The organism is Vibrio sp. HI00D65 (genome assembly GCF_001635455.1).
Classification (GTDB): domain Bacteria; phylum Pseudomonadota; class Gammaproteobacteria; order Enterobacterales; family Vibrionaceae; genus Vibrio.
Window position 1 is genome coordinate 1 of the sequence record NZ_LWEH01000298.1, and the last position, 40489, is coordinate 40489.

Annotated in this window: 34 protein-coding genes, 2 tRNA genes and 1 rRNA gene; 30 read left to right on the forward strand and 7 right to left on the reverse strand. The window is 44.4% G+C overall.

Features of this window, described 5'->3' with window-relative positions; translation table 11 throughout:
* Window positions 1-63: 63 nt before the first annotated feature.
* Window positions 64-140 (forward strand) — tRNA-Met (locus tag A3712_RS28935).
* Window positions 141-196: 56 nt separating this feature from the next.
* Window positions 197-272, forward strand: a tRNA-Gly gene (locus tag A3712_RS28940).
* A 693-nt stretch (window positions 273-965) separates the two neighbouring features.
* Here the strand turns inward: A3712_RS28940 and queG are convergent.
* Window positions 966-2108 carry a tRNA epoxyqueuosine(34) reductase QueG gene (gene queG, locus A3712_RS19060; RefSeq protein ID WP_063524673.1) on the reverse strand — a complete coding sequence of 381 codons (1143 nt, stop codon included), beginning with the start codon at window positions 2106-2108 and terminating at the stop codon, window positions 966-968.
* Window positions 2109-2329: 221 nt separating this feature from the next.
* On the opposite strand from queG, the gene tsaE reads away from it, so the two are divergent.
* The 8 genes from tsaE (at window position 2330) to hflC (ending at window position 11873) form a co-directional block, all read left to right on the forward strand.
* Window positions 2330-2794: a tRNA (adenosine(37)-N6)-threonylcarbamoyltransferase complex ATPase subunit type 1 TsaE gene (tsaE, locus tag A3712_RS19065; RefSeq protein ID WP_004741294.1), complete on the forward strand. Its 465-nt coding sequence runs from the start codon at window positions 2330-2332 to the stop codon at window positions 2792-2794.
* Window positions 2788-4509 carry an N-acetylmuramoyl-L-alanine amidase gene (locus tag A3712_RS19070; RefSeq protein WP_063524674.1) on the forward strand — a complete coding sequence of 574 codons (1722 nt, stop codon included), beginning with the start codon at window positions 2788-2790 and terminating at the stop codon, window positions 4507-4509. The genes tsaE and A3712_RS19070 overlap by 7 nt, the downstream gene beginning before the upstream one ends.
* A 75-nt stretch (window positions 4510-4584) precedes the next feature.
* The gene (gene mutL / locus A3712_RS19075) at window positions 4585-6777 is read left to right on the forward strand and encodes a DNA mismatch repair endonuclease MutL (RefSeq protein ID WP_063524697.1); all 2193 of its coding nucleotides are present in this window, start codon (window positions 4585-4587) and stop codon (window positions 6775-6777) included.
* Between the two features lie 141 nt (window positions 6778-6918).
* The gene (gene miaA, locus A3712_RS19080; RefSeq protein WP_063524675.1) at window positions 6919-7851 is read left to right on the forward strand and encodes a tRNA (adenosine(37)-N6)-dimethylallyltransferase MiaA; all 933 of its coding nucleotides are present in this window, start codon (window positions 6919-6921) and stop codon (window positions 7849-7851) included.
* A gap of 193 nt (window positions 7852-8044) precedes the next feature.
* Window positions 8045-8308, forward strand: coding sequence for an RNA chaperone Hfq (hfq, locus tag A3712_RS19085; protein WP_004741290.1), 264 nt, complete (start codon window positions 8045-8047; stop codon window positions 8306-8308).
* 44 nt (window positions 8309-8352) lie between these two features.
* Complete coding sequence (hflX, locus tag A3712_RS19090) at window positions 8353-9660, forward strand: ribosome rescue GTPase HflX (protein WP_063524676.1); 1308 nt, start codon at window positions 8353-8355, stop codon at window positions 9658-9660.
* Between the two features lie 27 nt (window positions 9661-9687).
* Window positions 9688-10890 carry an FtsH protease activity modulator HflK gene (hflK, locus tag A3712_RS19095; protein WP_063524677.1) on the forward strand — a complete coding sequence of 401 codons (1203 nt, stop codon included), beginning with the start codon at window positions 9688-9690 and terminating at the stop codon, window positions 10888-10890.
* A gap of 2 nt (window positions 10891-10892) precedes the next feature.
* A complete protein-coding gene (gene hflC / locus A3712_RS19100) occupies window positions 10893-11873 on the forward strand; it encodes a protease modulator HflC (protein ID WP_063524678.1) in 981 nt (326 codons plus the stop codon).
* Window positions 11874-12087: 214 nt separating this feature from the next.
* Here hflC and A3712_RS19105 read toward each other — a convergent pair whose 3' ends face one another.
* Complete coding sequence (locus A3712_RS19105) at window positions 12088-12276, reverse strand: DUF2065 domain-containing protein (protein ID WP_063524679.1); 189 nt, start codon at window positions 12274-12276, stop codon at window positions 12088-12090.
* A 172-nt stretch (window positions 12277-12448) separates the two neighbouring features.
* Here A3712_RS19105 and A3712_RS19110 point away from each other — a divergent pair, with 172 nt between their 5' ends.
* A complete protein-coding gene (locus A3712_RS19110; RefSeq protein ID WP_063524680.1) occupies window positions 12449-13765 on the forward strand; it encodes an adenylosuccinate synthase in 1317 nt (438 codons plus the stop codon).
* 287 nt (window positions 13766-14052) lie between these two features.
* Entirely contained in the window at window positions 14053-14688 is a 636-nt protein-coding gene (motX, locus tag A3712_RS19115) for a flagellar protein MotX (protein ID WP_063524681.1), read from the forward strand.
* Between the two features lie 127 nt (window positions 14689-14815).
* Here the strand turns inward: motX and A3712_RS19120 are convergent, their stop codons facing one another.
* Window positions 14816-16225, reverse strand: coding sequence for an amidohydrolase (locus A3712_RS19120; protein ID WP_063524682.1), 1410 nt, complete (start codon window positions 16223-16225; stop codon window positions 14816-14818).
* Window positions 16226-16474: 249 nt separating this feature from the next.
* On the opposite strand from A3712_RS19120, the gene rnr reads away from it, so the two are divergent.
* The 5 genes from rnr to rplI all read left to right on the forward strand — a co-directional run bounded on the left by rnr (window position 16475) and on the right by rplI (window position 21619).
* Window positions 16475-18976, forward strand: coding sequence for a ribonuclease R (rnr, locus tag A3712_RS19125; protein WP_157618817.1), 2502 nt, complete (start codon window positions 16475-16477; stop codon window positions 18974-18976).
* A gap of 138 nt (window positions 18977-19114) precedes the next feature.
* Complete coding sequence (gene rlmB, locus A3712_RS19130; RefSeq protein WP_004741280.1) at window positions 19115-19855, forward strand: 23S rRNA (guanosine(2251)-2'-O)-methyltransferase RlmB; 741 nt, start codon at window positions 19115-19117, stop codon at window positions 19853-19855.
* A 546-nt stretch (window positions 19856-20401) separates the two neighbouring features.
* Window positions 20402-20791 carry a 30S ribosomal protein S6 gene (rpsF, locus tag A3712_RS19135; protein ID WP_004741278.1) on the forward strand — a complete coding sequence of 130 codons (390 nt, stop codon included), beginning with the start codon at window positions 20402-20404 and terminating at the stop codon, window positions 20789-20791.
* Window positions 20792-20900: 109 nt separating this feature from the next.
* Entirely contained in the window at window positions 20901-21128 is a 228-nt protein-coding gene (gene rpsR / locus A3712_RS19140) for a 30S ribosomal protein S18 (RefSeq protein WP_000090472.1), read from the forward strand.
* 38 nt (window positions 21129-21166) lie between these two features.
* Window positions 21167-21619, forward strand: coding sequence for a 50S ribosomal protein L9 (gene rplI / locus A3712_RS19145; RefSeq protein ID WP_063524683.1), 453 nt, complete (start codon window positions 21167-21169; stop codon window positions 21617-21619).
* Between the two features lie 193 nt (window positions 21620-21812).
* On the opposite strand, the gene A3712_RS19150 is transcribed toward rplI, so the two are convergent.
* A complete protein-coding gene (locus A3712_RS19150; RefSeq protein WP_082856266.1) occupies window positions 21813-22697 on the reverse strand; it encodes a DUF481 domain-containing protein in 885 nt (294 codons plus the stop codon).
* Window positions 22698-22872: 175 nt separating this feature from the next.
* Between A3712_RS19150 and A3712_RS19155 the strand changes: the two genes are divergently transcribed.
* Together A3712_RS19155 and alr are read left to right on the forward strand one after the other, a co-directional pair.
* On the forward strand, window positions 22873-24264 hold the full coding sequence (locus A3712_RS19155; RefSeq protein ID WP_004741275.1) for a replicative DNA helicase: 1392 nt from the start codon (window positions 22873-22875) through the stop codon (window positions 24262-24264).
* A 6-nt stretch (window positions 24265-24270) separates the two neighbouring features.
* A complete protein-coding gene (alr, locus tag A3712_RS19160; protein WP_082856267.1) occupies window positions 24271-25356 on the forward strand; it encodes an alanine racemase in 1086 nt (361 codons plus the stop codon).
* A gap of 158 nt (window positions 25357-25514) precedes the next feature.
* Here alr and A3712_RS19165 read toward each other — a convergent pair whose 3' ends face one another.
* Window positions 25515-25934, reverse strand: a complete 420-nt coding sequence (locus A3712_RS19165) for a secondary thiamine-phosphate synthase enzyme YjbQ (protein WP_063524686.1) — start codon at window positions 25932-25934, stop codon at window positions 25515-25517.
* 326 nt (window positions 25935-26260) lie between these two features.
* Between A3712_RS19165 and pgi the strand changes: the two genes are divergently transcribed.
* A complete protein-coding gene (pgi, locus tag A3712_RS19170) occupies window positions 26261-27913 on the forward strand; it encodes a glucose-6-phosphate isomerase (protein ID WP_063524687.1) in 1653 nt (550 codons plus the stop codon).
* A gap of 141 nt (window positions 27914-28054) precedes the next feature.
* Here the strand turns inward: pgi and A3712_RS19175 are convergent, their stop codons facing one another.
* Window positions 28055-28516 carry a chemotaxis protein CheX gene (locus tag A3712_RS19175; protein WP_063524688.1) on the reverse strand — a complete coding sequence of 154 codons (462 nt, stop codon included), beginning with the start codon at window positions 28514-28516 and terminating at the stop codon, window positions 28055-28057.
* Window positions 28517-28533: 17 nt separating this feature from the next.
* A complete protein-coding gene (gene zur / locus A3712_RS19180) occupies window positions 28534-28992 on the reverse strand; it encodes a zinc uptake transcriptional repressor Zur (RefSeq protein WP_063524689.1) in 459 nt (152 codons plus the stop codon).
* 690 nt (window positions 28993-29682) lie between these two features.
* Here zur and A3712_RS19185 point away from each other — a divergent pair.
* From A3712_RS19185 to A3712_RS19230, 10 genes are all read left to right on the forward strand, one after another.
* Window positions 29683-30933 carry a magnesium transporter gene (locus tag A3712_RS19185; protein WP_063524690.1) on the forward strand — a complete coding sequence of 417 codons (1251 nt, stop codon included), beginning with the start codon at window positions 29683-29685 and terminating at the stop codon, window positions 30931-30933.
* Between the two features lie 22 nt (window positions 30934-30955).
* Window positions 30956-32242, forward strand: a complete 1287-nt coding sequence (locus A3712_RS19190) for a hypothetical protein (RefSeq protein WP_063524691.1) — start codon at window positions 30956-30958, stop codon at window positions 32240-32242.
* A 222-nt stretch (window positions 32243-32464) separates the two neighbouring features.
* On the forward strand, window positions 32465-33469 hold the full coding sequence (gene dusA / locus A3712_RS19195) for a tRNA dihydrouridine(20/20a) synthase DusA (RefSeq protein WP_063524692.1): 1005 nt from the start codon (window positions 32465-32467) through the stop codon (window positions 33467-33469).
* A gap of 182 nt (window positions 33470-33651) precedes the next feature.
* Window positions 33652-33873 carry an envelope stress response protein PspG gene (gene pspG / locus A3712_RS19200; RefSeq protein WP_008224319.1) on the forward strand — a complete coding sequence of 74 codons (222 nt, stop codon included), beginning with the start codon at window positions 33652-33654 and terminating at the stop codon, window positions 33871-33873.
* 135 nt (window positions 33874-34008) lie between these two features.
* The gene (locus A3712_RS19205) at window positions 34009-34734 is read left to right on the forward strand and encodes a TIGR04219 family outer membrane beta-barrel protein (protein ID WP_082856268.1); all 726 of its coding nucleotides are present in this window, start codon (window positions 34009-34011) and stop codon (window positions 34732-34734) included.
* Window positions 34735-34956: 222 nt separating this feature from the next.
* Window positions 34957-35187 carry a hypothetical protein gene (locus A3712_RS19210; protein ID WP_004735813.1) on the forward strand — a complete coding sequence of 77 codons (231 nt, stop codon included), beginning with the start codon at window positions 34957-34959 and terminating at the stop codon, window positions 35185-35187.
* A 123-nt stretch (window positions 35188-35310) separates the two neighbouring features.
* Window positions 35311-37176, forward strand: coding sequence for an assimilatory sulfite reductase (NADPH) flavoprotein subunit (locus A3712_RS19215; protein WP_063524694.1), 1866 nt, complete (start codon window positions 35311-35313; stop codon window positions 37174-37176).
* The gene (gene cysI, locus A3712_RS19220; protein ID WP_063524695.1) at window positions 37176-38903 is read left to right on the forward strand and encodes an assimilatory sulfite reductase (NADPH) hemoprotein subunit; all 1728 of its coding nucleotides are present in this window, start codon (window positions 37176-37178) and stop codon (window positions 38901-38903) included. Before A3712_RS19215 ends, cysI begins: the two co-directional genes overlap by 1 nt.
* Window positions 38896-39672, forward strand: coding sequence for a phosphoadenylyl-sulfate reductase (locus A3712_RS19225; RefSeq protein WP_063524696.1), 777 nt, complete (start codon window positions 38896-38898; stop codon window positions 39670-39672). Before cysI ends, A3712_RS19225 begins: the two co-directional genes overlap by 8 nt.
* Window positions 39673-40291: 619 nt before the next feature.
* Window positions 40292-40489, forward strand: a 16S ribosomal RNA gene (locus A3712_RS19230); the annotation flags it as partial.

Consider the following 40489-nt stretch of genomic DNA (forward strand, 5'->3'; position numbering starts at 1 on the left):
GAATGGGAACCTCGTGTGTCGCTCAAATTTGATAGACTCATTGACTTAAACAATGCATCCGGACGCGGGATGGAGCAGCTTGGTAGCTCGTCGGGCTCATAACCCGAAGGTCGTCGGTTCAAATCCGGCTCCCGCAACCACATTACAGTTAAGCGCCATTTATTGCCAAAGGCATTAAGAGCTGCGATTAACTTATGCGACACTAGCTCAGCTGGTAGAGCGCAACCTTGCCAAGGTTGAGGTCACGAGTTCGAACCTCGTGTGTCGCTCCAATTTGAAAGTGAAACATGAAGAGCATTCTGGCAGAGTGCAATCCGTGCCAAGGCTGAGGTCACGCCTAAGCCTTGAAGATCGGTAACCTCGTGTGTCGCTCCAATTTCTTTCTAAGCTATCTGGCTTAGATATAGGCTTTAAGCCTAAGCTCTTTCTTTAATGCTGCGAAGCATAATCCCTCAAAAAGCAAATAATCCTCCATCATGGTGGATATTTTTTTGTCTTAAATTTTTCTTAGCAACCGGAATGCTAGTAATCATCAGGTCTCTGAAGTAGATACTTGAGGTATTTCACATCTATAAACAGACTTATCCACAAGTGGTTAGATGTGGATAACTTGGTTGATAAAGTTATTTTAGGCTTAATTCTTCACATCTCTCAAAAAGATCTTTCTTGTTCTCAATATGTTAGCTAAACCTTAACTTCTGTAACCTATTGTTTTGTATAAGTTTATATGCGTATGCGGGATTTGATGAAAGATCGTTAACTTGTTGTTTTTTGATCTTAATCATTTATCGGTACTGTGTTTAACTTTGTGTAGGTGTCGGAAGTTTACGAGAGTTCTGAATTTTTTCCACATTGCCAAAATTGAGAACAAGGTCAAACATTGTTCTAAAATTATGTGCAACGAGTTATCTTAAATATTGGACTGTTAGTAAGAGCTAGCCTTCCAGACATTGGCATATATAGGGCTAAGCATCTCTTGGTAGTCCTTTCTCAACAATGCGTATCAGTCGATGCTTTTTAGTTGCGACTTTGCTGTTACCTTTTTGAACCTCAATAATGCTCGGCAATTGCTGTAATTGTTTTTCTAAAGCCCACTCGATATGAACATCTAACATGTCGCTATTACCTCGGTGAGACTCTAAGGTTTCAACAATACGTTGTTGGAATGGTGCATTCCCCATAGCAACATAGATATTGCGTAACCATTGGGTATGACCAATACGTCTGATCGCTGAGCCTTCCATTTTCTTTAAGAAGGTCGCTTCATCCCAACTTGCGAGTAAAACGAGGTCGGCTTCTTTAAAATCTTCTCTGCGGTGGAAGTCTTTTTGCTCAGTGATATCAGCGTGACGATTCCATGGGCAAACCAATTGGCAGTCATCGCAACCATAGATTCGGTTCCCAATTGCTTCTCTGAATTCTTCTGGGATTACGCCATCGTATTCAATCGTTAAATATGAAATACATTTTCGAGCATCAACCACACCATCAGCAATAATGGCGCCGGTTGGGCAGGAGGTGATACATGCGGTGCATTTTCCACATTCGTCAACACTCGGCTCATCGACAGGAAGAGGGATGTTCACTAGTAGCTCTCCAAGGAAGAACCAAGAGCCCGCGTCTTTATCGAGTATGAGTGAGTGTTTACCTGTCCAGCCAAGCCCTGCTTTTTGAGCAAGTGGTCTTTCTAAAATAGGTGCAGAATCGACGAAAGGACGTGAGTCTAAACCTTCGACCTCTTTTTCAATTCGTTGCCCCAGTTTTTTCAGTTGGTTACGGAACAATTTGTGATAATCACGACCTAAAGAATAACGGCTGATGTACCCTTGAGTGGTATCGCTGAGGTTTGAGGCAAATTGAGCTTCAGGTGGTAGGTAGTTCATTCGGGCGCTGATCACTCGAATGGTTCCTGGGTGAAGTTCATTAGGACGTGCGCGCATCATGCCATGACGGGCCATCCAATCCATTTCGCCGTGATGACCCGCATCTAGCCATGCTTGAAGAGGGGCTTCGTGTTCACTTAAATCAATATCGCAGATGCCAACTTTTTGAAAGCCTAGCTCATTTCCCCAAATTTTAATTTTTTCAGCAAGATGGTCTAGATTCATGGCTTTATTCTTGTAGATATAAGGGTAACTAAAATTCGGTTCGGCAAAAATGGGGGCGGATCTTAACGGATCTTATTGGCGTTGACCAGAACAGACGTGTTTTGAACAGTATTTTTCATAGAACTTACACTTGAATGCTTGTCTCCTAAAAGCATCACGGTTTACTATTCTTGTTCTTTTGATTTTTTATAGTCAACGATCGATTTTTAGAGAACGTATTCATGAGCACTAAACAATTTACTTTGAAAGATGAACAAGCAACGATTCAACTAGGAACGGAGCTTTCTAATCTTTGCTCACAGCAGACAACGATTTATCTGCATGGTGATCTTGGCGCAGGTAAAACGACGTTTAGTCGCGGCTTTGTAAAAGCACTTGGTCATCAAGGAAATGTAAAGAGCCCAACGTATACTCTAGTTGAACCTTATCAACTTGCAGATTGGCAGGTGTATCACTTTGATCTTTACCGCTTAGCCGATCCTGAAGAACTCGAATTTATGGGGATTCGTGATTACTTTACGCCTGACGCGATCTGTTTGGTTGAATGGCCAGAGAAGGGGCAAGGCTTGCTACCAGAAGCGGACATGGATATTGATATTCGTTACCAAGACGATCACCGTATTGTTTCCCTAACCGCTAATAGTGAATACGGACAGCGCTTACTTAGTCAGTTGGAGTTATGTTGATTTCTAGACGCCTTTTTCCAACAGTAGCCATGATGGCTGCTGTTTTCTCCTTACTATTTTCATCACTGGTTTCTGCGAATTCACTAAAAGGTTTGAGGGTTTGGCCTTCACCTGAAGAAACGCGTGTGGTTATCGATCTTAAATCTGAGGTCGACTTTAGCTATTTCACACTGAGTAGCCCAAGCCGCTTGGTTGTCGATTTAAAAAATACCGAATTAGCGACAAAGCTGCCGGTGGTGGTGAAAGATAGCCCAGTACTTTCTAAAGTTCGTAAAAGCTCTCCCCCACAGAAGGGAACCTATCGCTTAGTTTTCGAGTTGAAGAAATCCTCTAAAGCTAATCTTTTTAAGTTAAGCCCAACACCGGGCGGTCAATATGGGCACCGCTTGGTGATCGATCTGCCTCATGATACGGTAAGCAAGAGCAAACCAACCACAAAACCAAGTAAGCCAACGGTAAGTAAAGATATCAATCAGGTTAAGCGTCAGAAAGATATCTTGATCGTGATTGATCCTGGGCATGGTGGTGAAGACCCAGGCTCGATCGGCCCAAGTCGTAAATATGAAAAAGATGCGACGCTGAGTATTTCTAAAAAGTTAGCTGCTCAATTGAATGCGATTCCGGGTATCAAAACTCGTATGACTCGTAATGCTGACTATTTCGTAAACCTTAATAGACGAGTTGCTATCGCTCGTGAGAATGAAGCACACCTATTGATTTCAATTCACGCGGATGCTTTTACTACACCTCAACCTCGAGGCGGTTCGGTGTTTGTGCTGAACACTCGACGTGCGAATACAGAAATCTCCCGTTGGATTGAGAATAAAGAGAAACAATCAGAATTGTTGGGGGGCACGGGTACTGCTTTCACCAGTCATATTGATGATAAGAACGTAAACCAAACTCTGTTGGACCTGCAATTTAGTCACTCTCAGAAAGAGGGCTATAAACTGGCAACAGCAATTCTGTCTGAAATGGGTAAAGTCGCTAAACTACACAACAGTAAGCCGATTAATACGAGTTTGGCAGTATTGCGCTCACCGCAGATCCCATCGGTATTGGTAGAAACGGGCTTTATTTCAAATCCAACGGAAGAGAAGTTACTTTTCCAACGCTCGCACCAAGATAAACTTGCGCGTGCTGTGACTAAAGCCGTGGTGAAGTACCTGAAAGAGAACCCGCCGGAAGGGATTATCTTGTCTAATGCGACATCATCAACAGGCAGTGTTAGTCAGCACAAGGTGTCTCGTGGTGAGTCGTTATCGGTGATTGCGAGTAAGTACGGCACATCGACACAAGCCTTGATGAAGTACAATAACCTGAAGTCAAGCAGCCTTGCGATTGGCCAAGTGCTGAAGATTCCAGGTAGCGCTTCAAGCTCATCATCAAGCAGTGCGGTTAAGACTAAGACTATCACTCACACGGTTAAGTCTGGAGAATACCTAGGTAAGATCGCTAGCCGTTATAAAGTGTCTGTGGCTGATATTAAACGTGAGAACCGTCTAAAATCAGAAACAGTGAGAGTGGGTCAAAAGTTACGTATTACGGTTGAGGTTAAAGATGTACCCCTTCGCAAACATAAAGTCGCAAGAGGCGATTACTTAGGCAAGATCGCCGCGAAATACGGTGTGAGTGTGAACAGCATTCGCCAAGCGAATAAGCTCCGCTCTGATAAACTGGCGATTGGACAAGTGCTGATTATTCCTCATAAATAATCGAGTTTAACTAACATAGAGGTGCCTTCTAAGCTTGGAAGGGCTTCTATGGATGGCAGTAAGGTAGCTATAAATATGACGATCAAAATACTGCCAGCTCGCTTAGCGAACCAAATTGCAGCGGGTGAAGTGGTAGAAAGGCCAGCCTCTGTTGTAAAAGAGCTGGTTGAGAACAGTTTGGATTCCGGCGCGACACGTATCGATATTGATATCGAGAAAGGTGGCGCCAAGATGATCCGTGTTCGAGATAACGGTAAGGGCATAGTAAAAGATGAACTGGCTCTCGCACTAAGCCGCCACGCTACCTCTAAAATCCATACTCTTGATGACCTTGAGGCGATCGTTAGCCTAGGTTTCCGTGGTGAAGCACTAGCGAGTATCAGTTCAGTAGCGCGTTTAACCATGACTTCACGTCCTGCCACTCAAGATCAAGCTTGGGCAGCGCACAGTGAAGGCCGAGACATGCAGGTAAAATTGCAGCCTGCCGCACACCCAATTGGCACCTCGGTTGAAGTGCTGGATCTGTTTTTCAATACCCCGGCACGCCGCAAATTCTTACGTACTGAAAAAACCGAATTCACTCATATTGATGAGCTACTTAAGCGCATCGCATTAAGTCGCTTCGATGTGACGATCAACCTGCGTCACAACGGCAAGATGATTCGTCAGTACCGCGCTGCTAAGACGGAGGTTCAAGCCGAGAAACGCATTGCAGCGGTATGCGGTAATCCATTTGTTCGTCATATGCTTAAGATAGAACTTGAGCACCAAGGGTTAAAACTTCATGGCTGGATCACCACGCCAGAGGGGGCAAGACAGCAAAGCGACTTACAATACTGCTATGTGAATGGTCGTATGATGCGTGACAAACTAATCAATCATGCGATTCGTCAAAGCTACGAAACTAGCTTGCGTCCAGACCAATTTGCAACTTACGTACTCTTCATTGAACTAGACCCGCATCAAGTCGATGTGAACGTTCACCCCGCTAAACATGAAGTGCGCTTTCATCAGGCTCGTCTGGTGCATGACTTTATTTATCAAGCACTGAGCGATGGCTTAGCACAAAGTAAGCAAATCGATGCAGCGCCTATTAGTCAATCTGCTTTCCACCAATCAGAAGCCCCTAATTATCAGCAAGATAGTTCGATACCTGAAGCGGAAGACACGACGAGTTTTAGTGCGACAGAAAGCAATGTCCCAGCTCATTTAGAACAATCTCAGGTTTCTGAAAGAGTGCGACATGCGATTGAGCAGACTCCAGCCTATCCGAGAAAAGCAGAATCCGAGCAAGTTTATAACCAGCCTCAACACAGCGTTAATGATAGTGGTCAGCACTATGGCTCAGCGTCTAACAGAGGTTCTTCAAGCAGTGGCTTTTCAAGTAATTTAGGTTCACCTGCTAACCGAAACTCGTCTGTTCGTGAAACCAGTTTTACCGGTTCACCTCGTCAAGAGTGGATAGAATCACGGCCGGCTCCGAAGAAAGAGAAAGAGTCACATCAACACCACGCCGAACCTGCACCTTCGAAGCGCGAAGTGAGTGCTTACAAAGAGCTATTGAAAACGCCAGATTTTGAGCGTCAAACGGATGCGCCATCAGATGCTCAACAGCCAATGGCGCAAACAGCGCCAAGCGATGCAGAATTGCCTCAACAGAAGCTACCTCAGTCGAAGCCAAGAACACCAGTCACTGAATTAGGTAAGGCCGTCTCGGTTGTCGAGAGTCAGTACCTGATGATGGGCAACAAGAATGGTTGCGTGTTGGTCTCTTTGGCTAAAGCGGAGTTACTGCGCGTTATTGGCCAGCTAGACACGAGAAGCGGCGCATTAAAAAGCCAGCCATTACTGGTGCCTTTATCGCTTAAAATTGGTAGTGAATTGGTTGAGGTAGCGAAGACATTAAACCAACTACTGACTCGTCTTGGTATTGAGCTTAAAGTTCGAAATAGTGAAGCGGTTATGGTGATGGGGGTTCCTTCTCCATTAAGGCAGCAAAACTTACAAATTCTGATTCCAGATCTGTTATCGTACGCGGCTTCAATAAATGCCCAGAGTACAGTGAAGCAACCTAATGACATGTTGCCAGTTTTGGTCAACTGGATCGGGATTCAAACTGCACAAGTAAAAAGCGACTACACTTTATCTGAAGCGGTTCAATTAGTTGGGGAACTTGAACAACTTTGGCATGGTCTACTTCCATTAGATGATCCTGAATTTGTTAATCCTATCGACTTTTCGGCGACTATTGCGGCATTTATGGTTTAGTTTACTGGTAAATTAAGCTTATTTACGGCTTAGGCTGTGTATGATTTTATTTTTTACGAAGGGACCTTTTTGAAAGCGCCCTCTCGTGACAAAAGCCCTTTGCTATAAAGCGCTATAACTGAGAAACAAATACTAACTATCATGACTGAAAAATTACCTTTAGCGTTGTTTTTAATGGGCCCAACGGCATCAGGAAAAACAGATTTAGCTATCCGCTTGCGTCAGAAATACCCAGTAGAGATCATCAGCGTCGATTCGGCACTTATCTACAAAGACATGGATATCGGCACCGCTAAACCGGATGCAGAAGAGCTTGAGCTCGCGCCTCACCGCTTGATTGATATTCTTGACCCAAGCGAAGCGTACTCTGCGGCAGATTTTCGTCGTGATGCCCTGAAAGAGATGAACGAGATCGTTGCCCAAGGCAAGATCCCTCTTTTAGTAGGCGGCACTATGCTTTACTACAAAGCGTTGTTGGAAGGTTTATCGCCACTACCGGCTGCGGATCCGGAGATTCGCAAGCAGATTGAAGCGGAATCTATTGAGCAAGGTTGGCAAGCATTACATGATCAATTAAGAGAGATAGATCCCGTATCCGCTGAAAGAATACACCCAAATGATCCACAAAGGCTTTCAAGGGCATTGGAAGTTTATCGAATTTCGGGTAAAACATTAACAGAGCTAACTCAAACGAAAGGCGATAGCCTGCCATTTCGTGTGAAACAATTTGCAATAGCTCCCAAGGAAAGGAAAGAACTCCATCGCCGCATTGAGCTGCGTTTTGAGAAGATGATCGAAGCAGGATTTGAAGAAGAAATGAAGGCGCTGTACGCCAGAGAAGATCTTCATCCTGAATTGCCATCGATCCGATGCGTTGGTTATAGGCAGATGTGGGATTATTTAGACGGTAATTGTGATTTAGACGAAGCGGTTTTCCGTGGTGTCTGTGCAACCCGTCAGTTGGCCAAGCGACAGATCACCTGGTTGCGCAGTTGGGATGATTTAACTTGGTTGGATAGCGAAAACATTGATCAAGCGTTAGAAACTCTTTCAGATGCAATAGCATCTGACTAGTATTGCTGTGTATAATGTGATCGCTTTTGCGTGAATATACTCTGAAAAGGATCCGTTATTGAGGCTTTTTAAAATCACAGCCTTTCAATAACAACGGAGTTTTTTTATTCATTTAGCTCAGATGCAAAGGCCGCACCTTTTTGTGCACCACTAGCTAAGTAATTACAACAAAATACAAAATAAGGAAAATAAAATGGCTAAGGGGCAATCGCTACAAGACCCATTCCTAAATGCACTCCGCCGTGAGCGCATTCCAGTCTCAATCTACCTTGTAAACGGCATTAAGCTGCAAGGTCAGATCGAGTCTTTCGATCAATTCGTGATCTTGCTGAAGAACACTGTCAACCAAATGGTTTACAAGCATGCGATTTCTACTGTGGTTCCTGCTCGTGCAGTAAGTCACCACAGCGGCGAGCAACGTGCTCCATCTGATCGTGCTGAGAAGACAGAAGATTAATCGTTCAATTAACACAGCAAAGGCTGTGATAAGGAGTTGGTAGCTTGTTTGACCGTTATGAATCCGGTGAGCGAGCCGTACTTGTTCATATCAACTTCACGCATGAGGGAGAATGGGAAGACCTAAGCGAATGCGAAATGCTGGTCTCTTCTGCGGGGGTAGAAACGCTACAAGTGATTACTGGTAGCCGCCAATCCCCACTCCCTAAATACTATGTCGGAGAAGGTAAAGCCCTAGAAATCGCACAAGCTGTTCAGCTGACCGGTGCTGAAATTGTGATTTTTAACCACTCCCTTTCTCCTGCCCAAGAGCGAAACCTCGAGCAATTGTGTAAATGTCGTGTGATTGATCGCACGGGTTTGATCTTAGATATCTTTGCACAACGTGCGCGAACTCATGAAGGTAAGCTACAAGTTGAGCTCGCTCAGCTTCGACATATCTCTACCCGATTGATTCGTGGTTGGACTCACCTTGAAAGGCAGAAAGGTGGTATTGGTCTTCGTGGTCCAGGTGAAACTCAACTGGAAACCGATCGACGTTTGTTGCGTGACCGTATAAAGGCAATATTGCGTCGTTTAGCTAAAGTAGCTAAGCAACGTGAGCAAGGACGACGCGCTCGTAATCGAGCTGAAATCCCAACCGTTTCTTTAGTTGGTTATACCAACGCTGGGAAATCAACGCTTTTCAATCGAATCACTAGTGCTGGTGTTTATGCGGCAGATCAACTGTTTGCAACACTAGACCCAACACTACGTAAGATTGAATTGCCAGATGTCGGGCCTGCGATTCTCGCAGATACTGTAGGTTTTATCCGTCATCTACCACACGACTTGGTCGCTGCGTTCAAGGCTACATTACAAGAGACGCAGGAAGCTGACATTTTGTTACATGTTGTCGATGCCAGTGATGACCGCTTTCGTGAGAACATTCAGGCTGTTCATGATGTATTGGAAGAAATCGATGCTCATGAAGTGCCAACCCTTGTAGTCATGAATAAGATTGACTGCATGGAAGACCAAAAACCTCGCATTGATAGAGACGAAGAGGGCGCACCACGCGCTGTTTGGGTTTCTGCAATGGAAGGCGAAGGTATTGAACTGCTGTTTGAAGCGTTAACTGAGCGTTTAGCGAGTCAAATGGTTCAATACCGACTGTGTATTCCACATCAACATCAAGGCCGTATTCGTAGTTTATTTTTCCAGCTGAAATGTATTCAACATGAAGAGTATGATGAAAATGGTAACTTGTTGATAGATATCCGAATGCAACAGATAGATTGGTCTAAACTTGAAAAAAGAGAAGGGGCGCTCTTGGGTGACTTTATCGTTACCTCAGAGACTGCTACAGTATAACGTCATATCAAATGATGGAGCTTTCTAATGGCGTGGAATGAGCCTGGAAATAACAACGGCGATAACGGCCGCGATAATGACCCTTGGGGCAATAAAAACAATCGCGGCGGCCGAGATCAAGGACCGCCAGACCTAGACGAAGTGTTTAACAAGCTGAGTCAAAAGTTGGGTGGCAAGTTTGGTAAAAAAGGTGGCAACGGAAACGGACCATCTATTGGTGGTGGCGGTGCAATTGGCTTTGGTGTTATTGCCGTTATTGCTATTGCTATCTGGTTCTTCGCAGGTTTCTACACCGTTGGCGAAGCAGAAAGAGCAGTTGTACTTCGATTAGGTCAGTTTGATCGTATTGAAGAACCTGGTCTTAACTGGCATCCACGTTTCATCGATCAAATTAGCGATAGACAGCTGGTCAATGTTCAAGCGATTCGCTCACTGCGTGCATCAGGCACAATGCTAACGAAAGATGAAAATGTAGTGAATGTATCAATGGATGTTCAGTATCGCGTAACTGATCCATACAAGTATCTGTACCGAGTGACGGATGCGGACGATAGCTTACACCAAGCAACAGACTCTGCTTTGCGAGCTGTGATTGGTGATTCTCTGATGGATGCGATCCTAACCAGCGGTCGTCAGCAGATTCGCCAAAGCACGCAAGAAACGTTGAACCAAATTATTGATAGCTATGATATGGGTATCACGTTGGTTGACGTAAACTTCCAGTCTGCACGTCCGCCTGAGCAAGTTAAAGATGCGTTTGACGATGCCATTGCTGCTCGTGAGGATGAAGAGCGTTTCATTCGTGAAGCTGAGGCTTACAAAAATGAAATCTTACCAAAAGCGACAGGTCGTGCTGAGCGTTTGAAGAAAGAAGCGCAAGGTTACAGAGAGCGTATTACTAATGAAGCAGAGGGTCAGGTCGCTCAGTTTGAAAAACTACTTCCTGAATACGCTGCGGCTCCTGAAGTGACACGTAATCGTCTGTATCTAGATACAATGGAAGAAGTATATAGCAATACGTCCAAGGTTCTTATTGATTCAGAATCAAGCGGCAACTTGCTGTACCTTCCGATTGACAAGTTAGCCGGTCAAGATAGCGACAGTTCTAAAGCTCGTAAATCGAGAACGGGTTCTGCTTATGATGAGATTCAACTAGAGTCTGACCGTAAAGACGTTGCACCAAAATCTAACTCTGAAACTCGTTCAACATCACGTCAAGGGAGATACTAAGAATGCGTAAGTTAATGATCCCTGTATTAGTGATTGCATTGGCTCTTATGTTGATGTCACTGTTTGTGATTCCAGAAGGTGAGCGTGGCATTGTTGTTCGTTTTGGTCGTGTTCTGAAAGATAATAACGAAATCACTCGCATCTATGAGCCGGGTTTGCATTTCAAAATGCCGATGTTCGATCGCGTACAGCGACTAGACGCGCTAATTCAAACCATGGATGGCCGCTCTGATCGTTTCGTAACCTCTGAGAAAAAAGACGTAATCATTGATTCATACGTAAAATGGCGTATTGAAGACTTTGGTCGTTACTACCTGGCGACAGGTGGTGGTAATGCAATGCAAGCAGAGGCACTACTAGAGCGCAAGGTAACTGATGTTTTACGTTCTGAAATCGGTTCTCGTGAAATCAAGCAAATCATTTCTGGTCCTAGCGACAAGAGTAAAGAGCTTGCTGACGGCGTTGAAGATGAATTAGCGAATGAAGCTGCATTGAAAGCGTTAGAGATTGATGGCGAACGTGATCAAATCATGCAAGAGGTTTTAGATGATACTCGTAAGAGCGCACTAAAAGATTTGGGTGTACGAGTTGTTGACTTCCGTATTAAGAAGATCAACTTACCTGATGAAATCAGTGAGTCTATTTACCGCCGTATGCGTGCAGAGCGTGAGTCCGTAGCTCGTAAGTTCCGCTCTCAAGGTCGTGAAAAAGCTGAAGTTATCCGAGCTCAAGCAGAGCTCGAGGTAGCAACCATTCTCGCTGAGGCAGATAAAACGGCTCGTGTGACTCGTGGTGAAGCGGATGCAACTGCAGCAAAGATATATGCGGATGCGTACAATCAAGACCCAGAGTTTTTCAGCTTGCTACGTTCTCTTAAAGCCTACAAGAAATCGTTCAGTTCCAAGAATGATATCTTAGTATTGGATCCTAAGAGTGAATTCTTCCAGTACATGAATCAAGCCAGCGGCGCTCCAGCGAAATAAGCTGAGCAGTTATCGAAGCAGCAAACGCTGACCTTCAATAATAAGACACGCTAATACTTAAAAGGCTCCCATTGTGGGAGCCTTTTTGCTTTTTGGGATTCTGCATTTCATCTTGTCTTGAGATGCTATGAGAGAGTGGTTGCTCGAACTATCTTTCAGCTAGCAATGCTGAGGAATTATACAGAGAAGCTATTCTGAGATGTGATGACGTGAATTAGTGGTGTGTCATAAAGGCGATCACGGCGCCAGCGACAACAAGGCACCCACCAATGCGGCGTAATTGAGTATCGGGCTGCTCGCTTAGTTGAGCGACCATATTTCTCCAGCCATTTGGTGCGACTAATGGGCCAAGCCCTTCAACGATGAGAACAAGCCCAATTGCGAGCCAAATTGAATCAGACATGATGCTGCCTTATATCTATAAAAATATAATGATATCAGCATCTTTAGCAATCTGCCCTTCGTAATCGCTGTTTTATTTTTGTACAGCGTTAACGTTTATGAACAAAAAGTGACTGCAAGAAGTGTGATTCAGTGCTAGAATCCATTTTTAATTAGCAACAGAAATTGGAAAGATGGGAAATAACGTAGTCGTTCTAGGCACCCAATGGGGTGATGAAGGTAAAGGTAAAATCGTTGACCTTTTAACTGAAGATGCAAAATACGTGGTTCGCTACCAAGGCGGTCACAATGCAGGTCATACACTTGTAATTGACGGTGAAAAAACCGTTCTTCACTTAATTCCATCAGGCATCCTGCGCAATAATGTTAAATGTGTTATCGGTAACGGTGTTGTACTTTCGCCTGAAGCACTTCTTAAAGAAATGAAGCCTCTTGAAGAGCGCGGTATCCCAGTTCGCGAGCGTCTTTTCGTTTCTGAAGCTTGTCCGCTAATTCTTCCTTACCACATCGCTATCGACAACGCGCGTGAAATCGCTCGTGGCGCGAAAGCTATTGGTACAACTGGTCGTGGTATCGGTCCAGCTTACGAAGATAAAGTTGCTCGTCGCGGCCTACGCGTTGGTGATCTTTTTGATAAAGAAATGTTCGCTGAAAAACTAAAAGAAGTAATGGAATTCCATAACTTCCAACTAGAGCACTTCTACAAAGCTGAAACAGTAAGCTACGAAGATGTACTTGAGCAGTGCATGGGTTACGCAGATCTACTAACTTCAATGGTTATGGACGTAACTGACGAATTAGACGCAGCACGTAAGCGCGGCGACAAGATCATGTTCGAAGGCGCTCAAGGTACTCTACTAGATATCGACCACGGTACTTACCCATACGTAACTTCTTCTAACACGACTGCTGGTGGTGTTGCTGCAGGTTCTGGTTTTGGTCCTCGTCACATCGGTTACATCCTTGGTATTACTAAGGCTTACTGTACTCGTGTTGGTTCAGGCCCATTCCCAACTGAGTTATACGATGGCCTTGAGAAGCAAGACCCAATTGGCAAGCACCTAGGTGATGTTGGCCACGAGTTTGGCGCAACGACTGGTCGTCTACGTCGTACTGGTTGGTTCGATGCTGTTGCTATGCGTCGTGCAATCCAAATCAACTCTCTAACTGGTATGTGTCTGACTAAACTAGACGTTCTTGACGGCCTAGAAGAGATCAAGATCTGTACTGGCTACAAGATGGAAGATGGTTCTATCCTAGAAGTTTCTCCAATGGCTGCTGAATCTTTTGAAGAAGCAACGCCAATCTACGAAACAATGCCAGGTTGGTCTGAAACAACATTTGGTGCTAAGTCAATCGACGCGCTTCCACAAGCTGCTCTTGATTACATCAAACGTATCGAAGACCTAACAGGTGTGCCAATAGATATCGTATCAACTGGTCCAGACCGTAACGAAACTATCATCAAGGTTCACCCATACAGCGCATAATGCCTTATGGAGCGATTACCACTGCACCTTTAGTGCTATGATAATTAAATCGTTTTCTAAAAGCCGACTTTCTTAAGTCGGCTTTTTTATATTTGTAATCTGAGGGCAAAGCTTTCTGTGAGGATTTTTTTGAACGCCATCTGGCAAAATATTGCCCATTAGCGGCAAGTTTTGTCTAAAGCGATACGCCGAGTTGCCGATACAGATATCATAGTGAGTGAAATGTAATTGAGTTTGGGTTGCCCAAAGGCTTGATGCGTTTTTAAAACCGATAATAGAGTGCAGGTATGAAGCTACGAATTGTGGCAGCGTCATTGATAATGGCGCTGAGCTCACCCTTGAGTCATGCAAATTTGGCTGATGTCGGGGAGCCGGTTCCAATATATACAGAAGCTGAACTGATTAATTTAATCGAGAATAATCAACATCTAGAGCGAGTGAAAGCTGATAAGTGCCAGTTAGTTGAAGATATCGTTGCTCGTGCAACGCGTATTAGTTTGCCCTCTTATGAGTTTTTATACGGCGATATGCTAGCGTGGGGTGTATGCGTTCCTCAAGATGTAGAGCTGGGTCTCTACTATATGGAAAACGCGGCACACCAAGGTTTACCTGCAGCACTAGAGCAATTAGGTCGTTATTATTCTCGTGGAACCTTGGTTCAACAAGACCAAGAGCGTGCGATTCCATACCTGCGTGAAGCGGCCTCTTTGGGGAACCTGAGTGCCAGTATTCATTTAGCCGAGCTGTTGTTGCGTGACTATGGTAGCCCATTAGATTACGAAGATGCCTACCGTTGGTTATACAACTCGGTCACGGCAGATCAAAGGCAACATAAGCGCATTACTGTATTGCGAAGTGGTCTGGAAAAGAGAATGCCAGACAATATTATTGCTCGAGCAAAACGCCAAAACGCGTTCTGGTAATACTGAGTAAGAAACTTGTAATGATCCCTGCACTCATTGTTACAGGTTACTGAAAGCTGAAAAGCCCCGCCTAATTGATAATGCGGGGCTTTTTACGTTTAGATAGTCATGTTATTCGATAGCGAACTTATTGAACTACTTCACCTGATTCGATAACGGCTTCACGAACTACCTTGGTGAAATCGAGCGCCTCTTGACGAATCTTATCTTCATCTACCGTTAGCATGTCGCGATCTTGCATGATGATTTTACCATCGACGATCGTGTGACGAACATTGCCAGAGTTAGCTGAATACACCAGTGCTGAATACGGGTTGTAAACAGGAACCATGTTTGGTGCTTTAGTGTCGATCACTATGATGTCTGCTAGCTTACCGGCTTCAAGGGAGCCGATCTCACCTTCCATGTGTAGCGCTTTTGCAGCACCCATTGTTGCCATGTCGATCACTTTGATCGGCGGCATTGCTGCACGATCTTTATTGACTAGCTTATGAACTTTAGCAACTTGGTTGAATTCATCAATGGTGCTCAGAGTGTTGCCAGACATTGGGCCATCTGTGCCTAAACCGATACGTACATTCTCGTCATACATCTGTAGTGCAGGTGATACGCCTTTTGCCGACTTGATGTTTGCACTCATGTTATGAGCGACACCCATATCTGACTTTTTAACAAGCTCAATGTCATGGTCATCCACTAAGATCATGTGTGCACCAACCAGGTTTTTGTTGAGCGCGCCAATGCTATCCATGTATTGAACCGGCGACAAGCCTTCTGAACGCTCTGCGATCTTCTCTACTTCACGGTGCGATTCTGCAAGGTGGATCATCACTGGCACGTCTAGCTCTAGTGATAACTTAGAAATCTTCTGCAGGATCTCTGTGGTGTTGGTGTAAGGCGCATGTGGTGCAAATGCAGGAGTAATACGTGGGTGATCTTTATATTCTTCAATGAAATTCAACGCGTACTTGATACCTTCTTCAGCGTTTGCAGCATCGGCAACTGGGAACTTAATCACGGTTTCACCAAGGATGGCACGCATACCAATCTTATCGACGGTTTTTGCAACTTCATCCTCGAAGTAGTACATGTCGGCGTAAGTTGTCACACCGCCTTTGACCATTTCAACGTTACCTAGGTTAGCACCAATGCGCACCATATCGCGTGATACTAACTTCTTCTCTAGTGGGAAGATGTAGCGGTGTAGTCGGTCTGGCACATCATCAGCCAGTGAACGGAAAACCGTCATTGATACATGAGTGTGAGTATTGATTAGGCCTGGCATTGCAATATCGCCATCGACGTCTAGCACTTGCTCAGCCTTGTATTGCTTCTCGAGTGAAGCATCACCAACCGCAATGATTTTATTGTCTTTGACGACAACCGTTCCGCTCTCATAAACCGTTTTGTCTTGGTTCATGGTTAGAACCATTGCATCGGTAATCATTAGGTCAGCTTTTTCCATCGCAGAACTTGCGAATGGGAATAGCGCAAGGCTCGCCATTGCTGAAGCCAATAAGGTGCGTTTTAATTTCATATCAATACTTAGAACAGGAGTTGGTAAAAGTGTCTGGATAATAGTGCATTTCATTCATGAGGCAAACGTTCGTTTTATCGTTTGCGTAAACTTCTGATAGTAATCCGTAACTGTGACGTGATGTTTCACAAAATGAAGATATATATCAATCTGAGGTTATTTTCGGGTTTTCTAAAGCATATCTGTAGCTTACCTCTAGCATCGGATATACTAGGGGTATATACCTTCCTTGCTTAAGCAGGCCCGCCTATGTCAAAAAACACACCGATGTCAGAAAACACGACAGCTACCAATAACGTTGATCCTTTTGCCGATCGAGAGTCGAAGAATTACGACAATCCAGTACCAAGCCGAGAGTTCATTTTATCGTTTCTAACAGAAGCGAATATTCCAATGAACCGCAATGACCTATTCGAAGCGCTTGGCCTTGCTGGAGAAGAACAATATGAAGGGCTACGTCGTCGTTTACGTGCTATGGAGCGTGATGGACAGCTTGTCTTCACTCGTCGCCAATGCTATGCGCTGCCTGAAAAATTGGAGCTAGTAAAAGGTTATGTGATTGGTCACAAAGACGGTCATGGCTGGGTTCGCCCTGATGGCAGCAAAGGCAAGGATGACGATATTCTACTGCCGCACCATCAGATGAAAACCATCATGCACGGTGACTACGTTCTGGCTCAGCCAACGGACAACAGCAAGCGTGGCCGTCGTGAAGGTCGTTTAGTTCGCGTGCTTGAAGAACGTACTACACCAATCGTCGGTCGTTTCTTCTTAGAGTATGGTCACTCTTATGTGGTTGCTGACGACTCACGTATCAGTCATGACATTCTCATCCCAACCGAGCATAAAGGCGGAGCTCGAATGGGTAATGTAGTTGTGATTGAAATTACGGACCGTGGCGGTCGCTCTCGTAACATGATGGGTAAGGTTACTGAAGTACTTGGTGAAAACATGGCTCCGGGCATGGAAACCAAGATCGCGATTCATACCCACCAGATCCCAAATGAGTGGCCAGAAGCTGTTGATAAACAAATTGCTAATTTGGGTGAGCATGTACCTGAAGAAGCGAAAGAGGGGCGTGTTGACCTGCGTAAATTGCCATTGGTAACAATCGATGGTGAAGATGCACGTGACTTCGATGATGCGGTTTATTGTGAAGCGAAGAAAGGTGGTGGCTGGCGCCTATGGGTAGCGATTGCAGATGTTAGCTACTACGTTCGTCCTGATACTGCGTTAGACAAAGAAGCGATCAATCGTGGTAACTCGGTTTACTTCCCATCGCAAGTTGTACCAATGTTGCCAGAAGTGCTTTCTAATGGCCTATGTTCATTGAACCCTCAAGTAGACCGTTTGTGTATGGTGTGTGAGATGACTATCTCAGACAAAGGTAAACTGTCTGGTTACAAGCACTATGAAGCGGTAATGAACTCTCATGCTCGTCTTACTTATAACAAAGTAGGCGCAATCCTAGATGGCAACGAAGAACTTCGTGAGCGTTACGTTCAAGAAGTGCCGCATCTAGAAGAGCTACACAGAATGTACAAAGTACTGAAGCAGACTCGTGACGAGCGTGGCGCGATTGAGTTTGAAACGGTAGAGACTAAGTTTATTTTCAATGCGGATCGTAAGATTGACCGTATTGAACCCGTTGTGCGTAACGATGCACACAAGATCATCGAAGAGTGTATGATTCTGGCGAACATCGCGTCTGCATCTTTGGTGGAGAAAGCGAAAGAACCATCGTTGTACCGTATTCACGAAACTCCAGGTGAAGAGCGCTTAGCAGGCTTTAAAGACTTCCTAAGTGAGCTTGGCTTATCGCTAGATGGCGGTTTGTCTCCGTCACCAACGGATTACGCAAAACTAATGCAGCAAATTAACGAGCGTGAAGATCGCGAGTTAATTCAAACCATGCTGCTACGCTCAATGAAGCAAGCGGTATACAACGCCGATAACGTAGGTCACTTTGGTCTGGCGCTAAAACGCTATGCTCACTTTACCTCGCCGATTCGTCGTTATCCTGACTTGCTTCTGCACCGTGCGATTAAGTACCTTATTGCGAAAGAAGAGGGTCGTAACAGCGAACGTTGGACACCAACCGGCGGTTACCACTACACTTTCGATGAAATGGACTTCTACGGCGAGCAGTGTTCAATGACTGAGCGTCGTGCCGATGACGCCACTCGTGAAGTGAACGACTGGCTGAAATGTGAATACATGCAAGACCACGTCGGTGAAGTGATGGACGGTGTGATTGCCAACGTAACGGGCTTTGGCTTCTTTGTGCGTCTAACTGAGCTGCACATTGATGGTCTGGTACACATCTCAGCGTTAGCGAACGATTACTACCAATTTGATGCTGTTGGTCAGCGCTTGGTGGGTGAAAGCTCTGGCAACATCTACCGCTTGGGTGATTCGGTTAAAGTGAAGGTTTCTGCGGTTAACCTAGAAACTCGCCAAATTGATTTTGATTTGGAAGACACTGCTCGTCAGCCTCGTGGCAAAGGTAAAACAGCCAAGAAGCGTGCTGCTGAAGCAATGAAAAAGGCGAAAAGTAAGAAACGCGCCGCAGTGAAGAGCAACAAACCGGGTGTCGCAGCTAAGCCATTAGTTGAGCCAACTAAGCGACCAGATGGTAGTTCAGAAGCTTCTGCGAAAAAGAAAAAATCGCGTAATAAGACCGGTGCAGCAAAAGCTCGAGCGAAGAAAAAGCGCTCAGCAACGCGCAAGGCAAGGGCGGACAAGTCTTAGGACATTGCCAAGCGTTAACAACGAATGTAATGCGAGAGTATCGGGCGTGAAACGCATACTCTCGAAATAAACAACGCAGAGCTGAATGCATTGGAGTTAGTGACATTCATCTCTGAGCAATAAGAGTAATTTGAGACAATGAGTAACGAATTTATTTACGGTATTCACGCGGTGAAAGCCGTATTAGAAAAAGATCCAGCACGCTTCATTGAAGCGTATGTGCTGAAAGGTCGTCAAGACGAGCGCCTTTTGCCACTACTGAATCAGCTACAGCAGTTTGGTGTATCTATTCAACAGATGGGCCGTAAGCCGCTGGATGACAAAGCACAAGGTGCAAACCACCAAGGCATAATCGCTAAGGTGAAGCCTGCTAAGCAGCTTAACGAAACTCACCTAGACGATATCTTAGCTCAACACGAACAGCCATTGCTGTTGGTTCTCGATGGCGTAACAGACCCTCATAACCTAGGTGCTTGTCTGCGTAATGCGGATGCAGCTGGTGTTGCTGCGGTTATTGTGCCTAAAGACCGCTCTTCGCCGTTAACAGCAACGGTTAGTAAGGTTGCATGTGGTGCTGCTGAAACAGTTCCTCTAGTACGTGTAACCAACCTAGCTCGTACAATGCGTGCTTTGCAAGAACAAGGTGTATGGTTTGTCGGTACTGCGGGCGAAGCGACGCACGACATCTACCAAGCGAAGCTGACCGGCCCTCTAGCAGTAGTAATGGGTGCAGAAGGTGACGGTATGCGTCGTCTAACGCGTGAAACCTGCGATGACCTCATTAAGATTCCGATGGCTGGTAGCGTATCAAGCCTGAACGTGTCTGTGGCTTCTGGTATTTGTCTGTTTGAAGCGGTACGTCAGCGTCTAGCTCAGTAACCTTTAAAGAGACACTGGCTTAAGTCTATGAACTTATTAACGCTCACCACTTGCTGGTGGGCGTTTGTTTTTAGGCTGCTATGCAAGAACGAGTTGGTTTGTCAGATGGCAAGGGGCTGTTGCTCTTTAGTGGTTGAAGTTTGTTCGAGATAAAATCGTTTTAGGCGCGGCGAAGAGTATGTAGCTCATCATTCTAAGCAAATATTCTTCAACAAAGCATAAAACGATTTTAGCCGAACCCTTCGGGCAGCCTTTGTGGTTCATTTCTACTGCGTTATCGGCTTTTTATGTAGGCTAGCTACACGTCAAAGCCTTTGTCTTGTATAAATTTCCCACAAAGAGCAGCAAAAGCCAGCTCGAAAGATTAACAGCCCCTAAATGGCGAAAGAAAAACTGTTTCATTATTCGCCAAATACCACTTGCCAATACAGGGTTCTTTCTATAATATTTGCCGTCCTTAAAACTCGGTCATTTATCTTTAGTTCCTTGCTTCCTCTGGACGACCGAGCCATTCGTGGAAGCTAATAATCCGTAAGGAGCAACCAAATGCGTCATTACGAAATCGTATTCATGGTTCACCCTGATCAAAGCGAGCAAGTTGCTGGCATGATCGAGCGTTACACTGGTTCTATCACTGAAGCTGGCGGTACTATCCACCGTCTAGAAGACTGGGGTCGTCGTCAAATGGCTTACCCAATCAACAAGCTTCACAAAGCTCACTACGTTCTTATGAACGTTGAAGCTGGTCAAGAAGTGATTGACGAGCTAGAAACTGCTTTCCGTTTCAACGATGCAGTTCTACGTAACATGATCATGCGCACTAAAGGCGCTGTGACTGAGCAATCTATTATGCTTAAGCAAAAAGAAGAGCGTGCAGAGCGTGCTCCTCGTCGCGAAGAGCGTACAGAAGCTAAACCAGAAGCAGCTGCTGAGTAATTCTTTTTTGGCTTAATGCCTTAAAAAATTCTCAACTTGTTTTAAGTCTTTCACCACTTCCTAAGTTTTGAAAGACTGCATTATTAAATTTAAGATCAGGAGATAGCCCATGGCTCGTTTCTTCCGTCGTCGTAAATTCTGCCGTTTCACTGCAGAAGGCGTACAAGAGATTGACTACAAAGACGTAGCAACTCTTAAAAACTACATCACTGAAGCTGGTAAAATCGTTCCTAGCCGTATCACTGGTACAAGCGCTAAGTACCAGCGTCAACTAGCTCGCGCTATCAAGCGTTCTCGTTACCTAGCTCTACTACCGTACACTGACAAGCATCAGTAATCGGTAATAGTTAATAATAGTTTAAGAGGACTAAGATAATGCAAGTTATTCTACTTGATAAGATCGGTAACCTAGGTGGCCTTGGCGACCAAGTAAACGTTAAATCTGGTTACGCTCGTAACTTCCTTATCCCACAGGGTAAAGCAGTTATGGCAACTAAAGGTAACGTTGAGATGTTCGAAACTCGTCGTGCTGAACTAGAAGCTAAAGTTGCTGAGCAACTAGCTGCTGCTGAAGCTCGTGCAGAGAAAGTTAACGCTCTAGAAGGCGTTTCTATCGCTTCTAAAGCTGGTGACGAAGGTAAACTATTCGGTTCTATCGGTACTCGTGACATCGCTGACGCTATCACAGCGGCAGGTGTTGAAGTAGCTAAGAGCGAAGTACGCCTACCTGAAGGCGCTCTACGTAACATCGGCGAATTCGAAGTAAGCATCCAACTTCACTCTGAAGTTTTTGCTACTGCGAACATCGCTATCGTTGCAGCTGAGTAATTTCAGTACCAAGACGAATTCTTTCTTTATGAAAGTTTTAAACACCAGCTTCGGCTGGTGTTTTTTTATGTCTGACTTTCCTGACTGAAGATAATTAGCCAAGATATTGAATGTTGCGAATCATAGTTGTTAAAGAGCCATTATTGGCAAAAGTTTTTGACAACCCCTGCCTCAAGCTATTTTGTTGAGAGTGCTAGAATGTGAATAATAGGCTGATGGACATGACAGAGTCCTCTTGGCTTAATCCTTCCGGAACCTTGTCGTGGTATTGACGAGAATGAGCAATTTTCAGTGCTATGTTGTCAGTAATATTATTGATTACTTCTAAATCGGTATCAAAATTCAAGTTACTGTGGCCAGACACCAATGTTATATCGGCTTTGAGTTGTAAGTTTGGTAAAACTTGCCATGACGTCTTCACGTTGCTCCGGAAAATTGCTTCTTCAACGACCTCTGGGAAGATGAGGTCATCATCGTCGATCTCATCTAGGTTTGGTTCTTGGTAACGAAAACCCGGTCCCACTTCGACTTCCAATACAAACTCTTCGGTATTTGAAAACTGGTAACCCAGACCGCTCGAAACGGTGTAGTCCTTAAAATAAGCACTGTAGCGTGAATCGACACCTTTGAAACTGCCGTAAAGATAGGTTTTAGGGCTTAACTTGTAGTCACTCTGAGCCGTGTAAGTCGATTGCCTTTTATCTTCTTCGCCATCTTTATAGAGGTTGTAGTATTTCCATTCGCCACTGGTTCTGTGGCGGCCAGCCGTGTATTCACCGTTTAGGCGTGCGTTTAGAGAGCGTGAATCGGAATTACCAGTATGCGACTGATATCCAAACTCAACTTCAGTTTTTAGTGGGCTTGGCAGCTCGGTGTCACTCGTACCACTTGGGGCGATATCCATATCTTTGTCTTCTGGTGCTGGTGCAACGACGATCGGCTCAGCAGTAGGTTCTGGTACTACTATCGAGTCGAGGATTACATCAACATCGGTTTTAGCATCAGCAGCTAAAGCCATCGGAGCGCTCAGGAGACCAGTACATAGAATACCAGTGCTCAGAGCCAATAGTTTGGACACGCATACCTCAGTTATACAGTGAACGAATGGCGAGATCGTAATGCTAGCCTTGGTTAATTTCGTCAGCAATAAGTAAATTCTTCCTACATAATAAAACAAACTCATAGGAACGCATTACAAATGAGTGTTCTTGGGTATAATGAACGATCATTATTAGTTATTGAGTGTAGTCATAGTGGATACCAAAAGTCAGAAATCAGCCAAAGATCAGGTGGACGCCATTAAGGTCCCGCCACATTCATTAGAAGCTGAGCAATCTGTTATTGGCGGTTTGTTATTAGATAACGAACGCTGGGATACGGTTGCTGAAAAGGTTGTGGCCAAAGACTTTTATAGCCGTCCTCACCGTCTGATCTTTGAAGCGGTAAAAGATATCCTTGAAGAAAGCTCTCCTCTGGATCTTATTACACTCTCAGAACACTTAGAGCTGCGTGAGCAACTTGAAGAAGTGGGTGGCTTTGCCTACCTTGCTGACCTAGCTAAGAACACGCCAAGTGCGGCTAACATTAACGCTTATGCGGATATCGTAGCTCAGCGTGCATTGGTGCGTAGCCTGATTGGTGTGGCGAATGAGATTGCTGATTCTGGTTACGATCCACAAGGTCGTACATCAGAAGACCTGCTCGACCTTGCTGAAAGTAAAGTATTCGCGATTGCCGAAGGTCGCGCGAGTGAAAACGAAGGCCCGCAAAACGTAGATAGTATTCTTGAGAAGACGCTAGAGCGTATCGAAATCCTATACAAAACTCCGCAAGACGGTGTGACAGGTGTCGATACCGGCTTTAATGACCTCAACAAGAAAACGGCAGGTCTACAAGGCTCTGATTTAATCATTGTGGCGGCACGTCCATCGATGGGTAAAACCACATTTGCGATGAACTTGTGTGAAAACGCGGCGATGAAACAAGACAAGCCAGTGCTTATCTTCTCGCTAGAGATGCCGGGCGAACAGCTGATGATGCGTATGCTTGCATCTCTGTCTCGCGTGGACCAAACCAAAATTCGTACCGGTCAACTTGATGACGAAGACTGGGCTCGTATCTCTTCGACCATGGGTATCCTCATGGATAAGAAGAACATGTACATTGATGACAGCTCAGGCCTAACGCCAACCGAAGTACGTTCTCGTGCGCGTCGTATTGCTCGTGAGCATGATGGCCTTTCAATGATCATGATCGACTACCTTCAACTGATGCGTGTACCTTCACTATCTGATAATCGTACTCTTGAGATCGCCGAGATTTCACGTTCCCTTAAAGCGCTAGCGAAAGAGTTGAACGTTCCAGTTGTGGCACTTTCTCAGCTTAACCGTTCCCTAGAGCAACGTGCCGATAAACGCCCTGTTAACTCGGACTTGCGTGAATCGGGCTCGATTGAGCAAGATGCCGACTTAATCATGTTTATCTACCGTGATGAAGTGTATAACCCAGACAGCTCACTGAAGGGGATCGCTGAGATCATTATCGGTAAGCAACGTAACGGCCCGATCGGTTCGGTCCGTCTGACATTCCAAGGGCAACACTCCCGTTTCGATAACTATGCAGGTCCTGCATTTGATGACGAGTAATTGCTAATGACGTATATGAAAGCGGCGACAGCGAGCATTGATTTAAATGCGCTTGAGCACAATCTAAGCCAAATAAAATCGAAAGCCCCACAGTGTAAAGTGATGTCTGTTGTCAAAGCCAATGGCTATGGTCACGGCTTACTGCACATTGCTAAGCACTCTAAAAGCTCAGATGCGTTTGGTGTGGCGCGTATTGAGGAAGCATTGCAGCTGCGAGCTGGTGGCATTGTTCAGCCTATTCTATTGCTTGAGGGTTTTTATTCTTCCGGCGATTTACCGATTCTGGTCACCAATAACATTCAAACGGTGGTGCATTGTGAAGAACAGATTAGTGCTCTGGAAAATTCAGTTCTAGAATCACCGGTTGTGGTATGGCTAAAAGTCGATAGTGGTATGCACCGTTTAGGTGTTCGTTCTGAGCAATATCACGATTTCGTTGAGCGCCTGCATCAATGCCCAAATGTGGCTAAACCTTTACGCTATATGAGCCACTTTGGCTGTGCTGATGAGTTAGATAAAACAACGACCGAGCAGCAAACAGAATTATTTTTATCTCTAACAGAAGGCTGTGAGGGTGAGCGTTCGCTTGCGAACTCAGCGGGTTTACTTGCTTGGCCTAATAGCCACCTGGATTGGGTGCGTCCGGGAATCATCTCTTACGGTGTATCACCGTTTATTGATAAAACAGCACAAGAGCTTGGCTTTATGCCTGTGATGACCCTTACCTCGCACCTGATTGCTGTGCGTGATTTGAAGGCTGGTGAAAGTGTGGGTTATGGCGCGAACTGGACCAGTGAACGTGACACCAAAGTGGGGGTTATCGCGATTGGTTACGGTGACGGCTACCCTCGAACTGCGCCTAACGGCACACCTGTGTTTGTAAATGGCAGAAAAGTGCCTATTGCAGGCCGAGTATCTATGGACATGTTAACGGTCGATCTTGGGCCGGATGCTCAAGATAAAGTCGGTGATGAAGCGATACTTTGGGGCAAAGAGTTACCTTCAGAGGAAGTGGCAGAACATATCGGTACTATCGCTTACGAGTTGGTTACGAAACTTACCTCGCGTGTAGCGATGGAATACGTGAAGTAACTTGGTTAGTCAGCCCCCCCCAACTTATGATGCTTTAGTCTCCTGATAAACCAGCCTTTCTAAGTTAAGGTTTATCTACTCAATTTTCTATTACTCAAGAGGGATGCATTTCTGTGTCCCCCTTTTTATTCCGCCACTCTAGGCTTGGTTACGATGAGCTACTCTCCTTGGATAGTAACCACCACTGTGCGGCTACCACCGTAGTCTCGGTGCTCTCCTAAGTAAATGCCCTGCCATGTTCCTAAAGCTAAACGACCATTGGTGATAGGGATTGTCACACTGTTTCCAAGTGTTGATGCTTTAATGTGAGCAGGCATATCATCATCACCTTCATAAGTGTGCTTGTAGTAGGGCGCTCGTTCGGGCACAAACTTGTTGAAGTGTGACTCCATATCACTACGGACGGTCGGATCGGCGTTTTCATTGAGCGTTAAGCTGGCAGAAGTATGCTGAATAAATAGATGTAATAAACCAACAGATAGAGAGTTTATCTCGTGTATCTGTTGTTCAATTTCATCAGTAATGAGATGAAATCCACGCTTTTGTGCGTTTAGGTGTATAGTCTTCTGAATCCACATACGCCATCCTTTATAATGTATTTGGAAAAAAAGTAGTTTGAGGCTATCTTTTGAACTTGAATTTGTCTGGTCTCGCTCACATTTAATTATTTTAGAGCCAGAGTCTGTACCGATTCCTGTCTCAGGAAATCTAATCCTGATTTATCTCAAGGTACAGCTTTTCATATACGGCATAATACGTCGTGAAAAAAAATTACAAAGAATCTTTCAGTAGTGACGCGGTTTGGTCATCACAGAAAAATATAAACTTTCGCCTAATCGGGGGTTCTATTCATCACCCTGGTGACGTTTAGAATAAAACCTACAGTAACATCGGGATAGATACCATGTTGAAAAATATCAACCCAACGCAAACACAAGCGTGGAAAGCTCTAACAGCTCATTTCGAGTCTGCTCAAGATATGGATATGAAAGAGCTTTTTGCTCAAGATGCAAAACGTTTCGAGAGCTTTTCTACTCGTTTCGGTTCAGACATCTTAGTCGATTACTCTAAGAACCTAATCGATGCAGAAACGATGCAGCACCTATTCGCTCTTGCAAACGAGACTGAAGTTAAGTCTGCAATTGAAGCGATGTTCAGCGGTGATGCAATCAACAAGACTGAAGGCCGTTCAGTACTTCACACTGCACTGCGTAACCGTAGCGACAAGCCAGTAATGGTTGATGGCAAAGACGTAATGCCAGCAGTTAACGCTGTACTAGCAAAAATGGAACTGTTCACACACCGCATCGTTTCTGGTGAGTGGAAAGGTTACACAGGTAAAGAGATCACTGATGTTGTGAACATTGGTATCGGCGGTTCGGATCTTGGCCCATACATGGTGACTGAAGCACTAACGCCATACAAAACTCGCCTAAACATGCACTTCGTTTCGAACGTAGATGGTACGCACATCGTTGAGACGCTTAAGTCTCTGAACCCAGAAACAACGCTGTTCCTAGTAGCATCAAAAACATTCACGACTCAAGAAACAATGACGAACGCACACTCTGCTCGTGATTGGTTCCTAGCAGAAGCAGGTGATGAAGCGCATGTAGCCAAGCACTTCGCAGCTCTATCAACAAACGTAACTGCAGTCGCAGAATTTGGTATCGATACTGACAACATGTTCGAATTCTGGGACTGGGTTGGTGGTCGTTACTCACTATGGTCTGCGATCGGTCTTTCTATTTCTCTTTCTGTAGGCTTCGATAACTTCGTTGAGCTACTAGAAGGTGCTCACGAGATGGATAATCACTTTGCTTCAACTGAGTTTGAAAGCAACATTCCAGTAATCCTTGCGCTTATCGGTATTTGGTACAACAACTTCCACGGTGCTGAGTCAGAAGCAATTCTACCTTACGACCAGTACATGCACCGTTTTGCGGCTTACTTCCAGCAAGGTAATATGGAATCAAACGGTAAGTTTGTAGACCGTGAAGGTAACCCAGTAGAGTACCAAACAGGTCCTATCATCTGGGGTGAACCAGGTACAAACGGCCAACATGCTTTCTACCAACTGATTCACCAAGGTACTAAGCTGATCCCATCAGACTTCATCGCGCCTGCAATCAGCCACAACCCAGCATCTGATCACCACCAGAAGCTAATGTCCAACTTCTTTGCTCAAACTGAAGCTCTAGCATTTGGTAAGGCAAAAGAAACTGTGGAAGCTGAATTCCTAGCGGCTGGCAAAACTGCAGAAGAAGTAGCTGAACTAGTACCTTTCAAAGTGTTTGAAGGTAACCGCCCAACGAACTCTATTCTTGTTAAGCAAATTACACCTCGCTCTCTGGGTAACCTAATCGCGATGTACGAACACAAGATCTTCGTTCAAGGTGTTATCTGGAACATCTTCAGCTTCGACCAGTGGGGTGTAGAACTTGGTAAGCAACTAGCAAACCAAATTCTTCCAGAGCTTGCTGATGACGCAGAAGTGACATCTCACGACAGCTCAACGAACGGTCTAATCAACGCATTCAAAGCGCTTAAAGCTTAATTGAGTTGATAACATAAAAGTAAACGCCAACCTCAGGGTTGGCGTTTTTGTATCTGTAGAGTAAGCAATGATTGAATTGCAGGTAATAAAAAAGGCTGACGTATCGAAGCCAGCCTTCTAAATATTTTTCAGTAGTTACCTTTATTCGAAACAGATCTCGATGAAGGCATTACCCCACTGAGATGAGAAAGGCATGATTATGATTGCGCCTTCGCATTTGTGACGAATAGTATGGCCTTTACCAGAAACCACAATCGGTGTTGCCATGTCGAAGTCGAAGCCGCTTTCCGCAAGAATACGTTTTGCACCACCCGTTACCATGTTCGTGATCTCACCAACCATGTCGGTTACTTCTTCGTTCAAACCGTTTGGTCGCTCACCAAGCATGTTTTCCATGATTTGCAGAGCCAGACCTTCATCAAAGGTAATCGACATTGAACCACGAGACTGTGGACCAACCATACCGATTAAACCAGAGACATCACCACGAGCGATTTCATCTTTCTTAACTCTTGGTTTTTGTGGCTTCAATTCTAGAGAAGCCATCGTTTTTAGAACGTTCATCAAAGAAGCTAAAAACGGGTTTACAAATTCAGCGCGCATAATGTTCTTCTATAATCTTATTCTTTCATATCGGAGGAGCAAGATTGGCAAATGCCATGCGATTCAATGACGTGGTTGGTCAATTGAAAGCCATGCTTCTCAGCGTTACTCGCGAGCAGAGTCACAAGGGAATCGTCTTGTAGTTCTATCACTGTGCCACATTTATCGCAGATCAGTAGTTGGGAGAAATGTTTATTGGCATTACAAGAACAGCAGCATATAAAGCTGTTGGTTGACTCAACTCTGTGAATGAAACCTTGCTCCAACAAGAAATCCAAAGCGCGATACACTGTAGGTGGCTTTGCTTGCGGCTCACTGACTTTCAATTGCTCTAATAATTCATAAGCACTAGAGGCTTTCTTATTAGAGAAGATGAGCTCAAACACTCGCTTTCTTTGAGGCGTTAATCTAACACCACGCGATGCGCATATCCCTTCAACTTGCTCTATTAATGTGTGGTCCAAATTCTTCACCATTCAATCGGACATCCTTAAACAAACCCTATTTTCAGGTTATTTAGGCTAAGGAGCCATTGATTTCTATTAAAGTCAGGTACAGAGCGTATTGTGACCCACGACTTTGAATAAGACAAGGTAACTCAAAATGACATTGTGACTCAAGGCATAACTGATTAGTAAAGCTGAATTAGAGATCTGGTGAATAATTTATAAATAATGTTTGCATATTGGGAGTGCTCAAATAGCTCGAGACACCATGTTTTGGGGGGCTCTTCATTTGAATACGCATTTATAGGTCATATAAGACTATTTTATATGAACGCATTAAACGTAGCTTACAACTAAGCAAATTTAAATCTCAAGTTATTGAGAGAAATATTTTGCAACATCATAGTTGCTAAGTTGTATATTGATATTGTTGACTATGAGGCGTCAGATACCTACTATGCGCCCATATTTTTACAGGAGAAATATTATGGAAAACGACAGTCGAAGGTGGATTACTAGCTCAAGAGCGAGAATCCTATTGGAGTAATATGGACTAAACACTGTTTCCCCCTTTAATTCTTCTCTCCCTCTTATTAATGACGTTGGTTTCTTTCTCTGAAACTCAAACGTTATCTTGTTAGTAACCACCTGAAAATGAAGTTTTTTCTATTGCTCGAATAGGGCAAGGGATCGTCATATCTAATAAAAAGGTGCGTTATCATGACCGTTATTAACACAATAAACGAATACAACCATCATCAAACCGTTAGCTTCGAGTCTGGTGCGACTCAGGTAGATTTCACTCTTTTTAATCATTGGATTGAAATGCGTGAGATACAAAAGCTTAACCAACATTTTAACGCTGAATACATTCAGCAAGCGCTTTGTTTTACTCCTCAGTTATCGGCAGAGTCGCTTCAACGTCTTTGTTCACTTGAGGGGTTCGACTATCAGCAAGATGTAGAGCTGTTTCTTCAAGCAAGGCATCCAGTTATCCATGCTGTTAATTCCGCAGCAATGACAGTGCTCTATCATGATATGTCCGTAGAGCAGGCGAAAAAAGCATTGAACAGTCTGTATGTTGAGTTTGCCTGTCTTACTATCGTCGATGATATGGGACGGTTTGTTGGCCTAATCAAACTGGATATGTTGTTTAAGTCTCAACCTGATTTAAAACTGTCTGAGATTGTACATCATGCCATTAGCTGTCATTTTAGCGCATCACAAGAACATGCGGTGGCGCTACTCAAACAAAGTCGTTTTGACGTTGTTCCAATCTTAAATAGTCAGGGACTTCCTGTCGGTTTGCTATCGGCTAAATCGGCGATAGATATCGTTACCGAAGAGCAAACTGAAGACATGGAACGATTGATGGGCATTCAGCAAGATGGTCATGTCGGCGACTATATGAACTTGTCTGTTATGGATCATGTGAGTAAGCGTATTGTCTGGGTAATAGGCCTAGCCATATTGGGTTTGCTATCCGGTATGGTGATCCATAGTTATGAAGATGCAATTGAAGCGTTTACGGTTTTGGCCTTGTACATGCCAATGATAGCGGACTCTGGCGGTAATGCTGGTACGCAGTCTGCGACTGTGATGGTGCGCTCTCTGGCGTTAGGAAGCATCAAGCTGCGTGACTGGCTGTGCGTGTTGTGGAAGGAAACACGCATTGCCATTGTCATTGGTGGTGCACTGGCTGTTATTTCCTTAGGGAAAGTGAGCTTACTGTCTTATGGCGTTGAGTTGCCGGCGAATCTGACATTAACCATGTTGGGCTGTGCAATTGGCCTAGCACTCTTCTTCCAAATAGTCTCTTCTACCGTTATTGGCGCTATGCTACCTATGATGACTAAACGACTCAACCTTGACCCTGCCGTTGTCGCTAGTCCAGCGATAACCACCATCGTTGATATTGGTGGGCTGCTAATCTATTTCTTCTGTACTACTCGATTACTCGGTTTGTCTTAACCTCAGAGTAGGAGTTGTCATCATGAATATAGAATGGAGAGCGAGCAACGCTATAATGGTGTCCCAGATGCTACGAGGTGGTGAGGTTGGAACCATAGATATCAAGATCTATATGGATAGCCAACGTTATTCAGTTGCAGATTTCAGTGAGGAGGCAACTGATGATCTGTACCGTTCAATATTCCTCTATCACAACACTGATAGTCTATTAACTGAAGAAGCTCGACTGGAGTTCATCTCTCTGGAAATGGGTCACTGGTGTCCTACAACTGAAAGTAGACTAGTGGAATGGTTAACGTCGTTCCATACTGCGATACGTGCACGTTGTCTTTCGGTTTGTTGTGAATCTGGATACCCTGGCGTGCCATCTTTGTGTTGGCAGGTGGAGAGGGTAAATTACAAGTTTGCTCTTTTGTTTGAGCGTTGCCCATCGGCGCGCTCATTACATCAACGCTTATTGGTCATCGCATGCCAAGAACTGTTAAAACTCTATGAAAGGTTGAGAGACAATCATGCAGAGTCGTCATCGCAATCTGTGTTGAGCTGTTTGTCTCGGCTTTTGTTTGAACGCAACCATATTGCAGGCTGGCGTCCATACGAACAGAGAAAGAAAGCATATAGTGGAACGGGGTATCGTGATGAAATCGAGGAGTTTGCCTCTAGTTGGCCGGCTTATCGGCATGAACACTTATGTGCTCAGCGCCGTGCATCCGTAAACCACCTGATAACCATTGCTTTAAGCAGCATGCTCGCTATGTCAGTCGTGTTAATGTTCAATATTCATTTGATGAAACAGGATGGACATTTGACTTTGAGTCTACTTATATTGATCTGCTTACTTTATGGTGGGCGTGATGTAGTCAAAGAAGTTCTCAAATTAAAGATCACCAAGCAGCTTAACAAATTTAATTTCTACCGAAGATATAAATTGATTCGACCTGGAAGTTTTCGAAGTATTGGTAAACGAAAAACTCGGATGCAGTCTCAATTTAGTCCGCAAAAAGCATCATCTAAGATGTGTTTGCAAAAAGCGGAGAGTATCTCTGTTGCCAAAAGACTTAGTAAACATGCAGTATCAGTGTACTGCGAGACTCAAATATCACTAAACAGCTTAGACAAATATCGTAAGACGCAGCATTTTAGAGTGCTGAATCAGCATGGAGAAAGTGAACGTACACCAATACGAGATAATCGTGACTTGCATATTTGCATCCAAATCACCCAATCAAATAGAAACACCATAACAAAATCATTTCGTTGTAATAATGAGGACAATAGTCGTTGGTTTGAAATAAAACCGGTAAGCTAGATTGAGGTGGCTGGTGGCCTTTGAATTGCAATTGTTGATCCGGATGCGTGCTGGTAACCGCGTTGGTTCGATTATTAGCCACTTCGCTTTCTTTTTGAAACTCTTCCGTTCCCTGTGTATTATTGACTGTTTTTTTGATCACGATAACCGCTTTATTACGGAGTGTGTGAAACTCCACAATATTCAAAGCGGATTTGATGGGTAAAATTATTAGGTAAAACAATGACCAAGCCAGGTAACATGAGTAAATTCCAATCAAACCGCTTATCCGTTGCACCCATGCTCGATTGGACTGACCGCCACTGTCGTTACTTTCACCGTTTGCTCTCTCAGCAGACCCTTCTGTACACGGAAATGGTAACAACAGGCGCGATCTTACACGGTAAGGGTGATTTCCTAGAATACAGCGAGCAAGAGCATCCACTGGCTCTTCAACTTGGTGGTTCAAATCCAGTTGATCTTGCGGCTTGTGCCAAGCTTGCAGCTGAGCGTGGCTATGATGAAGTAAACCTTAACGTAGGTTGTCCTTCAGACCGAGTTCAAAACGGTCGCTTTGGTGCGTGCTTAATGGCGGAACCAGAACTAGTAGCCGATTGTGTATCAGCGATGCAAGAAGTCACTGATATTCCAATCACGGTGAAAACTCGCATTGGTATCGATGAGCAAGACTCTTATGAGTTTCTGACTAAGTTTATCTCAACGGTTTCTGAAAAGGGTGGTTGTGAGCAATTCACCATTCACGCACGTAAAGCGTGGCTGAGTGGTCTGAGCCCGAAAGAGAACCGTGAAATACCACCTCTGGATTATGATCGAGCTTATCAAATCAAGAAAGACTTCTCAGATCTAGTGATCGCTGTAAACGGTGGCATCACCACATTAGAGCAGACAAAAGAACACCTTCATCACCTTGATGGCGTGATGATCGGTCGTGAGGCTTACCATAGCCCATTTATTCTGGCGGAAGTGGACCAACAAATCTTCGGCTTAGATACGCCAATCAAGAAACGCTCACAAGTTGTCGAAGAGATGTACCCGTATATAGAACGTGAGCTTTCAAAGGGGGCAAGCTTGGGACACATTTCTCGTCATATGCTCGGCCTGTTCCAAAGCATGCCGGGAGCAAGACAATGGCGTCGCTACATCAGCGAAAATGCGCATAAGAAAGGTGCGGGTATCGAAGTCATGCAGACGGCATTGGCTAAGATTCCTAAAGAGCTGAACGTATAGGTTAAATTCGCCATTTAAGGCTAAATTTACCACTCTGATTTATTTGAAAAGCCATGCATGAGAATGTGTGGCTTTTTATTTGCATGATAAATAAGGCTTTTATTGGTTTTGGTGACTTGGTACAGAAGCTGCAACGTTAGGGATTAGGAAAGATAGGTCATTAACTCATTAGGGAGACCATTATGTTTGAATTAATCTTTGTTCTTATTTTCGTTGCTACGCTACTTGTAACAGGCATTACCTTTATGACGGTATTAGCGGCAACTGGAGTCGCATTAGCTGTAATGTTGCTGCTTGGTATGATGAGTGTGGTGTTTAAATTACTGCCTTGGTTGATTGTGATTGCAATCGGTGTGTGGTTTTTCAAAAACTTTGTACATAGCTCGAATCAGAGACGCTACTAAAGCCATGACACCGTCAAATATCGGCTTGCTGTCGGTTTATCGTTTTAGTCTTTAAGATGTGTGGTAGAATTTTTCTCAAAAATCTATGAATGTGCATACACTTAGCACAACGATATGGAATTGGAGCTATCTCAAATGAATGAAATGCCATTAATTGCTTTAGTGGGAATGCTATCTTTAAGTTCAGCGGTATCTGCTGAGGAAGAGTTTTCTTACACGGCTAAAGTCGGTGCCGATATGTGGTGGGGAAGTACCAAGCTAAACGAAGCGAGACAAGACGAAGACTCTAACTCTCCTTCTGTGTATTTCGCATTTGAGCATAATGCCCCAATCCTACCAAATGCAAGATTCCGATATTCTACGGCCGATACAACATTGTTAGCATTTGATAAGTACGACTACACATTCTACTACACGTTGCTAGAGCACAAGTTGATGAACTTCGATGCGGGTGTGACTTTTACGCAGTATGCAAACTCGCACTATAAAGATCCTTATAGTTCGAAAACGACAAGTTTTGATGAGTTGACATGGAGCTTCTATGGTAACGCAGAATTGAATGTCCCAAATACTCAGCTTGATATCATCGGTACCATGGAATTTGGTGATAGCAATGGCATTAAGAGTACTGATTTGATGGCAGGTGTTCAGTACCGTATTTCACTGGCAGATACTAAAATAGCATTGCGTGGTGGCTATCGTGTGATTGACCTTGATTCGGACAAGTTCTTCTCTTCAGAGCTGAATAGACATTCCAATACGGACAAAGAACCTGATCCTTCGAATGAGCCAAAGCCGGGACCACCTAAATCGTTTGTAATGTTAGATGGCTGGTTTGCTGGCGCAGAAGTGCGATTCTAAGTCGACCCTAAAGAACATCTAAAACCAATTTTAAGAACGCCGCTTTGTTAAGTGGCGTTTTTTATATCTGTTGGTTATACCCAGCATCTTGAGGTTACTTGGGTATATATCTTTCTGGAATTAGTTAGCATATTCATCACCTTCGACCATCCTTATACAGATAGCTGATTAACGTCTATTCTTATAAGGTCTAAGGTGTTGGGTCAGAACAAGGGATGGAATATGACACTCAATGAATTACGAAATTTATATCGAGAAAATTTGTTAGTTGAAGCCATCATAGAGCCCTCAATACAAGAAGGGTCTTGGGTTGTGGAGTTTCGCCATATGGGAGGCGGCTTTGTTCTGCTTACTGATGTCCATGGTGAGGAGTGTCATTACGCAGATTTAGACCTAGCATCTAAGTCGGCAATGGCGGTGGGCTTTCAACAAGTTCGTATTGAAAACCAGTAGCCCATTTACCCATTCAATCGCTTTTTACTTCCAAAAAGTTATAAAACATACTTTTCTATTCTTTCTTGTTATTAAAAGGAGTGGTTAATCTATCGTCACGCAATGATTAGGGATGTCGTGACCATGTCTTTAAATAAGAAAGAGTCTTCACAAAATAATAATGCACAGTCTGGGGCGAACGAGCTGCCTGGATTAGCCGCACCGCTTAATGACCAACAACTGGGTCATCTTCAACAAACTGTTTCCGAATTATCTTCTCAGCAACTGGCATGGGTCAGTGGTTACCTATGGGGGGTGAGCCAAGCTCAACCTGTGGGCGCAGCCGCACCGATCACTCAGGCAGCTGCGGCGGTTGCTGCAAAACCTGCTGGCAAGCTCAGCATTATCTTTGCTTCTCAAACCGGTAATGCGAAAGGTGTCGCTGAATCACTAGAGGCAGAAGCAAAAGCCCTAGGCATCGCTGTCGAGCTTTTCGATGCCAGTGATTACAAAGGCAAGAACTTAGCTAAAGAGACGCACGTCATTTTCGTGGCTTCAACTAATGGCGAGGGTGAAGCGCCAGATAACGCGATTGAGCTGCACGAATTCCTACAATCAAAGAAAGCGCCGAAGCTATCAAACTTACAATATGGCGTGATTGGTCTGGGCGACTCAAGCTACGAGTTTTTCTGCCAAACGGCGAAAGACTTCGATAACTTCCTATCTAAGCTTGGTGCTAAATCATTTGTTGACCGTCTTGACTGTGACGTGGATTACGAAGCGGCAGCAACAGAGTGGCGTACTAAAGCTCTATCACAAGTACAAGAAACACTGTCGACGGGCGCTGAAGCCGAGGTAGTTCAATTACCAGTAGGTCAAGCCGCTGCTGGCCATTCACAGTACACCAAACAAAACCCATACACCGCAACATTGCTAACAAGCCAAAAGATCACGGGTCGTGATTCGGGTAAAGATGTTCGTCATATCGAGATTGATCTGGATGAGTCCGGTATTACTTATCAACCGGGTGACGCATTGGGTGTGTGGTATGAAAACAGTTCAGAATTGGCGAATCAGATTCTTGCTAAGCTTGGGCTCTCTGGTATCGAGAGCGTAGATGTGGATGGTGAAAACCTTTCTATCCATAGTGCTTTAGTGAGTAAGTTCGAGATCACGGCTTCAAACCCTCAACTTGTTACTAAGTTTGCTGAGCTATCTGGCAGTAAGAAACTGTTAAAGCTGGTGGAAGATAAAGACAAGCTTCGTGAATACGCGGGCAACACGCAAATTGTTGATGTATTAGCTGAGAAGAAAACCAAATTATCGGCTGATGAGCTTTTAGGTCTGTTGCGTAAGCTTACACCACGTCTTTACTCAATCGCATCTAGCCAAGCTGAAGTGGATGAAGAAGTTCACCTAACGGTTGGCTTGGTTGAATACCAAAAAGGTGAAGAGTCTCGTTTAGGTGGAGCATCAAGTTTCCTAGCTCAGCGTATAGAGGAAGGTGGTGAAGTGAAGGTGTTCGTAGAGAACAATAATAACTTTAAGCTACCACAAGACGACAATACTCCAATCATTATGGTCGGTCCGGGTACTGGCATCGCACCATTCCGCAGCTTTGTTCAAGAGCGCGAAAACACAGATGCTCAAGGTAAGAGCTGGCTGTTCTTTGGTGATCGTACCTTTACTCAAGACTTCCTATACCAAGTTGAATGGCAGAAGTACCTCAAATCTGGTGCGCTAACTAAGCTAGATGTTGCTTTTAGCCGAGACCAAAAAGAGAAAGTGTATGTGCAAGACCGCTTAATCGAGCAGGCAGAGCAAGTATGGCAATGGCTACAAGAAGGTGCGTACTTCTATGTGTGTGGCGACGCGACTCGAATGGCGAAAGACGTACATGAAGCGCTAGTGACGATTGCTGAAAAGCAGGGCAATCAAAGCCGAGAACAGGCTGAACAATATATTAATGATTTACGTAAAGCGAAACGTTACCAAAGGGATGTGTACTAATGAGCAAGCAAGTAATAGAGCAAGAAGTGCTAGGCCAAGTACTTGGTCCATTGGCTGACAATGAACGTCTAAAGCGTGAGAGTAATAACCTGCGCGGTACGATAGAACAGGACTTACAAGATCGTATCACCGGCGGCTTTACAGCAGATAACTTTCAACTGATTCGTTTCCACGGCATGTACCAACAAGATGACCGTGATATTCGTAACGAACGTGTTAAGCAAAAGCTAGAGCCTCTACATAATGTTATGCTTCGTGCGCGTATGCCTGGTGGCATCATTACTCCTAAGCAGTGGCTAGCAATAGATAAGTTTGCTGATGAAAGTACGTCTTATGGTTCAATCCGTTTAACGACCCGTCAAACGTTTCAGTTTCACGGTGTGTTAAAACCAAATATCAAGCTGATGCACCAAACGCTAAATAGCATTGGTATTGATTCAATTGCGACAGCGGGTGATGTAAACCGAAACGTTTTGTGTACGACAAACCCTATTGAATCTGAACTTCACCAAGAAGCCTATGAGTGGGCGAAGAAGATCAGTGAACACCTACTTCCTAAAACTCGTGCTTATGCTGAGATCTGGCTTGATGGCGAGAAATTAGAAACAACCGATGATGAGCCAATCTTAGGTAATAATTATCTACCGCGTAAATTTAAGACAACAGTTGTGGTTCCACCACAAAATGACGTTGACGTTCACGCTAATGACCTTAACTTTGTCGCCATCGCTGAAGGTGGAAAGCTGGTGGGCTTCAACGTGTTAGTCGGTGGCGGCTTAGCAATGACACACGGTGATACCTCTACTTATGCTCGTAAAGCTGACGACTTTGGTTTTGTGCCACTAGAAAATACGTTAGATGTTGCGGCAGCGGTTGTTACCACACAGCGTGACTGGGGTAACCGCTCAAACCGTAAAAATGCAAAAACTAAGTACACACTAGACCGTGTAGGTATTGATGTGTTCAAAGCGGAAGTTGAAAAGCGCGCGGGTGTAAAGTTCTCGGAAAGTCGCTCTTATGAATTCACAGAGCGTGGTGATCGTATCGGCTGGGTTGAAGGCATTGATGGTAAGCACCACTTAGCGCTGTTTATTGAAAATGGTCGCTTGCTTGATTTTCCAGGTAAAGCATTGAAAACCGGTGTCGCAGAAATTGCTAAGATCCACAAAGGCGATTTCCGTATGACTGCAAACCAAAACTTAATTGTTGCTGGTGTCCCAAAGAGCCAGAAAGCAAAAATTGAGAAGCTAGCTCGTCAATATGGTTTGATGGATGACGCGGTAAGTGAACAGCGTAAAAACTCGATGGCGTGTGTGGCTTTTCCTACTTGTCCGCTAGCGATGGCAGAGGCCGAACGTTTTCTTCCTGAGTTTGTTACTGATGTTGAGGGGATTCTTAAGAAGCATGGATTACCGGAAGACGATAACATTATCCTTCGTGTAACCGGTTGTCCAAATGGCTGTGGCCGTGCAATGTTGGCTGAGCTTGGTTTAGTAGGAAAAGCGCCAGGTCGTTATAATATGCATTTAGGTGGCAATAAAGCCGGTACTCGCATTCCTAAGATGTATAAAGAAAACATCACATCAGCTCAAATCTTAGAAGAGATTGATTTGCTGGTGGGGCGTTGGGCTGCAGAACGAGAAGACAACGAAGGGTTCGGTGATTTCACAATCCGAGCTGGCATCATCCAAGAGGTGATCATTTCAAAGAGGGATCTGCATGCATAATTCTGTCGCTTCAAAATTGAAGTTAGCAGAACTGCTCGCACTGACCAAGACGGAGCAGGTACTTCTTCTTGGGAAGATTAATGCAGAGTTAGAACAGCTAACCGCTCTAGAAAGAGTGAAATGGGCACTAGAAAACTTAGAAGGGACACATGTTGTGTCTTCAAGCTTCGGAATCCAAGCGGCACTCATGCTGCACTTAGTCACTCAGGCAAAGCCGGATATTCCAGTTATCCTTACCGATACCGGGTATCTATTTCCAGAAACCTATCGTTTTATAGATGAGTTGAGCCAGAAGCTCACCTTAAACCTACAAGTATTTCGTGCTCAGCAAAGTCCTAATTGGCAAGAAGCGCAATATGGGAAACTGTGGGAGCAAGGATTAGAGGGTATCGAGAAGTTCAACAAGCTAAATAAAGTCGAACCGATGAGAAGGGCGTTAGATGAACTTGAAGCTGGTACTTGGTTCTCAGGGTTGAGAAGAGAGCAATCCCAATCACGTGCAAACTTAGCAATATTGTCTATCCAAAATGGTGTATTTAAGTTCTTACCTATAATTGATTGGACCAATAAAGATGTTCACTACTACTTGGAAGAGTACGGTTTGAGTTACCACCCGCTTCGAGAACAGGGCTACCTTTCAGTTGGAGATACACATACAACGACCAAGTGGGAGCCAGGTATGACAGAAGAAGAAACCCGCTTTAACGGGTTAAAGCGAGAATGTGGGCTTCATGAAGACGATGGCGAACAAGATGGCTCTGGTATTTAGGAGTATTGCTGATTAAAAAGCTGCTTTAGGGCAGCTTTTTTGCTTTTCTGGGGGCAAAAAAGCAACGTCTGTGGATAACTCTGTGATTAGTTTGTAGGTACTTTGTAGTTAAACTTGCATAAATAGGTTCTTGGTGGTTTATCCATCATGTAACCCTTATTTTTGCATTTTTCTTAAATAAACACTTGCCAATATGAGCGACATCTCTATAATGCCGCCTCACTGACACGGCAGGCGCCATAAGGCTTCAGCAAAGAATGTTGGTTAGGCAACTAGCTTCAAGCGATTATTCGCTTCTACTTTTAGAAAGTAGAAATTAATTTTCAAAAGTGTTTGACACTGAAGATTAAGTCGCTAGAATAGCCGACTCTTCCGAAGTGATGTAAGTCACAACGAAGAGAAGTTCTTTAACAATTTAAACCTATCAATCTGTGTGGGCACTCGTTGATGAATATCAAAATTGATTCTTAGGAATCACATTGATTTCAATGAACTGAGTGACCAATCGATAATTTATTATCGGCACAGTCAATTCATTATCATTCTGTTGGAATGGTAATAGCTTTAGAATTACTTTTTGTAGTTTTAAAGTCAGTATTCGTTGAGTCACCAAAATCTTAAATTGAAGAGTTTGATCATGGCTCAGATTGAACGCTGGCGGCAGGCCTAACACATGCAAGTCGAGCGGAAACGAGTTATCTGAACCTTCGGGGAACGATAACGGCGTCGAGCGGCGGACGGGTGAGTAATGCCTAGGAAATTGCCTTGATGTGGGGGATAACCATTGGAAACGATGGCTAATACCGCATAATGCCTA

Bases quoted from the DNA above. Each gene is read 5' to 3' on its own strand.
- A3712_RS19225 (WP_063524696.1), top strand. From the start codon at position 38,896: ATGCATAATTCTGTCGCTTCAAAATTGAAGTTAGCAGAACTGCTCGCA.
- A3712_RS19215 (WP_063524694.1), top strand. From the start codon at position 35,311: ATGTCTTTAAATAAGAAAGAGTCTTCACAAAATAATAATGCACAGTCT.
- hfq (WP_004741290.1), top strand. From the start codon at position 8,045: ATGGCTAAGGGGCAATCGCTACAAGACCCATTCCTAAATGCACTCCGC.
- A3712_RS19105 (WP_063524679.1), bottom strand. From the start codon at position 12,276: ATGTCTGATTCAATTTGGCTCGCAATTGGGCTTGTTCTCATCGTTGAA.
- zur (WP_063524689.1), bottom strand. From the start codon at position 28,992: ATGGTGAAGAATTTGGACCACACATTAATAGAGCAAGTTGAAGGGATA.
- A3712_RS19175 (WP_063524688.1), bottom strand. From the start codon at position 28,516: ATGCGCGCTGAATTTGTAAACCCGTTTTTAGCTTCTTTGATGAACGTT.
- dusA (WP_063524692.1), top strand. From the start codon at position 32,465: ATGACCAAGCCAGGTAACATGAGTAAATTCCAATCAAACCGCTTATCC.
- A3712_RS19110 (WP_063524680.1), top strand. From the start codon at position 12,449: ATGGGAAATAACGTAGTCGTTCTAGGCACCCAATGGGGTGATGAAGGT.
- rlmB (WP_004741280.1), top strand. From the start codon at position 19,115: ATGAGTAACGAATTTATTTACGGTATTCACGCGGTGAAAGCCGTATTA.
- pgi (WP_063524687.1), top strand. From the start codon at position 26,261: ATGTTGAAAAATATCAACCCAACGCAAACACAAGCGTGGAAAGCTCTA.
- motX (WP_063524681.1), top strand. From the start codon at position 14,053: ATGAAGCTACGAATTGTGGCAGCGTCATTGATAATGGCGCTGAGCTCA.
- hflK (WP_063524677.1), top strand. From the start codon at position 9,688: ATGGCGTGGAATGAGCCTGGAAATAACAACGGCGATAACGGCCGCGAT.
- cysI (WP_063524695.1), top strand. From the start codon at position 37,176: ATGAGCAAGCAAGTAATAGAGCAAGAAGTGCTAGGCCAAGTACTTGGT.
- queG (WP_063524673.1), bottom strand. From the start codon at position 2,108: ATGAATCTAGACCATCTTGCTGAAAAAATTAAAATTTGGGGAAATGAG.
- A3712_RS19190 (WP_063524691.1), top strand. From the start codon at position 30,956: ATGAATATAGAATGGAGAGCGAGCAACGCTATAATGGTGTCCCAGATG.
- A3712_RS19210 (WP_004735813.1), top strand. From the start codon at position 34,957: ATGACACTCAATGAATTACGAAATTTATATCGAGAAAATTTGTTAGTT.
- rpsR (WP_000090472.1), top strand. From the start codon at position 20,901: ATGGCTCGTTTCTTCCGTCGTCGTAAATTCTGCCGTTTCACTGCAGAA.
- alr (WP_082856267.1), top strand. From the start codon at position 24,271: ATGACGTATATGAAAGCGGCGACAGCGAGCATTGATTTAAATGCGCTT.
- miaA (WP_063524675.1), top strand. From the start codon at position 6,919: ATGACTGAAAAATTACCTTTAGCGTTGTTTTTAATGGGCCCAACGGCA.
- tsaE (WP_004741294.1), top strand. From the start codon at position 2,330: ATGAGCACTAAACAATTTACTTTGAAAGATGAACAAGCAACGATTCAA.
- A3712_RS19205 (WP_082856268.1), top strand. From the start codon at position 34,009: ATGAATGAAATGCCATTAATTGCTTTAGTGGGAATGCTATCTTTAAGT.
- mutL (WP_063524697.1), top strand. From the start codon at position 4,585: ATGACGATCAAAATACTGCCAGCTCGCTTAGCGAACCAAATTGCAGCG.
- A3712_RS19165 (WP_063524686.1), bottom strand. From the start codon at position 25,934: ATGTGGATTCAGAAGACTATACACCTAAACGCACAAAAGCGTGGATTT.
- rnr (WP_157618817.1), top strand. From the start codon at position 16,475: ATGTCAAAAAACACACCGATGTCAGAAAACACGACAGCTACCAATAAC.
- hflC (WP_063524678.1), top strand. From the start codon at position 10,893: ATGCGTAAGTTAATGATCCCTGTATTAGTGATTGCATTGGCTCTTATG.
- rplI (WP_063524683.1), top strand. From the start codon at position 21,167: ATGCAAGTTATTCTACTTGATAAGATCGGTAACCTAGGTGGCCTTGGC.
- A3712_RS19070 (WP_063524674.1), top strand. From the start codon at position 2,788: ATGTTGATTTCTAGACGCCTTTTTCCAACAGTAGCCATGATGGCTGCT.
- A3712_RS19120 (WP_063524682.1), bottom strand. From the start codon at position 16,225: ATGAAATTAAAACGCACCTTATTGGCTTCAGCAATGGCGAGCCTTGCG.
- A3712_RS19185 (WP_063524690.1), top strand. From the start codon at position 29,683: ATGACCGTTATTAACACAATAAACGAATACAACCATCATCAAACCGTT.
- pspG (WP_008224319.1), top strand. From the start codon at position 33,652: ATGTTTGAATTAATCTTTGTTCTTATTTTCGTTGCTACGCTACTTGTA.
- rpsF (WP_004741278.1), top strand. From the start codon at position 20,402: ATGCGTCATTACGAAATCGTATTCATGGTTCACCCTGATCAAAGCGAG.